Annotated in this window: 60 protein-coding genes (2 of these 60 only partly in view); 21 read left to right on the top strand and 39 right to left on the bottom strand. The window is 52.3% G+C overall.

Annotation, left to right across the window (positions count from 1 at the left end):
- The 3 genes from mfd to EPYR_RS10675 form a co-directional block, all read right to left on the bottom strand.
- Positions 1 to 2,969 carry the 5' portion of a transcription-repair coupling factor gene (mfd, locus tag EPYR_RS10685; RefSeq protein ID WP_012668421.1) on the bottom strand. 478 nt of this gene lie to the left of the window's left edge, so the window shows 2,969 of its 3,447 coding nt (coding positions 1-2,969); the start codon lies at positions 2,967 to 2,969; the stop codon falls past the left edge of the window.
- A gap of 207 nt (positions 2,970 to 3,176) precedes the next feature.
- On the bottom strand, positions 3,177 to 4,397 hold the full coding sequence (locus tag EPYR_RS10680; protein ID WP_012668420.1) for a glycosyltransferase family protein: 1,221 nt from the start codon (positions 4,395 to 4,397) through the stop codon (positions 3,177 to 3,179).
- A 28-nt stretch (positions 4,398 to 4,425) separates the two neighbouring features.
- Positions 4,426 to 5,226 (bottom strand): mannosyl-3-phosphoglycerate phosphatase-related protein, encoded by an 801-nt coding sequence (locus tag EPYR_RS10675; RefSeq protein WP_012668419.1) that lies wholly within the window; start codon positions 5,224 to 5,226, stop codon positions 4,426 to 4,428.
- A 443-nt stretch (positions 5,227 to 5,669) separates the two neighbouring features.
- Here EPYR_RS10675 and EPYR_RS10670 point away from each other — a divergent pair, with 443 nt between their 5' ends.
- Together EPYR_RS10670 and EPYR_RS19250 are read left to right on the top strand one after the other, a co-directional pair.
- Positions 5,670 to 6,059, top strand: coding sequence for a M15 family metallopeptidase (locus tag EPYR_RS10670; protein ID WP_012668417.1), 390 nt, complete (start codon positions 5,670 to 5,672; stop codon positions 6,057 to 6,059).
- Between the two features lie 231 nt (positions 6,060 to 6,290).
- Positions 6,291 to 6,449 (top strand): YqaE/Pmp3 family membrane protein, encoded by a 159-nt coding sequence (locus tag EPYR_RS19250; protein WP_004157155.1) that lies wholly within the window; start codon positions 6,291 to 6,293, stop codon positions 6,447 to 6,449.
- Positions 6,450 to 6,801: 352 nt separating this feature from the next.
- On the opposite strand, the gene rcsA is transcribed toward EPYR_RS19250, so the two are convergent.
- The 14 genes from rcsA to fliF all read right to left on the bottom strand — a co-directional run bounded on the left by rcsA (position 6,802) and on the right by fliF (position 18,798).
- The gene (gene rcsA, locus EPYR_RS10660; RefSeq protein WP_012668416.1) at positions 6,802 to 7,437 is read right to left on the bottom strand and encodes a transcriptional regulator RcsA; all 636 of its coding nucleotides are present in this window, start codon (positions 7,435 to 7,437) and stop codon (positions 6,802 to 6,804) included.
- 648 nt (positions 7,438 to 8,085) lie between these two features.
- Positions 8,086 to 8,871: a flagellar biosynthetic protein FliR gene (fliR, locus tag EPYR_RS10655; protein WP_012668415.1), complete on the bottom strand. Its 786-nt coding sequence runs from the start codon at positions 8,869 to 8,871 to the stop codon at positions 8,086 to 8,088.
- Entirely contained in the window at positions 8,871 to 9,140 is a 270-nt protein-coding gene (gene fliQ / locus EPYR_RS10650; protein WP_012668414.1) for a flagellar biosynthesis protein FliQ, read from the bottom strand. Before fliQ ends, fliR begins: the two co-directional genes overlap by 1 nt.
- Positions 9,141 to 9,155: 15 nt before the next feature.
- Positions 9,156 to 9,893 carry a flagellar type III secretion system pore protein FliP gene (gene fliP, locus EPYR_RS10645; protein WP_012668413.1) on the bottom strand — a complete coding sequence of 246 codons (738 nt, stop codon included), beginning with the start codon at positions 9,891 to 9,893 and terminating at the stop codon, positions 9,156 to 9,158.
- The gene (fliO, locus tag EPYR_RS10640) at positions 9,890 to 10,279 is read right to left on the bottom strand and encodes a flagellar biosynthetic protein FliO (RefSeq protein ID WP_012668412.1); all 390 of its coding nucleotides are present in this window, start codon (positions 10,277 to 10,279) and stop codon (positions 9,890 to 9,892) included. The genes fliP and fliO overlap by 4 nt, the downstream gene beginning before the upstream one ends.
- Complete coding sequence (gene fliN, locus EPYR_RS10635; protein WP_012668411.1) at positions 10,280 to 10,681, bottom strand: flagellar motor switch protein FliN; 402 nt, start codon at positions 10,679 to 10,681, stop codon at positions 10,280 to 10,282.
- On the bottom strand, positions 10,674 to 11,684 hold the full coding sequence (gene fliM / locus EPYR_RS10630) for a flagellar motor switch protein FliM (RefSeq protein ID WP_012668410.1): 1,011 nt from the start codon (positions 11,682 to 11,684) through the stop codon (positions 10,674 to 10,676). The genes fliN and fliM overlap by 8 nt, the downstream gene beginning before the upstream one ends.
- Positions 11,685 to 11,693: 9 nt before the next feature.
- Entirely contained in the window at positions 11,694 to 12,176 is a 483-nt protein-coding gene (gene fliL / locus EPYR_RS10625; RefSeq protein WP_012668409.1) for a flagellar basal body-associated protein FliL, read from the bottom strand.
- 151 nt (positions 12,177 to 12,327) lie between these two features.
- Entirely contained in the window at positions 12,328 to 13,587 is a 1,260-nt protein-coding gene (locus EPYR_RS10620; protein ID WP_012668408.1) for a flagellar hook-length control protein FliK, read from the bottom strand.
- A complete protein-coding gene (fliJ, locus tag EPYR_RS10615; protein ID WP_012668407.1) occupies positions 13,584 to 14,030 on the bottom strand; it encodes a flagellar export protein FliJ in 447 nt (148 codons plus the stop codon). Before fliJ ends, EPYR_RS10620 begins: the two co-directional genes overlap by 4 nt.
- Before the next feature lie 26 nt (positions 14,031 to 14,056).
- Positions 14,057 to 15,418 (bottom strand): flagellar protein export ATPase FliI, encoded by a 1,362-nt coding sequence (fliI, locus tag EPYR_RS10610; RefSeq protein WP_012668406.1) that lies wholly within the window; start codon positions 15,416 to 15,418, stop codon positions 14,057 to 14,059.
- Positions 15,418 to 16,107, bottom strand: coding sequence for a flagellar assembly protein FliH (fliH, locus tag EPYR_RS10605; protein ID WP_012668405.1), 690 nt, complete (start codon positions 16,105 to 16,107; stop codon positions 15,418 to 15,420). Before fliH ends, fliI begins: the two co-directional genes overlap by 1 nt.
- The gene (gene fliG / locus EPYR_RS10600) at positions 16,100 to 17,092 is read right to left on the bottom strand and encodes a flagellar motor switch protein FliG (protein ID WP_012668404.1); all 993 of its coding nucleotides are present in this window, start codon (positions 17,090 to 17,092) and stop codon (positions 16,100 to 16,102) included. Before fliG ends, fliH begins: the two co-directional genes overlap by 8 nt.
- Positions 17,089 to 18,798 (bottom strand): flagellar basal-body MS-ring/collar protein FliF, encoded by a 1,710-nt coding sequence (gene fliF, locus EPYR_RS10595; protein WP_012668403.1) that lies wholly within the window; start codon positions 18,796 to 18,798, stop codon positions 17,089 to 17,091. Before fliF ends, fliG begins: the two co-directional genes overlap by 4 nt.
- A 240-nt stretch (positions 18,799 to 19,038) precedes the next feature.
- On the opposite strand from fliF, the gene fliE reads away from it, so the two are divergent.
- The 5 genes from fliE (at position 19,039) to EPYR_RS10575 (ending at position 25,467) form a co-directional block, all read left to right on the top strand.
- Positions 19,039 to 19,350, top strand: a complete 312-nt coding sequence (gene fliE / locus EPYR_RS10590) for a flagellar hook-basal body complex protein FliE (protein WP_012668402.1) — start codon at positions 19,039 to 19,041, stop codon at positions 19,348 to 19,350.
- A 1,180-nt stretch (positions 19,351 to 20,530) separates the two neighbouring features.
- Positions 20,531 to 21,487, top strand: a complete 957-nt coding sequence (locus EPYR_RS10585) for a chemotaxis protein (protein ID WP_012668401.1) — start codon at positions 20,531 to 20,533, stop codon at positions 21,485 to 21,487.
- 271 nt (positions 21,488 to 21,758) lie between these two features.
- Positions 21,759 to 21,941 (top strand): hypothetical protein, encoded by a 183-nt coding sequence (locus EPYR_RS19245; protein WP_071819816.1) that lies wholly within the window; start codon positions 21,759 to 21,761, stop codon positions 21,939 to 21,941.
- A 949-nt stretch (positions 21,942 to 22,890) separates the two neighbouring features.
- Complete coding sequence (locus EPYR_RS10580; protein WP_012668399.1) at positions 22,891 to 23,259, top strand: antiterminator Q family protein; 369 nt, start codon at positions 22,891 to 22,893, stop codon at positions 23,257 to 23,259.
- A gap of 459 nt (positions 23,260 to 23,718) precedes the next feature.
- The gene (locus tag EPYR_RS10575) at positions 23,719 to 25,467 is read left to right on the top strand and encodes a glycosyl hydrolase family 28-related protein (RefSeq protein WP_012668398.1); all 1,749 of its coding nucleotides are present in this window, start codon (positions 23,719 to 23,721) and stop codon (positions 25,465 to 25,467) included.
- Positions 25,468 to 25,577: 110 nt separating this feature from the next.
- Here EPYR_RS10575 and EPYR_RS10570 read toward each other — a convergent pair whose 3' ends face one another.
- The gene (locus EPYR_RS10570) at positions 25,578 to 26,972 is read right to left on the bottom strand and encodes a GGDEF domain-containing protein (protein WP_012668397.1); all 1,395 of its coding nucleotides are present in this window, start codon (positions 26,970 to 26,972) and stop codon (positions 25,578 to 25,580) included.
- A gap of 585 nt (positions 26,973 to 27,557) precedes the next feature.
- Between EPYR_RS10570 and lolC the strand changes: the two genes are divergently transcribed.
- From lolC to cobB, 5 genes are read left to right on the top strand one after another with little or no spacing between them, the layout of a single operon-like run.
- The gene (lolC, locus tag EPYR_RS10565; RefSeq protein ID WP_012668396.1) at positions 27,558 to 28,757 is read left to right on the top strand and encodes a lipoprotein-releasing ABC transporter permease subunit LolC; all 1,200 of its coding nucleotides are present in this window, start codon (positions 27,558 to 27,560) and stop codon (positions 28,755 to 28,757) included.
- Positions 28,750 to 29,454: a lipoprotein-releasing ABC transporter ATP-binding protein LolD gene (lolD, locus tag EPYR_RS10560; protein WP_012668395.1), complete on the top strand. Its 705-nt coding sequence runs from the start codon at positions 28,750 to 28,752 to the stop codon at positions 29,452 to 29,454. Before lolC ends, lolD begins: the two co-directional genes overlap by 8 nt.
- Positions 29,454 to 30,698 (top strand): lipoprotein-releasing ABC transporter permease subunit LolE, encoded by a 1,245-nt coding sequence (gene lolE, locus EPYR_RS10555; RefSeq protein WP_012668394.1) that lies wholly within the window; start codon positions 29,454 to 29,456, stop codon positions 30,696 to 30,698. The genes lolD and lolE overlap by 1 nt, the downstream gene beginning before the upstream one ends.
- A 14-nt stretch (positions 30,699 to 30,712) precedes the next feature.
- A complete protein-coding gene (gene nagK / locus EPYR_RS10550; RefSeq protein WP_012668393.1) occupies positions 30,713 to 31,624 on the top strand; it encodes an N-acetylglucosamine kinase in 912 nt (303 codons plus the stop codon).
- An 8-nt stretch (positions 31,625 to 31,632) separates the two neighbouring features.
- Positions 31,633 to 32,547, top strand: a complete 915-nt coding sequence (gene cobB, locus EPYR_RS10545) for a Sir2 family NAD+-dependent deacetylase (RefSeq protein ID WP_014539045.1) — start codon at positions 31,633 to 31,635, stop codon at positions 32,545 to 32,547.
- Here cobB and EPYR_RS10540 read toward each other — a convergent pair.
- Complete coding sequence (locus EPYR_RS10540) at positions 32,497 to 33,669, bottom strand: benzoate/H(+) symporter BenE family transporter (protein ID WP_012668391.1); 1,173 nt, start codon at positions 33,667 to 33,669, stop codon at positions 32,497 to 32,499. The two genes, cobB and EPYR_RS10540, sit on opposite strands and share 51 nt — an antisense overlap.
- A 107-nt stretch (positions 33,670 to 33,776) precedes the next feature.
- Here EPYR_RS10540 and EPYR_RS10535 point away from each other — a divergent pair, with 107 nt between their 5' ends.
- Positions 33,777 to 34,346, top strand: a complete 570-nt coding sequence (locus EPYR_RS10535; RefSeq protein ID WP_012668390.1) for a helix-turn-helix domain-containing protein — start codon at positions 33,777 to 33,779, stop codon at positions 34,344 to 34,346.
- A 157-nt stretch (positions 34,347 to 34,503) separates the two neighbouring features.
- Here EPYR_RS10535 and EPYR_RS10530 read toward each other — a convergent pair whose 3' ends face one another.
- The 8 genes from EPYR_RS10530 to rluE all read right to left on the bottom strand — a co-directional run bounded on the left by EPYR_RS10530 (position 34,504) and on the right by rluE (position 42,542).
- Positions 34,504 to 35,631 (bottom strand): ribosomal protein uL16 3-hydroxylase, encoded by a 1,128-nt coding sequence (locus EPYR_RS10530; protein ID WP_012668389.1) that lies wholly within the window; start codon positions 35,629 to 35,631, stop codon positions 34,504 to 34,506.
- Between the two features lie 199 nt (positions 35,632 to 35,830).
- Positions 35,831 to 37,276, bottom strand: a complete 1,446-nt coding sequence (phoQ, locus tag EPYR_RS10525; protein WP_012668388.1) for a two-component system sensor histidine kinase PhoQ — start codon at positions 37,274 to 37,276, stop codon at positions 35,831 to 35,833.
- Between the two features lie 4 nt (positions 37,277 to 37,280).
- The gene (gene phoP / locus EPYR_RS10520; protein WP_012668387.1) at positions 37,281 to 37,949 is read right to left on the bottom strand and encodes a two-component system response regulator PhoP; all 669 of its coding nucleotides are present in this window, start codon (positions 37,947 to 37,949) and stop codon (positions 37,281 to 37,283) included.
- A 123-nt stretch (positions 37,950 to 38,072) separates the two neighbouring features.
- Complete coding sequence (gene purB, locus EPYR_RS10515) at positions 38,073 to 39,443, bottom strand: adenylosuccinate lyase (protein WP_012668386.1); 1,371 nt, start codon at positions 39,441 to 39,443, stop codon at positions 38,073 to 38,075.
- 29 nt (positions 39,444 to 39,472) lie between these two features.
- Positions 39,473 to 40,117 carry a high frequency lysogenization protein HflD gene (gene hflD / locus EPYR_RS10510; RefSeq protein ID WP_012668385.1) on the bottom strand — a complete coding sequence of 215 codons (645 nt, stop codon included), beginning with the start codon at positions 40,115 to 40,117 and terminating at the stop codon, positions 39,473 to 39,475.
- Positions 40,118 to 40,142: 25 nt separating this feature from the next.
- A complete protein-coding gene (gene mnmA, locus EPYR_RS10505) occupies positions 40,143 to 41,252 on the bottom strand; it encodes a tRNA 2-thiouridine(34) synthase MnmA (RefSeq protein ID WP_012668384.1) in 1,110 nt (369 codons plus the stop codon).
- A gap of 109 nt (positions 41,253 to 41,361) precedes the next feature.
- Positions 41,362 to 41,838 (bottom strand): NUDIX domain-containing protein, encoded by a 477-nt coding sequence (locus EPYR_RS10500; protein ID WP_012668383.1) that lies wholly within the window; start codon positions 41,836 to 41,838, stop codon positions 41,362 to 41,364.
- 47 nt (positions 41,839 to 41,885) lie between these two features.
- Positions 41,886 to 42,542: a 23S rRNA pseudouridine(2457) synthase RluE gene (rluE, locus tag EPYR_RS10495; protein WP_012668382.1), complete on the bottom strand. Its 657-nt coding sequence runs from the start codon at positions 42,540 to 42,542 to the stop codon at positions 41,886 to 41,888.
- A 103-nt stretch (positions 42,543 to 42,645) separates the two neighbouring features.
- On the opposite strand from rluE, the gene icd reads away from it, so the two are divergent.
- The gene (gene icd, locus EPYR_RS10490; RefSeq protein WP_012668381.1) at positions 42,646 to 43,896 is read left to right on the top strand and encodes an NADP-dependent isocitrate dehydrogenase; all 1,251 of its coding nucleotides are present in this window, start codon (positions 42,646 to 42,648) and stop codon (positions 43,894 to 43,896) included.
- Positions 43,897 to 44,001: 105 nt separating this feature from the next.
- On the opposite strand, the gene EPYR_RS10485 is transcribed toward icd, so the two are convergent.
- From EPYR_RS10485 to EPYR_RS10440, 10 genes are all read right to left on the bottom strand, one after another.
- Positions 44,002 to 45,369 carry an AAA family ATPase gene (locus EPYR_RS10485; protein WP_012668380.1) on the bottom strand — a complete coding sequence of 456 codons (1,368 nt, stop codon included), beginning with the start codon at positions 45,367 to 45,369 and terminating at the stop codon, positions 44,002 to 44,004.
- Between the two features lie 33 nt (positions 45,370 to 45,402).
- Positions 45,403 to 46,530 (bottom strand): site-specific integrase, encoded by a 1,128-nt coding sequence (locus EPYR_RS10480; RefSeq protein ID WP_012668379.1) that lies wholly within the window; start codon positions 46,528 to 46,530, stop codon positions 45,403 to 45,405.
- Positions 46,511 to 46,756: an excisionase gene (locus EPYR_RS10475; RefSeq protein ID WP_041474008.1), complete on the bottom strand. Its 246-nt coding sequence runs from the start codon at positions 46,754 to 46,756 to the stop codon at positions 46,511 to 46,513. Before EPYR_RS10475 ends, EPYR_RS10480 begins: the two co-directional genes overlap by 20 nt.
- A 42-nt stretch (positions 46,757 to 46,798) precedes the next feature.
- Complete coding sequence (locus EPYR_RS10470) at positions 46,799 to 47,368, bottom strand: 3'-5' exonuclease (RefSeq protein ID WP_012668378.1); 570 nt, start codon at positions 47,366 to 47,368, stop codon at positions 46,799 to 46,801.
- On the bottom strand, positions 47,365 to 47,640 hold the full coding sequence (locus EPYR_RS10465) for a DUF551 domain-containing protein (RefSeq protein ID WP_081441640.1): 276 nt from the start codon (positions 47,638 to 47,640) through the stop codon (positions 47,365 to 47,367). The genes EPYR_RS10470 and EPYR_RS10465 overlap by 4 nt, the downstream gene beginning before the upstream one ends.
- A gap of 110 nt (positions 47,641 to 47,750) precedes the next feature.
- The gene (locus tag EPYR_RS10460) at positions 47,751 to 48,428 is read right to left on the bottom strand and encodes an ASCH domain-containing protein (protein WP_014539038.1); all 678 of its coding nucleotides are present in this window, start codon (positions 48,426 to 48,428) and stop codon (positions 47,751 to 47,753) included.
- Positions 48,403 to 48,846 (bottom strand): hypothetical protein, encoded by a 444-nt coding sequence (locus EPYR_RS10455; protein WP_012668375.1) that lies wholly within the window; start codon positions 48,844 to 48,846, stop codon positions 48,403 to 48,405. Before EPYR_RS10455 ends, EPYR_RS10460 begins: the two co-directional genes overlap by 26 nt.
- On the bottom strand, positions 48,839 to 49,369 hold the full coding sequence (locus EPYR_RS10450) for a hypothetical protein (protein ID WP_012668374.1): 531 nt from the start codon (positions 49,367 to 49,369) through the stop codon (positions 48,839 to 48,841). The genes EPYR_RS10455 and EPYR_RS10450 overlap by 8 nt, the downstream gene beginning before the upstream one ends.
- A gap of 132 nt (positions 49,370 to 49,501) precedes the next feature.
- Positions 49,502 to 50,329 carry a YfdQ family protein gene (locus EPYR_RS10445; RefSeq protein ID WP_012668373.1) on the bottom strand — a complete coding sequence of 276 codons (828 nt, stop codon included), beginning with the start codon at positions 50,327 to 50,329 and terminating at the stop codon, positions 49,502 to 49,504.
- A gap of 59 nt (positions 50,330 to 50,388) precedes the next feature.
- Complete coding sequence (locus EPYR_RS10440) at positions 50,389 to 50,760, bottom strand: hypothetical protein (RefSeq protein ID WP_012668372.1); 372 nt, start codon at positions 50,758 to 50,760, stop codon at positions 50,389 to 50,391.
- Positions 50,761 to 50,941: 181 nt separating this feature from the next.
- Here EPYR_RS10440 and EPYR_RS10435 point away from each other — a divergent pair, with 181 nt between their 5' ends.
- Positions 50,942 to 51,298 carry a hypothetical protein gene (locus tag EPYR_RS10435; protein ID WP_231839697.1) on the top strand — a complete coding sequence of 119 codons (357 nt, stop codon included), beginning with the start codon at positions 50,942 to 50,944 and terminating at the stop codon, positions 51,296 to 51,298.
- Here the strand turns inward: EPYR_RS10435 and EPYR_RS10430 are convergent.
- Both EPYR_RS10430 and EPYR_RS10420 read right to left on the bottom strand, forming a co-directional pair.
- Positions 51,276 to 51,515 (bottom strand): hypothetical protein, encoded by a 240-nt coding sequence (locus tag EPYR_RS10430; protein ID WP_049779063.1) that lies wholly within the window; start codon positions 51,513 to 51,515, stop codon positions 51,276 to 51,278. The genes EPYR_RS10435 and EPYR_RS10430 overlap by 23 nt on opposite strands.
- 895 nt (positions 51,516 to 52,410) lie before the next feature.
- Positions 52,411 to 53,001, bottom strand: a complete 591-nt coding sequence (locus EPYR_RS10420; protein WP_012668369.1) for a helix-turn-helix domain-containing protein — start codon at positions 52,999 to 53,001, stop codon at positions 52,411 to 52,413.
- Between the two features lie 106 nt (positions 53,002 to 53,107).
- Here EPYR_RS10420 and EPYR_RS10415 point away from each other — a divergent pair, with 106 nt between their 5' ends.
- The 6 genes from EPYR_RS10415 to EPYR_RS10390 form a co-directional block, all read left to right on the top strand.
- Positions 53,108 to 53,332: a transcriptional regulator gene (locus EPYR_RS10415; protein ID WP_012668368.1), complete on the top strand. Its 225-nt coding sequence runs from the start codon at positions 53,108 to 53,110 to the stop codon at positions 53,330 to 53,332.
- A gap of 19 nt (positions 53,333 to 53,351) precedes the next feature.
- Positions 53,352 to 53,816: a YmfL family putative regulatory protein gene (locus EPYR_RS10410; protein ID WP_012668367.1), complete on the top strand. Its 465-nt coding sequence runs from the start codon at positions 53,352 to 53,354 to the stop codon at positions 53,814 to 53,816.
- Between the two features lie 64 nt (positions 53,817 to 53,880).
- The gene (locus EPYR_RS10405; protein WP_012668366.1) at positions 53,881 to 54,072 is read left to right on the top strand and encodes a hypothetical protein; all 192 of its coding nucleotides are present in this window, start codon (positions 53,881 to 53,883) and stop codon (positions 54,070 to 54,072) included.
- A complete protein-coding gene (locus EPYR_RS10400; protein ID WP_012668365.1) occupies positions 54,069 to 54,881 on the top strand; it encodes a hypothetical protein in 813 nt (270 codons plus the stop codon). The genes EPYR_RS10405 and EPYR_RS10400 overlap by 4 nt, the downstream gene beginning before the upstream one ends.
- Entirely contained in the window at positions 54,878 to 55,060 is a 183-nt protein-coding gene (locus EPYR_RS10395) for a DUF4222 domain-containing protein (protein ID WP_012668364.1), read from the top strand. Before EPYR_RS10400 ends, EPYR_RS10395 begins: the two co-directional genes overlap by 4 nt.
- On the top strand, positions 55,057 to 55,752 hold the 5' portion of the coding sequence (locus EPYR_RS10390) for a helix-turn-helix domain-containing protein (protein ID WP_012668363.1). It continues 357 nt past the right edge of the window; only the first 696 of its 1,053 coding nucleotides appear in the window; its start codon is at positions 55,057 to 55,059; its stop codon lies off the right edge, out of view. Before EPYR_RS10395 ends, EPYR_RS10390 begins: the two co-directional genes overlap by 4 nt.

Here is a 55,752-nt window from a genome sequence, read left to right as displayed (position 1 = left end):
CGCCCTTCTTTCAGCGCATCGACGGCGTTTTCCAACAGTTCCATATACAGTGAGAAGCCGATGGTTTCCATCTGGCCGCTCTGACCTTCACCCAGTAATTCGCCGGCACCACGGATCTCCAGATCGTGCGTGGCGAGGGCAAATCCAGCCCCCAGATCCTCCAGCGATGCGATGGCCTCAAGACGTTTATGCGCATCGGTGGTCATCGCTTTGGGATGCGGCGTCAGCAGCCAGGCATAAGCCTGATGGTGAGAACGCCCAACGCGGCCACGCAGCTGGTGCAGCTGCGCCAGGCCGAAGCGGTCGGCGCGCTCAATAATGATGGTGTTAGCGGTCGGAATATCAATACCGGTTTCAATAATGGTGGTACACACCAGCACGTTAAAGCGCTGGTGGTGGAAATCATTCATCACCCGTTCCAGCTCGCGTTCGCGCATTTGACCGTGTCCGAGAGCAACCCGGGCTTCCGGCACCAGCTCGGTCAGCCTTTTGGTCGCCTTCTCAATATTTTCGACATCGTTATACAGGTAGTAAACCTGGCCGCCGCGCAGTACCTCACGCAGAATGGCTTCGCGCACCGCCATCTCATCATATTCGCGCACGAAGGTTTTCACCGCCAGCCGACGCGCCGGGGGCGTGGCGATGATCGACAAATCGCGCATTCCGCTCATCGCCATGTTCAGCGTACGTGGGATCGGCGTGGCGGTCAGGGTGAGAATATCGACGTCAGCGCGCATCGCCTTGATGCGCTCTTTATGGCGCACGCCAAAGCGGTGCTCTTCATCGACAATCAGCAGGCCGAGATCGCGCCATTTAATGTCATTTTGCAACAGCTTATGGGTGCCGATGAGAATATCGACCTTACCTTCCTGCGCGTCAGCCAGCACCTGTGCCTGTTCTTTAGCGGTACGGAAGCGTGACATCATCTCAATACGCACCGGCCAGTTGGCAAAGCGATCGCGGAAGTTGTCGTAGTGCTGCTGCGCCAGCAGGGTAGTTGGCACCAGCACCGCCACCTGCTTGTGGTTTTCCACCGCCAGAAATGCGGCGCGCATGGCGACTTCGGTTTTACCAAAGCCTACGTCACCGCATACCAGGCGATCCATTGCCAGCGGCTGGCACATATCGCTCAGCACGGCATTGATCGCCTGTGCCTGGTCGACGGTGGTTTCAAACGGGAAACTGTCACAGAACAGCTGGTACTGCTGTTTATCATGTTTAAAAGCAAAGCCGGTTTTCGCTGCACGCTGGGCGTAGATATCCAGCAATTCAGCTGCCACATCGCGCACTTTTTCCGCCGCCTTCTGGCGAGCGCGCGACCAGGCGTCACTGCCCAGCTTATGCAGCGGAGCGTTCTCTTCCGCGCCCCCGGCATAGCGGCTTATCAGATGCAGTGACGATACGGGAACGTAGAGTTTGGCGTCCCCGGCATAGGACAGCATCAGATATTCTGCCTTGATGCCGCCGGTTTCCAGCGTGGTCATGCCGATATAACGCCCGACGCCATGTTCCAGATGTACCACCGGCTGACCGGGATGCAGCTCGGCAAGGTTACGGATTAATACGTCCGGATTGATGGTGCGGCGACTGTCCTGACGACGACGGCTGACGCGCTCGCCCAGCAGGTCGCTTTCACAGATCAGCGCGCGGTTGCGCAATCCGTCAATAAAACCATGCTCACTGGCACCCATTAACAGGTAATGACCCGGTTCCCGAGCCTGTGGCAGCGAGTGGATGACGGCTGGCTTCAGCTTGATGCGTGCCAGCAGCTCCTGTAAAGCTTCACGGCGGCCTTCGCTTTCCACCGAAAACACCACCGGGCCGCTGAAGGATTCGAGAAAGTGGCGCAGTGCGTCCAGCGGGGTTTTGGCCTGAGGCTGTACCGCCAAATCCGGCAACGCTCGATAATCGAGGTTAGTATTGCCGCTTTTCGCGGTCAGCAGATCGGCTTTCAGCTGGATGCGCGGCCACTGCTTCAGCTCACTGAATAGTTCATCGCTGCGTAACCACAGCGAAGCGGGGGGCAATAGCGGGCGCATCGGGTCGATACGACGGTTTTCATAACGCGCGTTGACGTCCTGCCAGAAACGCCCGGCGCTGGATTCCACATCGCCGGACATCACCAGCAGGGTATTGACGGGCAGGTAGCTGAACAGTGGCTGCAGCGGCTGTTCAAAAAACAGCGGCTGCCAGTATTCAATCCCGGCAGGCAGCGTGCCTTTACTTACCTGCTGATAGATATGCTCGGCCTCGCGGCGGACGTCAAAATGTTCACGCCACTGGCTGCGGAACAGCTCAATGGCGTTTTCATCCGTTGGGAACTCGTGGGCCGGCAGCAGGTTGATTGCCGCCACCTCTTCCTGTGTGCGCTGGCTGTCGACATCGAACAGGCGCAGGCTATCAATTTCGTCATCAAAAAAGTCGATGCGGTAGGGGCGTTCGCTGCCCATCGGATAGAGATCCAGTAATGCGCCACGGGTGGCGAACTCGCCGTGCTCCATCACCTGATCGACGCTGCGGTAGCCAGCCTGTTCCAGCTGGGATCGCAGTTTGTCACGCGACAGTTTTTGCCCCTTCTGCATCACCAGCGCGTGACCATGCAGGAAATTGTGCGGGCAGACGCGCTGCATCAGCGTATTCACCGGCAGGATCAAAATGCCGGATGCCAGCGTCGGGAGCTGATAGAGGGTGGAAAGCCGCGAGGAAATGATCTCCTGATGCGGCGAGAAGCCGTCGAAGGGCAGGGTTTCCCAGTCGGCCAGCGCCATCACCGGCTGGTCGGTGAACTGTTTAATTTCATCCTGCAGGCGCAGTGCATTTTGCATATCATGGGCAATCAGCAAAACCGGGCCGTGATGTCTGTCTGCTATTTCGGCACATTCAACGGCGCAGGCCGCGCCGATCAATTGCCCCAGCTGGCGCTGGTCACCTGCTCTGGACGGCAGGTCATATCGGTAGAGTTCTGGCATAGTCAGTTAAACAATCTCTTAACAAAATGGGATCGTTGACCCCGGCTCGCCGGGGGGCCCGATTCGGCTAACGAAAGTATACCCGTATTTTGCCGCTCATTGTCGGTTGCGTCCTGTTTCAATGTGTCAATGTTGAAATCAGGCTGATCCGTTCAGGCGACATCGCGAGTGTTTTACCCGCGAGGTATAACCTGAAGCAGTGGTACGTCAGACGTCCCCGTTGTTATCCTCTTCCACCGCCTGATAGATACGTTGCAGGATATCAGGGAAAGCCGACTGCACCCGGCTCCAGCTTGGAATGAAAGGTTTTTCATTCGGCCGCTCGATAAACGACTGCCCGGCATCCAGAATCGCCTGAGTGAACATGTCGACCGCCGCTTCTTCGGTATGTTGATCGAATTCTAACCCGTTCATTGTGGCGTCATGGTTGTAAATTTCGATCATATCCAGGGCATTACGATAATAGGTGGCCTTGAGGACGCGGAACGAGTCGCTGGTGATATTGACTCCCATGGTCGCCATCTTGCGCAGCAGTGACTGGACAATATCATTGCTCATGCGCAGTAACCCGCCGTTACCGTCTTCTTCCGCCAGCGGTTGGTGTTTATGGTCATAATTGTCGGCAATTTCCACCTGGCAACTTTGCCGCGTGGTGTAGTTACGGTAAATCTCCGACAGCACGCCGATCTCCAGACCCCAGTCGCCAGGGATCTTAATCCCGTTAAGGACATGGGGACGCATGGCAAACTCCCCGGACAGCGGGTAGCGGAAGCTCGATAAGTATTCGAGATAGTCGGAGCGGCCGTAAACCTGCTGCAACGAACGCAGCAATGGCCCGACCAGCAGCCGTCCTACGCGTCCGTTTAGCTTATTGTCCGCCACGCGTGCATAGAAGCCTTTGCAGAATTCATACTGAAATCCCGGATTCGCCAGCGGGTAAAGCAGGCGAGCCAGCATACCACGTTCATAGGTAACGATATCGCAGTCATGCAGTGCCACGCAGTTCGATTTGTCGGATGCGAGGGTATAACCGGTACAAAACCAGACGTTACGCCCCTTGCCCGGCTGGGCGGGAGATAACCCCTCCTTGTCAAGCTCGGCATCCAGCGCTTTCAGGCGCGGGCCATCATTCCACAAAATACGATGGCGCTGCGGCAGGCGCGAAAAAAACTCGCGGGCATGCAAAAACTGCTCGCGGTCGGCACGATCGAGTCCGATGACAATTTCAGCCAGGTAGGGCACTTTTGCCAATTCGTCAACGATATGGCTAAGTGCAGGGCCTTCCAGTTCTGAAAACAGCGACGGCAGGATTAATCCCATCTTGCGCTTGCGTGAGAAGCGGACAAGGTCTTTCTCTAACGCTTCTACGGAGCGTCCGGTGAGATTATGAAAATTAGTAATAACGCCATTTTGATAGAAATCGCTCATCGTCTTCCCCTAATAAGGACATCACAACTTAGTGAGTGATAAAATGATCCAGCCCGTCACTCCAGCCTTGGGGACCGAAGTGCGCCGTATGGTAAATATGTTTTTTATCATAGCGTTGCAGGACGACGGGATGCTTACTATAGCCTTTAATCACCACTGCATAGTCGACAGCGTCGAGCATCGCAGCATCATTAGGACCGTCGCCGAGTCCGATAGTGATGGGGCGAGTGCCTTTTACCGTATTCTGCAGCAGAAAATGTAGCGCTTCGGCCTTACCACAACCGCTTCGCATGACGTGCCAGAAGCGACCGCCTTCTACCAGCGTTAGCCCCTGCTTTTCCAGCTGCTGATGAAAAAGCGCGAACTTTTCAGTGCTGTCGCGCCAGATAATACTCTCGGAGGCTTCACGGTTTTTGGCAAGGGCTGCATTGTGTGGCGTCAGCCCCGTCCAGTCGGCAACCTGTTGCTGGCTAACGTCGGAAAATCCGGTAAATTTGAAGCCAAACTCCTGTTTTAACAACAGAAGCCTCCGGCACAGCACGGCATAGCCAATATCGCCGTATTCCTTGATTGCGGTGGGGGAACCGGTACTTTTCCACTGAATGACCGCCCCGTTTTCGGCGATAAAAGGTTCATCGCCGATCCCCATTTTTTGCTGAAGAGGTACGATTTCTGCGGCGGTTTTGCTGGAGCAGATAACCAGCGGTATCTGATGTGCCTGCAAGCGTTTCAGCCACGCTTCGGCCGGCTGCCAGCTGTAGGTGTGGTGATCGAGCAAGGAGCCGTCAAGGTCGGTGACGATAATTAAAGGGTCCTGCAATGTGGGCATTGGCGATACCTCATAATGGGGCGCTACAGGAAAAAATTGCAGCATAATCATTAATCATAGCCCATTTTGTACGCGATGCCGTTTCAACCCTCGTCTGATAAACGATTGTGGTCCAGGGGGTTATATGTCATGCGACAGCCAATAATAAACCCAACGTCCTGGCGGGTACTGACTCTCTGTCAGGCTGAAAAAAACCGCTAAGAAAGCTTATTTCTGCTGGCGAAACCATCAGTATGGCCCTATCCAACCATCTGAAAAAAAACGGTTTTCTGTTTAATACGCAAGAGAATTTATTGCACCCGCGCGTAAAAATAAAGTTACCTTTCAACCTATTGCCTGTGCATACGTCGGTATTTGCCGCTGACTTATTCAGCCTTAGTGCGGATATTGGCTTATCGGGCGGCAGATCGGCAAACCCTGTCTCTATTTATCAAGGATAAATCATGGATCGTTATCATTTCAGCCGTATCAGTGAGCAAAATTTACGAGGCGTGCATGGCGACCTGGTTAACGTTGTGCGCCTGGCGCTTCGCCTGTCACAGATTGATTTCCGGGTGATCGAAGGCATGCGCAATACGGCAAGGCAGCGTCAGCTGGTGAGCAGCGGCAAAAGCCAGACTCTGAACAGCCGCCATCTTACGGGGCATGCGGTTGACCTTGCCCCCTGGGTTAATCACAGCATCCCCTGGCAGGACTGGGAAGCGTTCTCTTTGGTAGCAAAAGCAATGAAAAAAGCGGCAGCACAGTTGGATATCCCGCTGGTCTGGGGAGGTGACTGGAAGACACTGAAAGACGGCCCGCATTTCGAACTGACCAGAGAGAAGCATCCCTGATTTTCCAGGGAATCTGGCTGCCCGGCAGGGTTGTGGGTATTTAGACTGATGGACATGCCATCGTGGTTCGGACAGCTTGAGATTTATGCACCTGAAGATAATAAGTCTTTCTGTGACAGATGAATCTTAGTAAAACCCTGTTATTTCAGCGACTCAGATGGTAAGTGGTGTTTCAGTTGCTATAATACCCGTTCGGATAATCCCGAAAGAAATTTAAATGACGGAGCTTTTATGGACTTATTACGTATTATTATTGCGATTCTGTTACCGCCGCTTGGCGTGTTTATGCAGGTCGGATTTGCAGGGGCCTTCTGGCTGAATATCTTGCTAACGTTGTGTGGTTATATTCCCGGGATCGTACACGCCGTCTGGGTTATTGCTCGCCGTTAAGCTTCAGCATTCTGTGCCAGCAATCACTATCCCCTTCGGGCGGTGCAAACACTGCCCGAAGGGGTGATGAAGTGAATGAACATGTGTTGCACCGCTAAATCTGATACGGAGCCGGACAGAACGCCGGTGGTGGGTTTAAAGGTGGGCAATTTCACCGATGTCTGACGGCTTGTCAACAGGTAACAGTGAGTCAAACAGCGCTAAGTATTTAGCGCTGTTTTTTTTGACGGTTATGCTAACCATCACTTCTCAGATCGACCACTTCAGGCAACAGGCACTCTGTCACCATCAATACCGGCACGGCCAATAAACATGTTGCTAAAAACGGCGGTCGCCAGCCCCGGCGGGGAACCTATCTTACGTTAACATAAATGCCGCTTGTTACATTATCGGTCAGGCGAACGACGTGATAAATAACCTGTTTATTATGGGTTTTAATCTTGCGTTTAATATTGCCTTTATGCGAAGAAACCGTCTTGGCTTTGATTTGCATTTTGTCTGATATCTGGATGGTATCATGGCCAGACATCCACATTTTCAGCATGTTTGATTCGGTCTGGCTAAGCGTCAACGGATGGACTTCGGAGTGTGAGCCATGACGCACAGACAGGTTTGATTTTTTCTGAAAATAGTCGTTGAGCAGGGAGTCCAGCGTGGAAATTTTAATCGCTTTTGATGTGATAATCAGGTTGTTACGTACATAAAGATATTCTTCAAAGTGGATGTTGGAGATGGCCATAAAGATGAAAAATAGCGTATCAGGGTGCTGAAGAATAATGTTCCTGATGCGTTCGCTGGCATCCGATTCATGGATAAAGCAGTCTTCGTTAATAAGCACGACACCGGGCTTCAGCTGCTGGCATTTATTCTGTAACTGTGCAATATCATCGATCAGGGATATATTTTTCTTTTTAACTCCCTTGACAGTCATATATTCAGTTAAACCCAGCCGTGTATAGTTGCATGAATCCATAATAATCGTCGGCATAACAGCGACCCTCACCAATTTGTTATAGGTAAAATTCAACGATGAATTACGCATTTGCGCTACGAGTAAAAATTCCGTTTTTATGCTAGTAATAATTACTCAAGGTTAGCAAAACGCTGTCATCTTCTGCGAGGTAAACAATGCGCTTTTTGCCAACGGACAGTTTGAGATTTGATATGGCAATAAATGCCGTAGCACCTGTATCTGTAATTTAGCAACCAAAATGCGTAACTATCTGACTTAACACGGTGTTTAATGCAGTTTTCCAACTTCATCAACACTATCGCGTAAAATCCAAAAAACCATGATAGGAATATTCTTAAAATTGAACACGTTTTTTTAAGGATAATCCTGCTATAAACATTAACAATGCTGGCAAGTAAGCTTAATGAATCTGAAACACATTAGGCAAACATTCCAGTAAAAATATGAGGTTGTGTATCTTTTAAACATAAGCTCATTCGCAACAAATCAACGATTTGAGATAATAAAATACGCTAACAGACATTTAATAAGAATGATTTTCAGCGCTGTAGCTTAATTATCAGATTTTCCTTAGGTCTGGTTGGCGAAAAGTGGTGCAGATCTTGTAATAATGCATTCGATTATCTTAACAGTTGCGAAAGCTGAAAGCGCTTATAGTAAAGATTATCTACTGGATAGGTTGCCGAGTAGCGTGGCCAGCAGATCGAAGATTTCGCTGAATAAGTGTTCACAGAAAGGGGCGAGCAGCGGCATCATCAGGATGATAAAGATCATCCCTACTGATAATGTCACGGGAAAACCGATGGCGAATACGGATAGCTGCGGTGAAACACGGTTTAACAAACCCAGGCCCAGGTTCAGGGTGAGTAACAAAGTGATTAGCGGTAACGCCAACCTCATACCATTAAGAAAAATAATATTGGCAGCTTTAGTTAGCGCCATAAAAGCATTGCCGTTTAGTGGTTCTCCACCAATAGGAAGGGTCTGAAAGCTGTCAGCCACCATCGAGATAAGCCATAAATGACCGTTGAAGGACAAAAATAGCAGCATGGCCAGCATATCAAGAAACCGTGCCAGCACCGGCATATTCAGACGGCTGCCCGGATCGAAGAAGGTGGCAAATGACAGTCCCATCTGCAAACCAATCACTTCGCCTGCGGTGCGCACGGCGGCGAAGGCGAACTGCATGGTAAAGCCGATGGCAACGCCTATCAGGATCTGTTGAATCAGCAACCAAAAGCCCCCAACGGAGAAAAGAGTTACGTTGGTGGGTGGGAGAGAAGGGATCAGCACCCAGGTAATCATGACGCCCAGCCCGATTTTCACCTTGCGGCTAATGGATTTCTCGCTGAGCAGCGGCGCGGTCATGATCAGTGCCAGCACGCGCGCCAGCGGCCAGAACAACTGGCTTATCCAGAACATGAGCTGACTGCTGTCAAATAAAATCATTATCCAATCATATAAGGCAGGTTATTAAACAGGTTGCGCATATAGTCGAGCAACAGGTTTAACATCCACGGCCCGGCGACGATCATGGTCGTTACCACCGCGAGGATCTTGGGAATAAAGGAAAGCGTCTGTTCGTTGATCTGGGTTGCGGCCTGTAACAGGCTGATCAGCAGCCCGCTGACCAGCGCCGCGAGCAGCAGTGGTGCAGCGAGAGCCAGCGCAACCTGCATGGCATCGTGCCCGATAACCATTACCGATTCAGGGGTCATAATTGTGGCTCCGCGTCAGGAATAAAAGCTTTGTGCCAGCGAACTGACCAGCAGCTGCCAGCCGTCGACCAGGACAAATAGCATCAGTTTGAAGGGCAGCGCGATGGTGGCCGGAGGAACCATCATCATCCCAAGCGCCATTAATACGCTGGCTACCACCAGGTCGATAATCAGAAACGGAATGAACACCGTGAAGCCTATCTGAAAAGCGGTTTTCAGTTCGCTGGTCACATAAGCGGGCAGCAAAATACGCATGGGTACGGCTTCAGGACCTGCAATCGGCGGCGTATTGGCCAGCCGGGCAAACAGGGCGAGGTCAGCTTCACGCGTCTGGCGCAGCATAAACTCGCGCAGCGGTTGCGCACCCTTATCTATGGCCTCCTGCATGCTGATTTTGTCTTCACTGAACGGCTGATAGGCATCGGTATACATTTTGTCGAACACCGGCCCCATAATAAAGAAGGTCAGAAACAGTGACAGACCGAGTAACACCTGATTCGGCGGAGCGGAAGGTGTGCCGAGGGCGTTACGCAGCAGGCCAAATACGATGATGATGCGCGTAAAGCTGGTCATCATTAGCAGGATCGCGGGAAGGAAGGTGAGCGAGGTGATAAAAACCAGCGTCTGCACCGGCAGCGACCAGCTTTGCCCGCCGTTCGCCGTCGGCTGGCTGACCAGCCCCGGCAGCTGGGCATAAACGTTGGGTGCCAGCATTAACAGGGCAGGTAACAGCAGGGGAATAAGGCGTTTCATGGTTTCTTGCCGTAGTTTTTGCGTAGCGATTGCAGAATCTGACGGAAATCTGCCGGTGCAATGGTGTGTTCCGGGACGTCTTCCAGCGGCTTTGGCGGCAGCGTATGCAGATGGGTCACCTGTTGGGCAGTGACGCCCAGCACCAGTCGTGCATCGTCAACGTCCACGATCACTACGCGTTCACGCTGGCCAAGCTGGCAGCTGGCGCTGATATTAAGCTGCTGGCTACCGTTGCGCTTTGTGGCAAAACCGAAGCGTTTTGCCAGCCAGGCAATCGCTAAGATCAGAAGAATAATGGCCGTCAGTACCCCGCTAACCTGGGTCAGCATAGATCCGGTAGAAATCGCCGGCTGTGGGGTAACAGGCTGCTGCTGGCTGCTATTCATTTAGCGGCTCAGGCGACGCATGCGTTCAGTCGGCGTGATGATATCGGTAATGCGCACGCCATACTTGTCGGCGACTACTACCACCTCGCCCTGGGCAATCAGATAACCGTTGATCAGAATATCCAGCGGCTCACCGGCTAGCCCGTCAAGCGCCACTACCGAGCCTTGCGAAAGGCGCAGCAGCTCTTTAATGGTCATTTTGGTGCGGCCCAGCTCCACGGTCAGTTTAACCGGGATATCCATAATCATGTCGATATCCTGTAGCCCGGCGGAATGCTCGCCACCGTCCAGCGATTTAAAAACGCCGTCGCCTGACGGGGATTGAGTCTGTTCGCTCATAGCGTCAGCCCACATGTCGTCCGCAGAGATGTCACCATCGGACGGATTATTGCTATCACTCATCGGGCTGTTCCTCATTCATCGAATTTAAAATCGGGTTGATCAGATGTTCCACGCGCAGCGCGTACTGTTTATTCAACGTACCGTACTGGCTGGTCAACACCGGAACGCCATCGACATGAGCGATAATGCGGTCCAGTTTTTCAATCGGTAGGACGTCGCCGGGTTTCAGCGCCAGCAAACGTGAAATTCTCATCGACACGTCGGCAAAGTTGGCCACCAGCTCAAGCTCAGAGTGCTGAACCTGTTTGACCAGCGTGTCACGCCAGTTCTCATCTTCAGTCAGTGAGTTCTCTATCGGCGGGTTCACCAGCGTTTCGCGCAGAGGCTCGATCATGCTGAAGGGGATGCAGATATTAAACTCGCCGGTCAGGTTACCAATCTCGACGTGGAAGGGCGTGGTGACCACGATGTCATTAGGCGAGGTGGTGATGTTAGTGAACTTGACCTGCATTTCGGAACGCACATACTCAACGTCCAGCGGGTAAATGGGTTTCCAGGCTTCGCTATAACCTTCCAGCGCCAGCTTCAGCATACGGCGAATAACCCGCTGCTCGGTATGCGTGAATTCGCGTCCTTCAACTTTTGTCGGGAAACGACCGTCGCCACCGAACAGATTATCTACGGCAATGAACACCAGGCTTGGCGAAAATACCACCAGTGCCGTGCCGCGCAGCGGCTTCAGATGGATCAGATTAAGGTTAGTTGGCACCGGCAAATTACGGGCAAACTCATGGTACGGCTGGATCTTAATCGCCCCAACGGTGATATCCGGGCTGCGGCGCAGCAGGTTAAATAGCGCCATACGATAAGAGCGTGCAAAGCGTTCGTTGATGATCTCCAGCGCCTGCAAACGCTCACGCACCACGCGGCGCTGCGTGTTGGGATCATAGGGTCGGATATGGCTATCGCCGTCGGTTTTGCTGGCCTTATCGTCGGTTGCACTGTCGCTGTCGCCATTGAGTAGTGCGTCGATTTCTGCCTGAGAAAGAATGCTATCACCCATATTTTTTTATCACCGCAGGATAAAGGCCGTGAAGAGGACATCAGTCACGACTTGCTGTGGTTGTCCCTGCACCAGCGGAGGTGCCAGTACCCGCTTGATCTGTGTAACCAGTTGCTGCTTGCCCTGCTCGTTCGCCAGAGATGCCGCCGTCTGACGAGAAAGCAGCAGCAGCAGGCGGCTGCGGATCTCCGGAAGGTAGTCACTCATACGACTGCGCGTCTCTTCGTCCGGCAGGCGCAGGGTGAAGCCGATATACAGCACGCGATCGGGATCGTTGTCTGGATTGATCAGGTTAACGGTGAAGGTGTCCAGAACATAAAACACCGGGGCTGGCGGGGGAACCCGTTTTGCGGCTGCTGTGGTGTCGGTCGGCTCCTTCATTTTTTGGAAAACGATGTAACCCGCTGCCCCGCAAGCGATCAAAGCCAAAATGACTAAAATCAGGATCAGGAGCTTAGGTTTGCCGCTCTTGGCTTTAGCGCTATTGGTCATGTTTGCTGAGACTTCCTGTAATTATTTTTGCTGAGGCGATGCGATTCAATTCCCCGCCTCACGCCGTAATGAGCAAATTATCCCGCGTCTTGCTGCAAACAATTGGCAGAAAAGACGCGAGTTTTGCTATTAGCTTGTGCGTTTGTGGCCGTCAGGCAAATGTATCTACCGCATTTGTCCCGATTATGCGTGCCTGCAAGCTGGCAGGAACGGCAATTGGCGTGGCATCATCGTCATTGTCGTTTCCGAGGCTAAATGGCGTTTCATGATGATCGCGCTGCTGTTCCTGCTGGCCATGAAAGGATTTCCCCTGCTGGAAAGCGTCGCTGCTGACGTTGCTTTGCCCCAGGTTAATGCCGCTTTCAGCCAAAGAGGTGCGTAATTGAGGAATGGCAGCCTCCAGCGCATCTCTGACCTGGCTATGATTAGAGACCAGACTGATCTGGGCCTGATCGTTGTCCAGCTTCAGGCTGATCTGGATGCTGCCCAGGTCCTGTGGATGCAGGCGTAATTCGGCGGTCTGTAGCCCGTCGCGGCTGAACATCAGGATCTGTTGTCCCAGCGCCTGCTGCCATTCAGGGCTGCCCAGCTGGGCATTCAGTAGCGGTGTTGACGGCGCGCTGACCACTGACGTAGTGGTTGGGGTGAACGCTGTGGCGGCGGAGGTCAGTCCAACAGGCGTTAACATCGCGTTCTGGACAGGTACTGAGTCTTGTTTATCTGCATCCCTGTTGGCGTTATGCATCATCTGCTGAAATGCCGGGTTGCCACTCGGCAGTGCCGGATTCAGGGCGGTTCTGGTCTCGCCGTCAGGTTTTCCCGCCGATTTAGCCAACGGCAAGCCGTCACTGTCTTTTGCCAATGCGCTATCGCTGGCTTTGCCAAAGGCGGTGATTAGCGCCCCCAGAGCCGACTGCTTATCGCCGGCGTCGGGTGCTGCGTCCGTTTTATCAAGACCGGTTGCTGCGCTGGCGGGCGGCGTCACGTTGTTTGGCAACATGGCATACAATGCCTGCAATGCCTGAACATCGCTTTCGCTCAGGGCAGCCAGCGGTACAGGTTGCTTATCACCGGGCGCATCGTCTTTTTTAGCGCTGTCGCCGGTCGCCGGTTGCAGCAGCGCGCTCAAGGTTTCAGGGTTATCCAGATTGGCCAGCAGCGGGTTCACCGCGCTTTTGCCCGTCGGCGCAGCGCCGTTAGCGGTTTCACCGGCGCGGCCGCTGGCAGCACGCGAATGGCCAAGAGATAACAGTCGTGCACCCAATAGCGTCACAAAGCCCTTAGGCATATTTTCAGCACCAGACAGCGCGTCATCCCCGGCGCGACCGTCCAGCGTGTTTTCACTGCTCATGCTGCTGGCGCCCTGGGGAGCGGGGCTGGTACTGGTGACAGCGGTTGGTAAGGTGATCATTCGCCTTTCCTCAATGATGCCCGTTGGGCAAATTCATCCATCCGTTTCTGATCGAGACGGCTTTCTTGTAACAGTGCGCTGGCGAGTGCACGCGCCTGCAACGTTTCATATGCGTGCAGGCGGTGCTGTTTGTCGCGCCACAGACCCAGCGCGTTTTCCACCCGGGTATTCCAGTTCTTCAGCTGTGACCGGTGCTGTTCAATGGCCTTTTCCAGCGTCTGGATAAACTGGTTGTAGTTGTACCAGCGGGTGCTGGCAATGCCCTGACTCATAGTGTCATTCAGGCTTTTGCGATACTCGTCCTGATAATTGAGCAGCATGTTCAGCTGCTCATCAGCCTGTTTTTGCGCACGACGCGCGTCGCCTAACTGGATGGCCGCTTTTTCAAGGTCTTTGTGTGCCAGCGAGCGTAGCGTGTCGATGGCTGAAGCAGTTTTAGTCACAGGTCCTCCGTTTACAGGTCAGGAACTTAACCAAAAATAGCCTGCAGGTGCAGACTGGCATCATCAAAGGTACTGCGCTCAAACATGCCCTGCTGCAAAAACGCTTCCAGCTCAGGGTAGAGTTTGATTGCTTTATCCAGCGTGGGATCGGTACCCGCCGCGTAAGCGCCAACGCTGACCAAATCGCGGTTGCGTTGGTAGCTCGACAGCAGCTGTTTGAACTGGCGTACCCGCGCATAGTGCGTATCGTCGATCAGGTGCGCCATCACGCGGCTGATCGACGCTTCAATATCAATCGCCGGATAGTGACCGGATTCGGCCAGCCGACGCGAGAGCACAATATGGCCATCAAGGATGGCGCGTGCCGAATCGGCAATCGGATCCTGCTGGTCGTCACCTTCGGTCAATACGGTATAAAAGGCGGTGATCGATCCGCCGCCGTCGATACCGTTGCCGGCACGTTCCACCAGCGCTGGCAGTTTGGCGAATACAGAAGGGGGATAGCCTTTGGTGGCTGGCGGCTCGCCGATGGCCAGTGCGATTTCACGCTGCGCCATGGCATAACGCGTCAGAGAATCCATAATCAACAGCACATGTTGACCACGGTCGCGAAAATCTTCCGCGATGCGCGTGGCGTAGGAGGCTCCCTGCATACGCAGCAGGGGAGAAACGTCCGCTGGAGCAGCAATAACGACCGCGCGCGCACGACCTTCGCTACCGAGAATATTTTCAATAAAGTCCTTCACTTCGCGCCCGCGCTCACCAATCAGCCCGACGACGATGACATCGGCTTGCGTGTAGCGTGCCATCATGCCCAGCAGCACGCTTTTACCCACCCCTGAACCGGCAAACAGGCCCATGCGCTGGCCGCGCCCGACGGTGAGCAGCGCATTAATGGCGCGAACGCCGGTGTCGAGCACCTCGGTGATCGGCGTGCGCTGCAAAGGGTTAAACGGCGGGGTAATCAGCGGAGCACGATAGCCGGTTTCCGGTGCCGGCAAACCGTCGAGCGGGCGACCGCTGCCATCCAGCACGCGGCCAAGCAGTTCAGGACCGAGCATCAGCTGTTTAGCGCTATGCTGACTGTCGCCGGATAAGCGGGCGTAGACGCGCGCGCCGGGAACAATGCCCTCCACTTCTTCTAGCGGCATTAGCAGCAGCTTTTGGCCGTTAAAACCAACGACTTCGCTTTCCACCTCGCCGATGCCCATATTATCCTGGCGTTCGATCACGCAGGTTGCACCGAGAGGAAGTTGCAGCCCTGTTGCTTCAAGTACCAGCCCGGTCGCCCGGATAAGGCGACCGTAGCGCCGCACGTCAGGCAGCTGACCAATGCGTTGCTCAAGGCTGTCGAGTGCGCCAAGCCAGCGTGAAAGGCGAGTCATCATTACAGTTCTCCCGGTGCTGCCAGCCGGCACAATTCATGCCAGCGGGTAGCGATACTGGCATCGAGGTCGCCATCTTCCGCGCTGACTTTACAGCCGCCGGGGTGGAGGGTGCTGTCACCCAGCAGACGCCAGCCGTGCAGGCTGAGCGTAGCGCCGAGCGTGGATTCAACGCGCGGTAAATCATCCGGATGAACGCGCAGCGTGGGTTTGCCGCTTAACATCGGTTCCTTCTGCAACATTTCCTGAATCTGACGAAGCAGGGCGGTACCGTCAACGTGCGGTGCCTGACCGATAACCTGTCGTGCCGCTTCCAGCGCCAGCTGCATCAAACGCGAAGCGATCACGCTGTCCAGCCCTTCCAGCGTGTGATGAAACTCTGATACCAGCTGCTGCATGCGCGCCTGTAACGGTGCCTGTTGCTGTTGAGCCTCTGCCAGTCCCTGCTGAAAGCCGGCTTCATAACCGGTCTTCTGGCCTTCGGAGAAACCGCGCTGCTGGCCTTCCGCATAGCCCTGTCCCTGGGCTTCGATACGCATCTGACTCTGCCATTCTTCCATTTGCAGCTGCGGCTGTTCGGCCGGCTCTTCGCTGACCTCAGGCAGTACAGGCTCTTTGACCGGCGGTGGTGCAGGTTGCGCCAGGTCATTTGGCTGCCAGGGCTGCCACGGCAGGGAAGCATGATCAGACATAGGTTTCCTCGCCACCGCCAATCACCATCTCGCCGGATTCAGCCAGACGGCGAACGATTAACAGAATCGCTTTCTGTTCGTTTTCCACCGCAGACATGCGCATCGGGCCTCGGTTGGCCAGATCGTCGCGCAGGATATCGGCAGCGCGCTGCGACATATTGCTGAGGAACTTCTCGCGCAGCGGCTGATCGGAACCCTTCAGCGCGACCAGTAGCGACTCGGATTCCACTTCCTGCAACAGGCGCTGAATACTGCGGTCGTCCACGCTGACGAGGTTTTCGAACAGGAACATTTCGTCGATGATTTTCTGTGCCAGCTCACCGTCAAATTCACGTACGGCTTCGATAACCGCTTCTTCCTGCTGGGATTTCATCAGGTTAATGATCTCTGCTGCGGTGCGAACACCACCCATCTTCGCCCGCTTCAGGTTCTGACCATCCAGCAGGCCGTTAAGCACTTCGGTCAGTTCAGCCAGAGCGGCTGGCTGTACGCCACCAAAGGTGGCAATACGCAGCATGACATCGTGACGCATGCGCTCGTCGAACTGCGCCAGAATATCGGCGGCCTGGCCACGCCTCAGGTGAACCAGGATGGTGGCGATGATCTGCGGATGTTCGTCGCGGATCAGATCGGCCGCTGACTGCGGCTCCATAAAGTTGAGCGTATCCATGCCGGTGGTGGTTTCGCGCGTTTCGAGAATATCTTCCAGCAGCGTCGATGCGCGCTCTTCCCCCAGCGCCTTAACCAGCACTGAACGCAGATAATCATTGGAGTTCAGGCTAAGAGCGGCAAACTGTTCGGCATCGGACTCGAACTCGCGCAGCACCTCCGTCAGCTGTTTATGGGAAACCTGACGCATATTAGAGATCGCGGAGCTGAGGTGTTGAACCTCACGGGCATCGAGGTGTTTGAACACTTCAGCCGCGCGGTCTTCACCAATCGTCATCATCATGATGGCGCTTTTTTCTGTACCGGTGAGACTCATAGTTCGTCCTTCATCCACTGGCGAATAACTAAAGCCACCACGCGTGGGTCATTTTCTGACATTTCGCGAATTCGCTGGCTCAACACTTCAGCACTCATGCGGTGCTGTGACTTACGTTCCTGATTGAGTTCATCTTTAGACAGCGAGACGGCAACCCCTTCGTCTCGGGTGCTGCTACGCGCCGCGTTAATCGCCGCCTCTTCCGTCGCTTTCTGCTGTTCTGCCTTGCGCCGTAGCTGTGGGCTAACCAGCTTGCGGTAAAGGATAAAGGCGACAATCAGCACCAGTAACCAGCGGCCGGCATTAAACAGTTGGTCGATAAACGCCGGCTGTTTCCAGAATGGCAGTTCAGCCGCGAGATCGCTGTTATCCGTAAACTGGGAATTGACCACATTCAGGCTGTCGCCGCGTTGCTCTGAGAATCCCATCGCTTCGCGCGTCAGGTTTTCAATTTGTTTAATCTGTGCATCTTTCAGCGCAATAGGTTTACCTGCGGCATCAGCGCGATAGTTCACCACCACCGCCACGGACAGACGCTGAACTTCGCCAACGTTCATTTTTGTGTGCAGAATGGTGCGGTTGACTTCGTAATTGGTGGTGTTATCACTGCGGGTATTGGACGGAACCGTTTTTTGCGCCGCGTTGGCTGCGTTGTTTGCCGGCTGGCCATTGTTGGCATTGGCGTTAGCGTTGTTCGCATTATTGTTAGCAGGGGTTACCGGAGCGGCATTGGCCGGTGCAGGCTGATTAGACAAGGCGCCCGGTACGCCGCCAGCAGACGAGCCACCGAGCTGTTCACTGTTGCTGGTCTGGCGCGAGCGAATTGCCTGCTGGTCAGGCTGACTATTCGGTGAATACTGTTCGTCGGTTTTCTCACGCTTGTTGAAGTCAATTTGTGCCGTGACCTGTGCGTGCACATTACCGTTGCCCAAAATCGGGCCGAGTATGGCTTCAATTCGCTGCTGATAGCGTGTTTCAACGTCGTTTGCGTACTTCAGTTGCGTATCATTGAGGTCGCGGCCGCCAGGGTCGTTCTGTGTTAACAGGCGTCCCGCCTGGTCAACCACGGTCACGTTCCCCGGAGGCATCCCGGCAACGCTGCTGGAAACCATATGCACAACGGCATTGATTTGACCTTCATCCAGCGCACGTCCTGGTTGCAGGGCGAGGGTCACAGAAGCAGAAGGTGATTTTTGCTCACGGACGAAAAGCGTCGGTTTGGGCATGGCAAGATGCACGCGGGCATCCTTTACCGGACCGAGCGTACTAATAGTCCGTGCCAGTTCACCTTCCAGCGCCCGCTGGTAGTTAACCTGCTCGCTGAACTGGCTGATGCCAAACTTTTCTTTGTCCAACAGTTCAAAGCCGACAGCACCGCCTTTAGGCAGCCCCTGTGAGGCCAGCCGCAAACGCAGTTCATGTACCTGCGCCGCCGGAACCAAAAGCGCGCCGCCCTGGTCGTCAAACTTATAGGGTACGTTCATTTGCGTAAGCTGGGTAACGATAGTGCCGCCATCCTCATTGCTGAGGTTACTAAAAAGTACGCGATAATCTGGCTGTTTCGCCCACAGAACCATGGCAATGACGACCGCGACAACGGCGGCGGCAGCGACCATAAGAGGAACCCGGGGATTGGCGCCCAGGCGGGCGATCAGGTTATTAAGCCCTTTTTTTGCCGGATTATCCTGCGTGACAGTTGCATTCATGACTCGTTCCTGTCTGACAGTTGACCGGACTGCTGCGTGTAGTGTCGTAACAAAACTGACTCCCTGATGCGCTGACTTAAACAATTTCCACCTAAATGGACTGCCATTATTTTCTTAAACCTGAAATTCGATGGCTGGATAAGCTGCGTTTTTTGCCTCTATTTAGCGGCTTTGTCTTATTGACACTGTGCTAAGTTTGCCACCACAAATCACAAAATCAGCATTTATGCGGGAGTAATTATGGCTATTCAGGGTATTGATAGTGTGATGCAGGCCATGCAGACAGCGGCTATGCAGGCGAGTGGCGGTAAAACTGATAACGCATCTTCGGCAGATTTTGGCGCGGAGCTAAAAGCGGCGCTGAATAAGATAAGCGAAACGCAGAGCGCTGCCCGCAATCAGGCGCAGCAGTTTGAACTGGGTAAAGAGGGGATCTCACTCAATGATGTGATGGTCGACCTGCAAAAATCCAGCGTTTCTATGCAGATGGGCATCCAGGTGCGGAACAAACTGGTCAGCGCCTATAGTGACATCATGAATATGCAGGTCTAGCGATAAAAGACAGGTAACTCTCTCTTACCGTTAAGCCTCTTTGGGTGAACGCAGAGGCAATAACCGGTCTCTTATTCGATCGGCCATGGCTTCCGCGCTGAGCATGAGAACTGTCACAGGCAGTGCTCAGGCCAGTGCACAGGGTATCTGCTGCCAACAAATCCTACCTTGACTGCTACGCATTTTATTGCCGGCCGGAGCTGACCAGTCGCCCTGCTAAAATCAGGTCTCTTTCTGCCATTTCCTGCCGCTGGCAGACAAAGAATCTCACGGTTTTACCCGATGTCCTGGCGTTAAGAGCGATTTTGAGTCACGGGTTGGTATAAACTCACCGGCATGTTATTCATCTCCGCCTTGATGCAAACCTCGACAGGCGATCTGCGTTTGCTACATTGACGTTATATTCCGTTATATCAGAAAGGGATAGCACAACGTCTGTCGCTCCGGGCGAGTACCGGGTACGCTTTTCGTAATTAAAATTAATAATTTTAATGGGATTACCCTCGATTTTAAGTTGCATGCTTACCGGTAACACTCTAAATTTTTCAGTAGGTTATTAACCGTGCAAAAAATGAGGGATTGCCTGTGCATAAGCTAAAAGTCATTAACTATATTGAATTATTTGTCGTTTTACTGTTACTTGCCGTTGGCGTTTATTGGGTCAGCTGCGGTGTGTTGTCAGTTATAGGTTGGGATCACGGTTGGCCACATCCGCTGCGGTAAACAACGTGTCAATACCAGGGAAACTATAAAGATATAATATCACTCATTCATATCGCGGTATGCAGCGCCAGAAGCAAAGATGAGATAAGCACGATTTTCACCCATATGGGTTTTTCCTCCGGCGATACGTAATTTCTAAGCCAGCAGACACCTCCTGAAGCCACATAATACTTTTCAGACAGCCCTTGCAAGACAGGATCAAGGCTTACCATGCGAGCAACCTTCTTCGGTGCTTCAGCTTGTGCTTACCGCCTACCTGCCAGCTAGCGGCATCTGTTCGTGCGTCGGATAACATGAGAAAAGGGACAACTTGCTATTGGCCGCGCCCTTGCTGATCCACAAAGACTGCAAAATTTGTCCTGTATGTTTTTTTATTATTGCCGATAACACTATGTAGGTGCCGGAAGGCGTTTTGCCACGTCAGTTAACGATAATCAATTATGACCCAGAGGTAGACATGGATAACTTCCAGAAAGAGATTGATGAGAGAGCGAATCTCGCATTATCAAATAAATTTGAACTCTTGTTATTTCGTCTGGGGTCTGCCTGTCAGGGCGAAGAGCCTGAATTATTCGGTATTAACGTATTCAAACTGCGTGAAATTGTACCGATGACCAATATCACGCGCGCGGCAGGGATGAAGTCGCCGTTACTCGGAATGGCCAATATTCGTGGCCAACTGATCCCGGTCATCGATCTGCCCGCCGTGGCCGGCTGTACTCCCACCACCGGGCTAAATTTGTTGCTGGTGACTGAGTACGCGCGCAGCACCCAGGCGTTTGCCGTGGAGTCGGTAGATGACATCGTCAGGCTTGACTGGAGCCAGGTACATGCCGCTGACTCCGGAGTCAATACGAAAAACATCACCAGCATCGCCAACCTCAATGATCAAAATAACATGGCGTTGGTGCTGGATGTCGAGCAGATCCTGCACGATATCATTCCTTCGGTACGCGAAGTGACAGAAGGTGATATCGATATCAAGAAGGTAACATTGCCGCCAGGTGCGGTAGCGATTGTGGCAGAAGACTCCAGGCTGGCGCGTCAAATGATTGAGCAAGGCCTGAAAGTGATGGGGATCCCGGCCATGATGCACAATACCGGTCTGGAAGCCTGGAATAAAATTAAACAGTTGCGCCAGGAAGCCCAGGCAGAGGGGCGACCAATCCAGGACAAAATCGGGCTGGTACTAACCGATCTTGAAATGCCGGAAATGGATGGATTTACCCTGACGCGGCATATCAAAAGCGACCCGTATCTGAGAGATATTCCGGTAGTCATTCACTCTTCACTCTCTGGCAGTGCCAACGAAGATCATGTCCGTAAGGTTGGAGCCAATGGCTATGTGGCTAAATTCGAGATCAAGCAACTTTCTGCAGTAATTTGTCAGGTACTGGAAGAGACGGGGGGTTAAGCCATGAAGTGGCCGCTGCAAACCAGGCCAGTAACCTCGCCGAGCTGATTTGTACTGCATAAGGCTTTTCGCCTCCCGCAGTTTATCCTTGCCTTATTAAACATTAGAACAATTAACTTATAACCGTGCGGAAAAATCCTAAAATGGAACTTGTCAAATTATACAGGGAGACCGGAACGTATTCAGTGAGAGAAACGTCCAGTCAGGTCAACGGCTAAGGTGCCGTTGCGGGTTGCGCTCTCTTTCTGAACAATGTTCGGTAACAGAGTTTATGGATAACAAAATCAAATCTGCTGACGATTTGGATGACGGTCATTCACCCATGCAGGATGTTGCCAGGCAAGATAAAACATCGGCAGCACCCGATTTGGAAGGTTGGCGACTCACTTTAGAACAACGAAAGTTTATCGAGTCCTTACAGAGTGATGACAGTGACAGCGAAAGCGTGTGTTAACCCGACAGGCCGCTTGATGCGGCTGTTGTTTTCTTTTTTGCCTCATCGCCACCACTAAAATGATGCAATAAGTCAAAACAACATCGGTATTGTCAGATTCCTGACTCCCGTCATCCCCTGGTGATATTTCATTCGATCATGTAACACCTGTCCGCAAGTATTCACTTCTCACTCGCCGAATTCACTCCAGGCTAAGTGCAATCAAACGGCGCATCAAACCATGACGACTATTTACTTATCACCGTTAGGTTATTCCCGTCGGTGAACTTCTGAAGTAACAGCACGTTTAAATTTTCTGTTATTAACAGTATTAACCCTGCTCAGGTTTAAGACTTATCCCGTTATTGAGTAATATAACCAATAACGGGATAAGAGCCTGATAAAAACCGTGCTGACAGATCCCGCCCGCGAGACCAACATTTTTTGAAATATCCGTGGCCGAAAGTAACAGCCCTTTTCATCAATAAGTAGCCGCCACAACCCTATTAACAAATTTCAAAAATTGAATTTACCCTGATTCACTTAAATAAATCACTCGCGGCTATGAAAAAATTGATACTTTTTGCTATAAACGTGACCTGCTATAGATTTAGCTATTGCACGGTGTTATACAGGAAAAATTAACAAGCGTGCTGAGATAGGGAAGTATCAGGTGTCCGGGATGCTGGCTGGATGTCATTGCGTTCAGTAAAGCGGCGGTCGTGACCGGGATAATAGAAGCACAAACATTGTGCCTCAGATGATGTTATTAACCCTGGCGCGAGTTTCAGGTTGCACTGTTTGTCGGCAGGCAGCGTTGATGCTTAAAAAGCGAATCAGTTGCTTTGGTCTGTTAACCGCAAGGCCGCCCGTTTGGTCAGCGCTGCTGCGGGTGTCTGAATCAATATTTTAGCTGGTGGGGCAGTCAGCTGTGTGTTGGCTGCGTCAGTCATCAAGCCAGGAGCACTCTATGCGAAACATCAAACTACTACTTCAGCGTTGGGGAGCCTGGGCATCGTCCGGCGAGCGTCGGCTGGGGTATGCCTCGGTCGCATCTGGATTCAGAGGGTTGATTACTCATCATGGTGGCAACAGGCTGCAATGCAGTGATGGTGATGGCATCATCCTTGATAGCTGTATTAGTCGGTTGGCGATGGAGTCTAAAGAGCAACATGATATTCTGGTCGCCCACTATCTTTATCTGATTTCACTGCGTTCAATTGCCCGCAGACGCCGCTGCGCGGACGGAACAATTCGTAAGAAACTACAGACTGCGGAGGGCTTTGTCTGTGGCGTGTTAACTGCGCTTGAATGTGAGCTGGAATGCGAAAATACCTGATTGATAACCCATCGGATTCAGGCGGTCATATAGCGATTTATCAATTATTTTTCTTCTATTTGAATGCGTACGCAATTTCCGTTATAGGCTATTAACATCGAATTTTTCTGGCAGTCAGGGTCAGATTCTTATTATTTTGGCGATCTAAGGCTTTGTCATCGGGCGGTTAGAAAAGGAATTGACTGGAATGTTGATGTAAGCGGGCAGAATACCCTGCATGAGATCCTGTATTTGTATTCATACAGGTTTCATGGGGTGGTATATACATGTTGGTGTTTTTTGTGCTGATATCCACAGCCGTGCTGTCAACATGGCTGGAAGTGTTTATATGTGTGCGTCCCCTGTCCGGCAGCGCATGACATAAAGATATCGCACCACTATTAAAAGCTGAATTAACCTAACCATTTAATTTATCCTGAATAAGGCGCTGCGCGGGTGCGCATTGTCCTGGAGGTTATTATGATCGAAGTTAACTCTTTCGCTGAATTACGGACCACCGAGCCGACTGAATCTGCTGAAATTGCGCTATTAACCCGTTATCACGATGAGGGCGACAGCTTCCACGGTGGAGGTCATTTTATCGGCACCCACTCTTCAGTGCTACCAGCAGATGATGGCGGTACGTTGGCCGTGGGTCATGGTTTTTATTGGAGTCGCGTCAGTAATAGCATAGAAGAGCTGAATATCTACCACTTTGGCGCTAAAGGTGACGGCGTCACGGATGACAGCACGGCCTGTAAACGCATGTTGAGCTGGTCGAAAAGCGTCCATGGCGAGGGCGATAAGATGGGAGTGCGATTTCCTGCCGGCAATTTCTTAATCCATCCCATCGACCTGTCCGCCAGTGAAATACGCTTGTTTAGTCTTTACGGCGACGATAGTTCACAGGGGCTAACACCGCGTACCACGATTATCTCTGACATGTCAGCCACGCCCGTGTTCAAGGTTCAGGCGCGGCGTACCGTGATCGCAGGAATGAGCTGGGACGGCCGGGCAGATGCAGACATCAACGTTAATCAGAGAGCCATATCGGCTGAAATGTGCAGTAATCAACAACCGTTTTTTGAAAACACCATCGTCGCGGGAGAAGACGTTCAGGTTACCTGTTTTCGTGCTCAAAACAACGGCGGAACGGTATTCAAATTACTGGATACTTTGGACACCAGGATCGATCATATCTACACCAATAACACCTACGGCCGGGTCATCGAGGTCGGCTGGTCAAACAGCGCGAACGGTGCCTGGGATCACTCAACGGCGATAGAACTGTCAAACGCTAACTTTCAGCATGGCTTTAGTGATGCAACTTTGATGATGCCGCGCGTGACCCAGGGCATCCTGCGTAATGTCTGGATTAAACATACCCGTTTCCCCGGTGACCTGAACAATGGCCAGTGGTTGATTGACGCACTCAGTCTGGAAGACTGCGCCAACCCGTTGATTCTGGACAATGCACGCGTGCAAATAAGGCAGCTCAACCTGCAATCAGGTGGATCCGTAAGTCTGAACAACACCACCGACCGCTGGTTGTCCGGTTTTGAAACTGGCTGGCGCCGGGATGAAAGTTTTGGTACCCAGATGACCGGGACTCTGCGTGTGGGATGGCACAGTGGCTACCGGATAACCAATAATTCTGGCTGCGATAAGTGGTATAAGTTGGGCAAGGTTTTTATGCCGAAAGAGAACCAGCAGTGGATTGTTGAGATGACTGGCAAACTCACTAATGAAGAAATCAACGGGGTCGCCGGTAATCCTGTCACGGCGATGTCTTCAGGCACCAGCTATCTTGCTATCTATCGCTGTGCTAAGGCGATCTACGCCGACATCCGCCATTATGGTTTACCGGCGGTGCTCGACATCAAATACAACCGCGTTGGTACTACCACATCGGAGATTTGGGTGAAACTCAAAGCTAACAGTGGCGATAGCCTGTTTAATCTGACATCGACCGGGCCAACGCGCTTTGAGTCCGGGGTATGTTCGTTATTTACTTCGGATCTGGACGAAGTTGCCGATCTTACCACCATAGGCACGGTATCTCCGGCAGCGCGTATGAGCTTGCATAACGGGCTGGCGGGAGTCGGGGCGAATGAGAAAGGCATACTGACAATCGCCACCGCCACGGCAAGCACACCCACCGATCTGACGCCCAGCGGCTACATGATGGTTAACCTGAACGGAATCGATCGCAAAATTGCCTATTATTAAGAGGTGAGCGAATATCGACCGCGTTAACTCTCCCCTTTTACCGGGCTTACCTAAAATGATCGGCAGTTGTTACTCTACAAAGCCAACCCGTGGCGTGCGGGTTGGCATCATTACAGCACAAATTCGGGTCGTACCTGATTACGCCCGCTACTCTTGGCAATATAGAGCTGTTCGTCGGCGCGCATAATCGACTCGTCAAGGCTGTTCACGTTGCTGATGTTAAGCGAGCTGATGCCAATACTGACCGTCACACTCAAATCGTGACCGTTAAAAATAATCTTGTTGTTTTCAACGTTTTGCCGCAGGCGATTGGCCAACAGTGACGAGCGAGGCTGCGTCATCCCCTGGATCAAAATCAAAAACTCTTCCCCGCCCATACGACAAACCAGCGTCGATGGTGATAGCCCTTCACGAAGACACTCAGCGGTTTTTGCCAGTACGTAGTCCCCCGCAGCATGGCCCCAAGTGTCATTGATATCCTTGAAACGGTCGATATCAATCACTAGCGCTGCGCCGATAAATCCCTGTTGCCGGTTGCGCCCGGTAACCAGTGAATCCAGTTTTGTTGAGAGACCGCTGCGTGTCAGCGCACCGGTTAAAAAGTCATAATCAGCACGCCGGGTAATGCGTGCCACCAGCTTTTTATTAGAAAGCGTGCTCAGGCTGACAATCAGCGGACCGATCAGCATGGCCGCCACGCCGAGGCGTGCAGAGGACAAGCTGTCGATGCGAAACAGATCACCCTTACCCTGAATATTCAATACATTGCCTGCCACCAATATAATTTCGCTAATACCGGTCAGCATGGTCAGAAAACAGGTGACAAAGAGCGGATAGCTGATGGCGCACCATAGCAACGCGGGCAGGGGGAACAGCAGACTGCCACCCCCACCCAACCAAATTGCACTGACGATTGTCACGATCAGCGTCAGCAGAGGCAAAACGCTGCTGTCGCGCAGCGCTGCGGCAAGCTGCGGCAGCTGCTGACGGCGCGGCAGGCTAATCATCAGCGGCAACAGCAAAATTGAGGTCGACATCTGTTCGGAAAACCACGAGGACCAGGCTTTGACCAGATCATCGTCAAAGTAGTGCTGGCTGACGACGGCTCCAACCACCGCACATGCTGCCGCTCCGAGCAGTGATGCCGGAAACAGGTGCAACAGAGCCTGCAAACGACGGGTAAACGTGCGCCTGAAGTACAGGGTAAGCAGCACCCAACGCGCGGTGGTAATAAACACAATGTTGGCGGCATTCAGCCCAATGGCCACCATTATGTCGTTGCCAAAACAGAGTTCGGCGCACAACATGCCCATATAAAGCACCAGCAGGTTGCCCGATTTGTCCAGCGAAGGAAAGCGAACCAGCAGTCCGAGAAATACGGCATTACAGGGCCAGAATAGTGACAGCGAGGCAAAATGACGTGACTCGAGGCCGATACTCGACAGCAGCATGGCAAGGGTAAATAGCATGATGGCCCGACTAAGGTGATAAGTATTATTTGGCATCTTTCAGGCTCAGGACGGTAAAAATAAATCGCTCACCGGCCGGCCGGCTTACGGCTGGCTGTGGGGTTTGCCACATAACGATATGAGTTAAATAGCGTGAAATTACGGGTTTAAAGGAGGCGTGACGCCCGGTTGCGGAAAATTTATCGATATTTTACCTAATGGCCAGGATGTCATTTTTGCTCACGCAACAAGAGTCATTAAGTCACTATTAACGTTAACGATTCTCATATGCTCTACTGCAGAGCCTTGATGTATTGCATTGCAACATATAACCCATAAAAGAGGATCGAGCGAATAAAAGAGCGGACTATGCGCCAGATTATCTTAATTCCAGATTAACCTTATCAGGGAGGTGGTGATTTTACGCGGGCGTTATCTCCGCCACACTGTTCAGGTTTTAAGCAGATGATGCTCAACCGGGCGGCAGGGCGGCTCTATGCAGTTGGTTTTGACATATTTAGGGGAATTTTTCAGCTGCTGACGAAACAATGCGCAAAGTCAGAGGCTTAGTGGTTCCATAAAGCGGTGCTAACCTTTATCATCCCCTGCAATTGTTTACTGCCATAACAAAAGACGGATGCCATGTATCAACCTGTCGCCTTATTTATTGGCCTGCGCTACATGCGCGGGCGTGGCTCAGACCGTTTCGGGCGGTTTGTCTCCTGGCTTTCGGCCATCGGTATTACGCTGGGCGTGATGGCACTGGTCACCGTGTTGTCGGTGATGAATGGTCTGGAACATCAGCTGGAAAAAAATACGTTAGGTTTAATGCCTCAGGCGTTGGTTACCAGCGATTCGGGTTTCATCAACCCCCAGCAGATGCCTGCCAGCAGCCTGCATCTGTCCGGAGTTAGCCGCATCACGCCGTTGACCACCGGTGAAGTGGTCATGCAGAGCGCTGGCAGCGTTGGCGTCGGCGTCATGTTGGGGATTAACCCTGATGAAGCCGACCCGCTAAAGCCGTTTTTGATTAACGTGAAGCAGCAGCAGCTGCGATCCGGCCAGTATAATGTGATCGTCGGCGAGCAGCTGGCAGGTCAGCTCGGGCTAAAGACGGGTGAACAAGTGCGCCTGATGGTGCCCTCCGCCAGCCAGTTTACACCGATGGGGCGCATTCCCAGCCAGCGGCTGTTCACCGTGATCGGAACTTTCTCCGCTAACAGCGATGTCGATGGTTATCAGATTCTTGTCAATCAGCAGGATGCCTCACGCCTGATGCGCTACCCGGCAGGCAATATTACCGGCTGGCGTCTGTGGCTGGACAAACCGTTGCAGGTCGACAGCACCAGCCAGCAGGCCTTACCTGAATCGCTGGTGTGGAAAGACTGGCGTGAGCGTAAAGGCGAACTGTTCCAGGCGGTTAAAATGGAAAAAAATATGATGGGGCTGCTGCTCAGCCTGATCGTCGCCGTGGCTGCTTTCAATATTGTGACTTCACTGGGTCTGCTGATCATGGAGAAACAAGGTGAAGTGGCTATCCTGCAAACTCAGGGGCTGACGCGTCGGCAAATTGTCGCGCTGTTTATGGTGCAGGGGGCGACGGCCGGCATTGTCGGTTCGCTGCTCGGTGCACTGCTGGGCGTGTTGCTGGCCAGCCAGCTTGATAACCTGATGCCGGTGATTGGCACTTTCCTTGAGGGGGGGGCATTACCGGTTGAGATTTCTCTGGCAAAGGTTGCCACGATTACCGTCACCGCGATCGTCGTGGCACTGCTGTCGACACTCTATCCATCCTGGCGCGCCGCCGCCGTTCAACCCGCAGAGGCTTTACGCTATGAGTAACAAGATCCTGTTGCAGTGCGACAACCTGTGCAAGCGCTATCAGGAAGGCAGCGTGCAGACCGAGGTCTTGCGCAATGTCACCTTCGAGGTTCAGCCAGGTGAAATGATGGCCATTGTCGGCAGTTCCGGCTCGGGAAAGAGCACCCTGATGCATCTGCTGGGCGGCCTGGATACGCCAAGCTCTGGCGATGTGCGGTTCGACGGCAGCTCACTCAACGCCATGTCCTCTGCGGCAAAAGCCGGATTGCGTAACCGGGAGCTGGGCTTTATCTACCAGTTTCACCATCTGCTACCCGATTTCAGCGCGTTGGAAAATGTGGCTATGCCGCTGCTGATCGCGAAAACCGCCAGGACTCAGGCACAAGAACGGGCGGCGCAAATGCTGAAAGCAGTCGGTCTTGAGCATCGTGCGGCGCATCGCCCGTCTGAACTCTCCGGAGGCGAGCGCCAGCGCGTGGCGATTGCTCGTGCGCTGGTCAATAACCCGCGCCTGGTGCTGGCCGATGAGCCGACCGGCAATCTTGATGCTCGTAACGCTGATGCCATTTTCGATCTGTTAAATGAATTGAATCAGCGGCAGGGTACGGCTTTTTTGGTGGTCACCCACGATCTGCATCTGGCCAAACGTCTGCCGCGTCAGATGGAGATGCGTGACGGTCAGCTCAGCGAACAGGTGAAACTGGCAGGACGTTTCTGATGGCGGGATCTCTTTCATTATTGCTGGGTTTGCGCTTCAGCCGGGGCCGGCGGCGCGGCGGCATGGTATCGCTGATCTCGGCGATCTCAACCGTGGGCATTGCGCTGGGCGTTGCCGTATTGATCATCGGCCTGAGCGCAATGAACGGATTTGAACGTGAACTCAACCAGCGCATTCTGGCGGTGGTTCCGCATGGCGAAATCGAACCCGTTAACCAGCCGTTCACCGGATGGCAGGCGCTGTTACCGAAGATCGCACAGGTTCCCGGCGTGGCGGCAGCGGCACCCTATATTAATTTTACCGGGCTGATTGAAAGCGGCAGCAAGCTACAGGCGGTTCAGGTAAAAGGGATTGATCCACAGCTGGAAAGCCGTCTTAGCGCGTTGCCATCTTACGTACAGGGGCATGCGTGGCAAAGTTTCGCGCCGGGTAAGCAGCAGATCCTGCTGGGACAAGGGGTGGCAGACAGCCTTAAGCTAAAACAGGGCGAATGGCTGACAGTGATGATCCCCAACAGCGATGCTGGCCACAAATTGCTGCAGCCTAAGCGCGTGCGTTTGCAGGTGGCCGGCGTGCTTAAACTCAGCGGCATGCTCGATCACAGCCTGGCCTTGGTACCGTTGGACGATGCCCAACAGCTGCTGGGCATGGGGGAAAATGTGACGGGTATTGCCATCAAAGCCAACGATCCGTTCAACGCGGCTGCCGTGGTGCGCCAGGCCGGGGAAGTGACGCATTCTTACGTTTATATTCGTAGCTGGATCGGCACCTACGGATATATGTATCGCGACATTCAGATGATCCGCGCGATTATGTATCTGGCAATGGTGCTGGTGATCGGCGTTGCCTGCTTTAATATCGTGTCCACGCTGGTGATGGCAGTGAAAGATAAGAGCAGCGATATTGCGGTACTGCGCACTTTGGGGGCTAAAGATGGCCTTATTCGCGCCATTTTTGTCTGGTACGGACTGCTGGCCGGGCTGTTGGGCAGCGTCAGTGGCGTCGTGGTTGGGGTACTGGCTGCCGTTAATCTGACGCCCATCATGCACGCGATTGAAGCGGTAACGGGCTACCAATTCCTCTCCGGTGATATCTATTTTATTGATTTTCTGCCCTCTGAACTGCAATGGCGCGATGTTGTTGCCGTACTGTTGACATCGCTGGTGCTCAGTCTGATCGCCAGCTGGTACCCCGCTCGCCGCGCCAGCCGTATCGACCCGGCCAGGGTGCTCAGCGGCCAGTAAGCACAGGAGGTGAGATGTATTACGGTTTTGATGTCGGCGGCAGTAAAATTGCCCTTGGCGTGTATGACGCTCAGCGACGGCTTATCTGGCAGCAGCGGGTTGCCACGCCAGGAGATGACTATGCACAGCTGCTGGCCGTACTGCAAAGTCTGACGCAGCAGGCAGATGCCTTTTGTGGCGCACGGGGCAGCGTGGGTATTGGCGTACCGGGGCTGCCGATAGCGGATGACGGTACGCTGTTTAGCGCTAATATCCCGGCGGCGCGCGGGCGTACGCTACGGGCCGATCTCAGCGAGCGTGTTGGTCGGGAAGTGCGTATTGATAATGATGCCAACTGTTTTGCCCTGTCCGAAGCCTGGGATAACGAATTCATCGACTATCCGGTAGTATTGGGGGTTATTCTCGGCACTGGCGTTGGCGCTGGGCTTATAGTCGACGGAAAGCCGGTTACCGGGCGTAACCATATGGTCGGCGAACTCGGCCATATGCGTCTGCCGGTAGATGCGCTGCGGGTGCTTGGCCATGATATTCCTCTGCTGCCCTGTGGCTGCGGTAAGCAGGGTTGTATTGAGGGCTATCTCTCAGGAACCGGATTTTCCTGGCTGTGGCAGCATTTTTATCAGCAGGCACAGAGTGCGCCGGAGATTATCGCTCGTTATTATCAAGGCGAGGCTGACGCCTTGGCGCACACCGAACGTTATTGCGAGCTGCTGGCCGTTTGTTTAGGCAATATTTTGACGCTGCTGGATCCGCACCTGGTGGTTCTGGGCGGCGGTTTGTCCAACTTCGATGCGCTGTATGACGGTCTGGCAGAACGGGTGAGGTCTCATCTGTTACCGATAGCCCGGCCACCGCGCTTTGCTAAGGCGCGTCATGGAGACGCAGGAGGAATGCGCGGTGCCGCATTCCTGCACCTGAATGTTTAGAGGATTTAATGATGCGTACACCCCGTCGCCGCCTGAGGCTGGCACGCTACAAGAAGACCCGACGCCAGGTACACCAGCGTTTCCGTCAGCGCATTTTTGAACGCGACCGCAATATTGAGATTGCCCGCGATCGACTGCCTCGGGTTGTCGTGCTCACCGGCGCGGGCATCTCTGCGGAGTCAGGCATAAAGACCTTTCGCGCCGCAGACGGATTATGGGAAGACCACAAGGTCGAAGATGTGGCCACGCCTGAAGGCTTCGCCCGTAACCCGCAGCGGGTTCAGGATTTCTATAATCAGCGCCGTCGTCAGCTCCAACAGCCAGACGTTCAGCCGAATGCCGCACATCTGGCGCTGGCGGAACTGGAAGCGGCGCTGGGCGACCATTTTCTGCTGGTGACCCAGAATATTGACAACCTGCACGAGCGGGCGGGCAACCACAATGTCATCCATATGCACGGGGAACTGCTGAAGGTACGCTGTAGCAACAGTGGCCAGACCCTGCACTGGAACGAAGATGTCAAACCCAACGATCGCTGCCACTGTTGCCAGTTCCCGTCGGTACTGCGCCCGCATATCGTATGGTTTGGCGAAATGCCTTTGCAGATGGACGAAATAGGCCAGGCCATTGTTGAAGCGGATTATTTCGTCGCCATCGGCACCTCTGGCCACGTCTATCCGGCTGCCGGCTTCGTGCACGAGGCCCGCTTGCAGGGGGCGCACACCATCGAGCTTAATCTGGAACCGAGCCAGGTGGGCAGCGAATTTGAACAGAAGCACTACGGGCTGGCGAGTCAGGTCGTGCCCGAATGGGTTCACAATGTGCTGAAGATGATTGCCCGGCCGATCGCACAGCACAACTGTGAACCCTCTTCAGCGCCTGGACGGCGTCAGGATCGGGTGGGCGATAACGCCGCCGATTAATCCCCAAAATGCGGAACCCACTCCCAGCAGAGTGACGCCCGAGGCGGTGATCAGAAAAGCGATTGTCGCCGCATCACGCTGCTTTTCATCCCCCAGCGCGCGTTGCAGGCTGGCGGAAAGCGTACCCAGCAGCGCCAGCCCGGCGATGGTATGAATAAACGCCAGCGGCAGTGCATTAAAAAGTCCAATGATGGCACCACCATATATTCCCGCCAGCAGATAAAAGACTCCGGCCGCCGCTGCCGCCCAATATCGGCGTTGAGGATCTCTGTGCACATCTTCCCCCATACAAATGGCTGCGGTGATTGCGGCGATACAGACGCTAAACCCGCCGAACGGTGCCAGCAGCAGGGCGGTCAGCGCGGTCCAGGCAATCAGTGGTGACACCGGCAGGGCATAGCCGTGGGCCTTCAGCGCGGCAATCCCTGGCGCGTTCTGGGATGCCATGGTGACCACGAAAAACGGGATGCCAATACCCATCAACGAGGACAGGCTAAAGTGCGGTGCAATAAACTGCGGCATGGCGAAACGTGGCGTGTGGTTCAGATGAATATCGCCCTGTATGGCAGCCACAAGTAAGCCTGCCAGCAACGTCAACACGATGGCATAGCGCGGTGACCAGCGGCGTGACAGCAGCCAAACCAGACACATGGTGCCGCTCAGGGCAACGTTAACCTGCAGCGCAGCGAACCCATGAATACCGAAGTGCAGCAGGATACCGGCCAGCATCGCGCTGGTAATGGCCTGTGGGATGGCGTTCATCAAGCGAGAGAAAATCCCGGTTATTCCGCAAATCAGCATCAGGGCGGAGGCGAAGACAAATACGCCAATCGCTTCATCAAGCGGTGTGCCCGGCAAACTGGTGACCAGCAGCGCAGCACCGGGCGTTGACCAGGCGGTGAGCACCGGCGTGCGATACCACAGCGACAGTGCCAATGTCGTCACGCCCATTGCCAGACCGAGTACCGTTATCCATCCTCCGATCTGCGCGGCGCTGGCACCTGCCGCTTCTGCCGCCTGGAAGATAATGGCGGCAGAACTGGTGTAACTGACCAGCACGGCAACAAATCCGGCGGCGACCGCCGGAAAAGTGGGGTGGTTCAGAGCCTGGGGTGAACGCATAGTCGGTTCCTCGGATGATGTCCTGTACGTTATAACGCACAACGTAGCATTGTGCGTTATAACGTACAAGGGGTTATACTCATTGCAAACAATATGGAGAAATTAACGTGGACAGGTTACAACATCATCTGGCGCAAACTCTGAAGGCGCAGCGTGCAACGCGCGGCTGGAGCCTCACTCAGGCGGCACAGATGACCGGGGTGAGTAAGGCCATGCTCGGGCAAATCGAGCGCGCGGAGTCAAGTCCTACCATCGCGACGCTATGGAAGATCGCCAGCGGTTTTAACCTGCCATTTTCTTCTTTTATCGCTGCGGACATCGCCGATCGTGGCGCTGCGCGCAGTCAAGGTCAGTTGCAGGGATATCGTCAGCCTAATCATGGAATGCAGATAGTGCCGTTATTTCCCTTCGATGCAGAGACAGGCTTTGAAATGCTGGTCGTTGAGTTGGTGGCGGGAGCGCTGAGCGAATCCAGCGCGCATGAGCAGGGCGTGATTGAGCACGCAATCGTCATTAGCGGGCAGCTGGAGATCGCGGTTGATGGCTGCAGGCAGCGGCTTAAAGAAGGGGAGGCGCTGCGTTTTCACGCGGACCGGCCGCACAGCTATTGCAATCCGGGTAAAACGTTACTCTGTTTTCATAATATCATTCATTACCCGCGTTACCCGCGTCGGTAATGATGTCTGGCCGCTGCATACTGTCCTGAGACGCGTATTGCCCGCATCGCGGCAGTTTTCATAACGGGCAAGCCGGATTGACAGGGGTTATGGCGCGGGCGGCGAAGACGATCGCGGCCGGACGACCAACGGCAGCGGTCGTCCGTGATGATTGTATTTATTCCTGGTCGGCAAAATACCAGTAGCCGCTGTTAACCAACGCTGCCAGCTGTGCCAGAAACGAGGGGTCTTCAAGCGCATCACCCAGCTGTTCCTGGCCCAGCGTCAGCTGGTTAGCCAGTGCCATCAGAGCAGAGCGGTGGGGCGATTCCACACTTTCACCATTGATAAATACCGCCTCGCCAATGGAAACCACGCGCAGCCCTCCCAGACGTGTCAGTTGACTGCTTTGTTGCAACGCATCGTAAATTTCATCCGGTTGATACGGGGGTTCAGGCGGAGCGACATCCAGTTCGTGGCGCGATTGCGAAATAAATTCGCCAAACCACTGGTTGAAGTGCTGCGGTTGGTTGATGACATCCAGCATCATAGCGCGGATACCGTCCAGTTCTGCGGGGAGGATCTCTGCATTGTTATCACGCATTTGTACATCCGGATCGCTGAAACGATGGCTTCCCATTTCGCGTGCCAGCACGTAGTCGGCAAAACCGCTGATCAACTCGCGCCCGCTTGGCGCACGGAAGCCCACCGAGTAATTTATGGCGTTTTCCAGCGAATAGCCTTCATGAGGGAAGCCTGGCGGAATATAAAGAATGTCCCCTGGCTCCATCTCTTCATCGATAATGGCATCAAAAGGCTCCACCTGTAACAGATCCGGATGTGGACAGTGCTGTTTCATCTCTCTTTTTTCACCTACTCGCCAGCGACGGCGGCCGGTGCCCTGGATGATAAACACATCATACTGATCAAAGTGAGGCCCTACGCCGCCACCGGCTACCGAGAAGGAGATCATCAGGTCGTCAACACGCCAGTCAGGAATGGCGCGGAAGGGATGCATCAGCGCGGCAGAAGGCTCATGCCAGTGATTAACCGCCTGTACCAGCAGCGACCAGTTATTTTCCCCAAGGTGATCATAGCTCTCAAACGGCCCGTGTCCGACCTGCCATTTTCCATCCTGATGGCTGACCAGGCGACTATCCACTTCGTTTTCCATCGCCAGGCCAGCCAGCTCGTCAGGAGAAATGGGGTCGACAAAGTTTTTAAAGCCGCGTTTTAGCACCACCGGGCGTTTCTGCCAGTAGCGGTTAATAAAGTCGGGCCAGTTGAGATCGAGCTGATATTCCATGATGGTTTCCTGAAACGCCAAAGTGGATAGATTATAACAGTGAGGAGCGGATGCTGGGTACTGCGCCCGTCATTCTTCACGCTGCAGATACGTTGGCTTCCCTTCTGAAACGGCCCGTTGATGGGCCTAGCCACCTTGAACAACGTGCTTGCTGCTTTCCTGCTTATCAAATTATATCGGGTATGGCGCGCCCGGAAAGTTACTGGCGCTGAAAAATCACTTCCATCCGTGCACCGCCAAGCGCGCTGGTGCTGGTGCTGATCTCCCCGGCGTACTGTTCCAGGATATCTCGTGCCAGCGACAGCCCAAGGCCCTGTCCCGGGCGCAGGGTATCAGCGCGCTGGCCACGGATAAATATCAGGTCCCGCTTGTTTTCCGGGATGCCGGGACCGTCATCTTCAACGATGATACGCAAGGTATTTTCAGATTGCTGGACGCTAACCTCAACAAACTCCAGGCAGTATTTACAGGCGTTATCCAGCACGTTGCCCATGACTTCCATAAAATCATTTTGTTCACCGACGAAGATCACTTCCGGAGAAATATCCAGGGTCAAAACCACGCCTTTGCGCTGGTAAACCTTATTCAGCGCCGAACCCAGGCTGTCGAGCAGGGCGGGTACCGAGTGCAGGTCGCGCTTCAGGGCATGGTGATCGGCCTGCATGCTGGCGCGATGCAAATAATATCCTATCTGCTGCGAAATACGGCTAATCTGCTCCAGCATTATCGGCTCAGCTTGTTGTATGGAAAGGTTACGACCACCGCGTAATGAACGAAGCGTGCTCTGCAATACCGCCAGCGGTGTTTTCAGGCTGTGCGCCAAATCACTCAACGTGGTTCGGTAGCGGGTGTAGCGCTGGCGCTCGTTATCCAGCAGCAGGTTTAAATTACGTACCAGTCCCTTGAGTTCTTGCGGAGTGGACGGGTCGAGCGTTTCACGGCTACCGCCTTCCAGCTCGCGTACCTGTGCCGCCAGTGAGCCGATAGGGCGCAGGCTCCAGTGCGCAGCAAGCCACAACAGTGGAATGATCAGCAGCAGATTGGCCAGCAGCACGTAGCTGAACCATGACCACACGATGTCGGAATGTTGCAGCTCCTGAGGAATGGAGTCGACGACCACGATGGTGAGCTTTGGCAAAGTTAGCGTTGCATTATAACGATTGACCGCCACCGAGTGGGTGAAAGTATCATTGCCGTCATCGTCATAGTCGCTTAACTTTTTCTGTGCGTCACGATCATTGCCCAGCACTTCGCGGCTGGTGTGATTGTTGGTGTCAATTTCATAAAAATCAGACTTTTTCAGCCATTCACGCTGAATTTTCGAGCGGATATCCGGCACATCCCGCTGCTGCCAGATAAGCTTACCGCCATCGTCATAAATAAACACCAGCGCTGGAAAATTAAGCGTCATGCGCTCGGGTTGCATGATAGTCAGCTTATCGTCCTGCCATTTAGCCAGGGTGAAAAACAGATTACTTTCACTGCGCAGTACGCGGTAAGTGTTTTTATCGAAGCTCACCACGTAACCGACCACTGCAACCATGCCGTAGGAGAGAGACATTGTCAAAACAACGGCGGCGGTGGCAAGGAGGAAACGGATGCGTAACGAGAAGGGTTTTTTACGGCGAGAACTAAAATTAATCATACCTTCAGAGATCGAAGCGGTAACCCTGACCGCGCACTGTAGTGATAACTTCCTGCGCATGTTCTGCCTGAATCTTTTTGCGCAGACGCCCCATCAACACATCGATGGTATGGCTTTCGCGCAGTTCAGCGTCGGGATAGAGTTGCAGCATCAGCGAATCCTTACTGACCACTTTTCCAGCATTACGAATCAACGTTTCAATAATGGTGTATTCGAAGGCGGTGAGCTTAATCTGGCGGTCGTTGATGGTTAATTCCCGGCGCGAGAGGTCAACCTGGAAAGGCTGCAGCGTAATGATCTGTGAGGCCAGACCGCAGTTGCGGCGCATCAGCGCCTGCAAACGTGCGACCACCTCTTCAATATGAAACGGCTTGGTGACGTAGTCATCGGCACCGGCTTCCAGCGCTTCAACTTTGGCTTGCCAACCGTCACGAGCGGTCAATACCAGAATAGGCTGACGCACTTCCTGAGTACGCCAGCGGCGGATCAGCGTCATGCCGTCTTCATCTGGCAGACCAAGATCGACCAGCGTAATATCCGGGGTGTGTTCGTTGAGGAAGTAGTCAGCCTCTTTCGCATCTTCAGCGGCATCGACCTGATGACCCATCTCACGCAGCTGCACCGCCAGATGATGACGCAGCAGTGGATTATCTTCCACAATTAACACACGCATAGCCTAATCCTTAAGAAAAAAAGAGCCACCAGATATCAGCAGCACAGATTAAGAAAAGTATAGCGGACAGCAAATAAACCGCAGCTTAACATGGGCCGACTTGCGCCAGCCCACCTGAACGGCTTATCGCAAATCGTCAACCATCTGAACGGCACGGCCGAGATAGTTTGCCGGCGTCATTTGCTTCAAACGCGCTTTTTCTTCATCTGGCAGCGCCAGACTGTCGATAAAGGTCTTCATGCCTTGCGCATCAACGCGTTTGCCACGAGTCAGCTCTTTCAGCTTCTCATAGGGTTTCTCAATACCATAACGACGCATTACCGTCTGAATTGGTTCGGCCAGAACTTCCCAGTTGTTATCCAGCTCATCCAGAAGTCGGTCGCGATTCACCTCCAGTTTGGACACGCCTTTTAGCGTTGCCTGGTAGGCAATCAACGCGTAACCCACACCCACGCCAAGGTTGCGCAGCACGGTTGAGTCGGTCAGGTCACGCTGCCAGCGTGAAACGGGCAATTTTCTTGCCAGATGCTGCATCACGGCGTTTGCCAGGCCGAGATTGCCTTCGGAGTTTTCGAAGTCAATCGGATTGACCTTGTGTGGCATGGTGGAAGAACCAATTTCACCGGCAATCGTCTTCTGTCTGAAATGATTCAGCGCGATATAGCCCCAAATATCACGATCGAAGTCGATCAGGATAGTGTTAAAACGCGCCATGCAGTCAAACAGTTCGGCAATATAGTCATGTGGTTCAATCTGCGTGGTGTACGGATTCCAGGTCACGCCCAACGAGGTGACGAACTCCTCACTTAGCTGGTGCCAGTCTACTTCCGGGTAAGCGGCGATATGCGCATTATAATTTCCTACCGCGCCGTTGATTTTACCCAGGATCTCGATGCGCTCCAGCTGGCATAACTGACGTTCGAAACGATAAGCGACGTTAGCCATTTCTTTACCCAGGGTCGACGGAGTCGCCGGCTGGCCGTGCGTGCGAGACAGCAGCGGGATGTCACGATACTGCACCGCCAGGTCTTTCACTGCGGCAATGATCTTCTTCCAGTAAGGCACAATGACTTCGCGGCGTGCGGTTTCAAGCATCAGCGCATGCGACAGGTTATTGATATCTTCTGAAGTACAGGCGAAGTGAATAAACTCAGATACGGCATGCAGGGCAGGGACGGATGCGACCTTCTCTTTCAGAAAGTATTCCACTGCTTTCACATCGTGATTGGTTGTACGCTCGATGGTTTTAATGCGGGCTGCATCTTCTTCGCTAAAAGTAGCAATAACAGTATCGAGGAAAGCGTTTGCGTCGGCATCAAATGCCGGAACTTCCTCGATCTCTGGGCAAGCGGCCAGTTTTTGTAGCCAGCGGATTTCAACCTCGACGCGGTATTTCAGCAGGCCATATTCGCTAAAAATAGTACGCAGGGGGCTGATCTTGTCGCCATAACGGCCATCTACGGGTGAAACGGCGGTCAGAGAGGATAATTCCATTGAAGCTGCTCCTGGATCGATTAAAAAAATCAGGTTGGGTTCCCGCTCAGGCGTGCGAGGATCGCTTTCGCCTCATTAACTAAACGGTTACGGGAAAGCATGAGTTGCAGACGGCCACCGCCGACCTGCTGCCATAACACCGCCGCACGGATGCCCGCCAGCAGTGTTGCACGAACTTTATTCTGCATTTGGGTATTTTGCAGGATTGCCGGGGAGCCGGTCACCTGAATACGCGGGCCGAGTGGACTTATCACATCGACATAAATCCCGGCGATTGCACCAAGCAGGGTATCTGATTCCAGATCATAATGCGCCAGCTGGCGATCGAGCTGTTCAATACGGCTTGAGAGATCGCTCAGCGCCGTTTTACTGGCGTTAAGTTTGCGCTCCAATACCATCATGCTCAGGGTATAACGAGTCAGCTCAGCGCCCAGCCCCTGGCGGCTGCTGCTATTGAGTACCGCGACCAGGCTTTCCAGCCCAAACTGCAGGTTTGCTTCCTGATTGCCGAAAACGGCCAGCGCAGAAGGCGGATTCAGATCAAGCAGGCTGCTTAGTGACGTCTTCAGCGCGTCTGGTGGGCACTGCCCGTGGTGCGCCAGCTGCTGTACCAGATGGGCTGATTGGCAGATTCCAGCCAGCGCCAGAGTAATATCATAATAGTTTTTCGCCACGGTGACTGACTCCTGGCTGGTTATGTCAGGCGTTGATTAACGGCAGACGTTGTTCAATGACGCCGCCACCAAGGCAGACTTCATCGAGATAAAAGACCGCAGACTGCCCCGGCGTAACGGCCGCCACCGGATAATCAAAACGCACCTCAATGCGTTCAGCATCAAGGGGGATCACCGTGCAGGGGATATCCTCCTGGCGATAGCGGGTTTTAACCGTACAGCGTAACGAGGCGGATAACACACTCCTGTCGACCCAGTGCAGCTGCTGGGCAGTCAGACCTTGTGACATCAGGCGGGGATGATCGTGGCCTTGTGCCACCACCAGCAGGTTATTGGTCACATCCTTATCAACCACATACCAGGGATCTTCGTTGGCCTCTTTTCGGCCACCGATACCCAGACCTTTGCGCTGACCAAGGGTGTGATACATCAGGCCCTGATGTTGCCCAACATTAACCCCATCAACGGAGATAATGGCTCCTGGCTGTGCCGGTAAATAGCGTGCAAGGAACTCGGTGAATTTGCGCTCGCCGATAAAACAGATACCGGTTGAATCTTTTTTCTTCGCAGTCACCAGCTTCAGCTGCTCCGCAATGCGGCGCACTTCAGGTTTAGCAAGTTCTCCGACCGGAAACAGGCTTTGCGCGATGTGTTCGTGACCGAGAGTATAGAGAAAGTAACTTTGGTCTTTATTGCCGTCCAGACCGCGCAGCAGACGGCTTTTGCCGCCCATATCCTGTCGGCGCACGTAGTGACCTGTGGCGATGTAGTCTGCCCCTAAATCTTCCGCAGCGAACTCCAGAAAGGCTTTAAACTTGATCTCTTTATTGCAAAGAATGTCGGGATTGGGTGTACGCCCGGCTTTGTACTCGGCCAGGAAGTGCTCGAAGACGTTATCCCAATACTCGGCGGCAAAGTTGACCGTATGCAGATATATGCCGAGTTTGTCGCAGACGGCTTGCGCATCGGCAAGGTCTTCTGCTGCGGTGCAGTACGCTTCATCATCGTCCTCCTCCCAGTTCTTCATAAACAGGCCTTCAACCTGAAAGCCCTGTTGCTGCAGCAACCAGGCCGAAACGGAGGAGTCCACGCCGCCGGACATGCCGACGATCACTTTTTTCTGGCTGTTAGACATCTTGTACCTGACTTTAAAGTTTCTACCCGTCCTCTTTTTAGCCATTAGCTAAAACATTCGGGGTACCAGGAGTCGTTAAAGGCGACTCTGATAAAATTGCGGGCGTATTCTACCATGCGGCGGCGGCGTCCGCACTCTCGCTAAATGGCCACTGGAAGGCGCTGAGAATGTCCAGCGGGTAGCGCACTCCATTCTGATAAATATGCAGGCTTTCTGCTACCAGCGGTGAGCGCAGTTTTTTTGACGATATAATATCTTGTGCTGGTAGCCACCAGCAGCGATCAATATCCCGATCCTGTGGCCATGTTTCAACCACCTCTGGCAGGTCGAGGGCGAACAGAAAACGCAGAAAGGGCGTATTATCGGGAGCTATCCACTGGTGCAGACGTAAAAATGCCTGTGGCACCGCATCAAGACCGGTCTCTTCCGATAACTCACGCACTGCCGCCTGCAGCAGGGTTTCATCTGCCTCCAGATGGCCAGCTGGCTGATTCCACGTTATTCGCCCGCGTACCCGTTCTTCTACAACCAGAAACCGTCCTTCAGCCTGTACTACGGTCGCAACGGTGACATGCGGTTTAAACATAATGCTCTCCATAAGGTGAATATGCGTGGCATAGCGCCGGTTAATCGTCAGATTTCATCACTGATATCACGCCACTCTCCAGGTGCCAGCGCCCGTAGCCCTAAACTACCCATAGAAAAACGGATCAGGCGCAAAGTTGGAAAACCGATATGAGCGGTCATACGCCTGACCTGGCGGTTACGTCCTTCATAAAGGGTTATTTTCAGCCAGCAGGTTGGAATGGCTTTGCGTTCGCGGATGGGTGGCTGACGATCCCACAACCAGTCGGGGGCAGCCACCTTTTCTACCACTGCTGGCAGGGTAGGGCCATCTTTCAGATTTACCCCATCGCGCAGCGGCTGCAGATCGCCTTCCTGCGGGCAGCCTTCAACCTGCACATAATAGACTTTCCCGGTACGCTTACCCGGCTGGGTAAGCTGCGCTTGTAGCTCGCCGTCATTGGTTAACACCATCAGCCCTTCACTATCGCGGTCAAGCCTGCCTGCGGCGTAAATACCCAACTGCGGAACGTAATCTTTTAGGGTGCGACGACCGGATCCATCGCTAAATTGTGGTAACACATCGAACGGTTTGTTAAACAGCACCACGCAGCGGGGGCTTTTGCCTGCTGGCTTTGCGGCAGAGCGGGGACGGTTGCGCTTAGTGTGATGATGAGTAAAGGAAGTTTTTCGCATAGTCTTTGCACTCAGGAACAATAAGCGCATTATACCGCAAACCTGAGATGATTGGCGTTAGGGTAATATTCAAGTAGTATTGACGCGCATCTTACAAGTCATTAACAAAAAAAAGCGCTCGAAGGAGAGGTTAATGGAAAGCAAAGTAGTTGTTCCGGTGGAAGGTCAGAAAATCACCCTGGACCAGGGAAAACTCAACGTACCTGATAATCCTATCATCCCGTTTATCGAAGGTGATGGCATTGGCGTTGATGTGTCTCCGGTGATGATCAAAGTCGTTGACGCCGCGGTGCAGAAAGCTTACAGCGGTGAACGTAAAATTTCCTGGATGGAAATTTACACCGGTGAGAAGTCGGTAGAGCTTTATGGCCAGGATGTCTGGCTGCCAGAAGAAACCCTCGACCTGATTAAAGAATATCGCGTTGCCATTAAAGGCCCTCTGACCACCCCGGTCGGCGGCGGCATTCGGTCCCTGAATGTTGCCCTGCGCCAGCAGCTGGATCTCTACATTTGTCTGCGTCCTGTTCGCTACTACACTGGCACGCCAAGCCCGGTGAAACGCCCTGAAGATACCGATATGGTGATTTTCCGTGAGAACTCCGAAGATATCTATGCCGGTATCGAGTGGAAAGCGGGTACGCCAGAAGCGGATAAAGTGATCAAATTCCTGCGCGAAGAAATGGGCGTGAAGAAGATCCGTTTTCCAGAGCAGTGCGGTATTGGCGTTAAGCCTTGTTCGCAAGCCGGTACCCAACGTCTGGTGCGTGCAGCCATCGAATACGCCATTGCCAACGACCGCGATTCCGTCACTCTGGTCCATAAAGGCAATATCATGAAGTTCACCGAAGGCGCTTTCAAAGACTGGGGTTACCAGTTGGCGAAAGATGAGTTCGGCGGCGAGCCAATTGATGGTGGCCCATGGCTGACCATCAACAACCCCAACACCGGCAAAGAGATTGTGATTAAAGACGTGATCGCAGATGCTTTTCTTCAGCAGATCCTGCTACGTCCGGCCGAGTATGATGTGATTGCCTGTATGAATCTGAACGGTGACTACATCTCGGATGCGCTGGCAGCGCAGGTTGGCGGCATTGGTATTGCCCCGGGAGCTAACATCGGAGACGAATGCGCGCTGTTCGAAGCGACCCACGGTACTGCGCCTAAGTATGCAGGACAGGACAAGGTGAACCCGGGTTCAGTTATCCTGTCAGCAGAGATGATGCTGCGTCATATGGGCTGGACCGAAGCAGCCGACCTGATTGTTAAAGGTATGGAAGGGGCAATCGCCGCTAAAACCGTGACCTATGACTTTGAGCGCCAGATGGACGGTGCTAAGTTACTGAAATCGTCAGAGTTTGGCGATGCGATGATTAAGCATATGTAAGTGCGGTAGCTTGAAAAATTTGTTAACGGGAGCATAGCGCTCCCTTTTTTTTGATAGCCTGCTAACGGTTATCAAAATTTTATCAAAATAAGTTATCAAAACCCCTTACTCAGACCTAATATCATTCTTCTGTTTTCTAAAAATTTTGTTCTCTATAGGAGTTAAAGGTTGATAAGAAGTTGAGCGGTAAGAAGCAACTTGGGCTGATGGTTCATTTGCTGTAAACCTTCTTTCAAAGTCAAGTTTGACACCGTTTATCTCAGCCATCATACGAACATAGCCACGAAGCATATTTTCTTTAAATCGAAACCACCCCTTTCTACCTTCAAGAGCGGGGATGATAACGCTCCCGAAATCCTCTTGTTTAAGTTTTGTAAACTGGCGGTCAAATTGTTTATTATCAAGTTTTTGATATTCTTTTTGATTACATATGTGGTTATAAGAAAGCAAAATAGTTTTCTTTTCTCTTTGTAGATCCCCAGAGTCTGCCATTGCCCAAAGTATATGGTGAAAATATTCTGGTCTACAATTGGTTGCTTGAACGTAATCGTATTTTAAAGTTTCTGAGACAGAACTAACTGCGTCAGTGAGTCCTTCCAAAAAAATTGGATGGGTGATGTGATCAATTTCCTCATCTTTAGAATATACACAGCATAATATTTTTTCACATAGTAGGTGGACATAATGAGGATAACCATCACTAAGACCAGATATTTTAAACTTTACGTCTTTATCCAGGAAGATATCAAATTCATTGAAAGCACGGTCGATAATCTCATCTCGACCGCTCCATGGTAATGCATCTAGATGAGTTTGATGAATCTGTCTTTCACTTGAGAGATGCCCTCCAATCAGGGAGTGTAATGAGTCACCAATTCCTGTAAATATAATTTTTATATTAACATCTTGATCTCCGAGATTCTTAATGAGTCGCCCGAAGTTTTTTCTTTCTTCTATGTCTTCTATCTGATCGAATTCATCAATCACTATGAATGGGGTAGACGAATGTTTTCCTATCAATGATGCTAAAGCGCTTGCTGCTGAAGAAACTGATTGAGTCACTTGGGGTGTTGCTTTCTCTGATTTCTTATATTGGGCAGATAAACCAATGCCGCTATAAGAAACACCTGCACCGAGTGTTGTTTCTTTTGCCAAATCTATTGATTTTATTCCTTTTGATAAAATATCTTGGACTATGGTACTTAGAGAAGATTTTGGCTCACATCCAACAAAAATAGGGTCATTTTCCTGCTGTAATTTTACAGCGATAGTTTGCGCTAAAGATGTCTTACCAACCCCCCTGTCTCCATAAATGAAAGCATGCCTGCCATCAGCATATAATGCACCTTCAATTTCGTTTATTTGCTTCTCACGTCCAAACAGCATTTCAAATGATGAGATGGGGGCAGATGGTCTAATCACTAACTTCAATCTTTCGTAAAACTCTTGAGTTGATAGGTTATTTATGCTCATAAATTCTCTTCTAAGGAATGTGTATGGAATAGACTAAAGGTTTATTTTAAGCCAGTCTTTGCCTCTGTCATCATGATAGCAATCAGTTTGTCCTTGATTTTTATGGCCTAGCAGCCTCATTGTATCAACACCCTGAGCTTTGTATAACCGTTCAGATAAAGAACGTTGCTCATGGAACGTTGCCGGCGTACCAGTTCCCCAATCCAGTCCCGCCTTATCCCGCGCCTTGCTAAAATTCATGGTGATGGTATTCGATTTCACCTGCGCGCCTCGTTCTGCCTGAGATGTGGCGCGGAAAAAATGGACCATCCAGGGACTGACTGCGTAATCCCTGCACCGGGTTACAACATCCCGTAAACTCCAGTTAATCGCATTCAGACGAAGTGAAAGGGGGATGGCAATCTTGCTCCCGGTCTTTTCCTGAATAACATGCAGATGATCGTCCCAGATATCACTGAACTTCATATTAGAGATATCCCCCAGACGCTGGCCGGTGACGAGGGCCAGCAGCATAGCGTTGCCCATATACTGATGGCTGGTATTAGCGACATCGAATATTTTCTGCCACTCTTCCAGATTGAGGCGCTGCCGCGTAATCTTCTGTTTAGGCTGTTTTGTGGCCAGAGCAGGATTATGACCTGGTGGCACCTCACCGAAATGCTGCGCTTCCCTGAATACGTCGATCAGCACTGAACGGACTACCTGTGCCATTCTTGGTTGGCCGGCTGCAATATAATGCTCCAGGATTTGAGCAATATCGCGGACATCGACAGAGGAGATCAGTTTCATACCCGCGCGTTCTTTGAACAGAGCAACAGGTTTAGCTTTCTGCTTATAGGTATTTACCCGAATATCGCCACTATCCAGCCGCTCCTTCTGAATTTTCCAGTACTTGTCCAGCCAGGTTGCAGTGGTGATAGCTTGCCCCTTGCTGGCAGCAATCTTGTCACCGATTGCTAAAATCTGTCTTGTTCGCTGCTCTGCCAGTCGGGCATTAGCTTCGGTTGCTATTGCGACAGCTTCTGTTTCGTCCGTGCCAAGACTGTGGAATTTACCCGTAAGAGGATGCTTATAGCGCCAGTAAATTTTGTTCACTTTCCGGCTATAAAGCGGATAAAGGTTTGGCACTTTGACGTTATTTTTACGAGGTCTTGCAGCCATCGTATAATATCCTCTGCAGCAATGGCGAATCTGATTTTTTGATTACGGGCTGCGCAATACTACCCGTTATCTCGGCATCCTCTCTTACTCGCCAGAATTTGCCTTCTTTACTGGCTGGTGGGGAAAACATGCTTTGCTTGGCGTACCTACGCAATGTACTTAGGCTCGGAGGATTGCTCCGGTACTTTGCGGCGGCCCATTCTTCTAATGTCAGCATTTGAATCATGGTTTTTCTCCATAAAGCCCGGCTTCATCCGGGCAGTTAGGCTTATTCTTCGTGACTGGTAGGTATCAAATGTTGCCAGATAGCGGACACGTATTTTGCCTGGTTAATAGCATCAGCCAGCGCATTGTGTCGTTCGCCGTCAAAAGGCATATCCCGTTTTGGATCGAAACCGATTTCGCGGCCTAAAGTAACGATGGTGCGAACGTCATGGTCATTCCAAAATTGCCACGGGCAGGACTGGCCAGCACGCTCAAAAGCCCCGCGCACAATAACGTTGTCGAAGTTGGCACCGTTGCCCCACACATTTAGATATTTGGTGTTGTTCGCATGACGGTTAATGAAATGGCTTAATTCAGACAGTGCATCGGTTATTTTCAAAGCGGCATCGGAGCAAATGGCCGCACGCGCTTCCGGGCTTTGCTTCAGCCACCAGATAATAGTATCTCCGTCTGGAATGGCTCCCTGCTCCATTGCGCTGGTGAGGTTGACGGCCACATAGAACTCTTCGCCCAACTCGCTGCTTTGCGGATCGAAAAATACCGCACCAATGGAGACGATCGGGGTGTCCGGTTTGGTACCCATCGTTTCAAGGTCGAGCATTAAATGATTCATAACGTCTCCATTTCAGGCTTATCTGGGATTGGTGCCCAGTGAGTAATATGGGTATTTTCACTATTCAGTTCTGTAATCTGAAAAGACCATTCCCAGTTACCGGTTTCTTTCTGCCCGGATGTGCGCCAGACAGAACGCCATCCAATCACCCAACCTTCGCCGCTGGCGTCATACAGCAGGACTGTATTGTTAGGTTCAGGAAGTTGCTGGGTAACTGGTATCGTCGGAGTTGCAGCATCACGCTGGGCCAGCTCTTTCACTCGCAAAGACATGTCGTGGCAATGAGATGAAAGCACCAAAAAATCTTTAGCAATAAGAGCAGGAAAACTTTCATCTGTCGCCGCGTGAATACGGCTTAATAGCCTATCTAGCTGTTTTGTGCTCACTTTGCATCCTCCACGCGCTTAAACTCGACTACCCACACCCACGGGTTAGCCTGCCAGCTGCCCTCGCCGTAAATCGATTCCCACAGCCATGAATAGTCCTCTTTCGCGTTATGGGCGAGTCCTTCCTTTATTACATCTCGGGCGCTAATCTCATGCAGGCGCTCCACGCGAACGCCGGTAATCTCAAGCGTTATGCGGGAAGCCCAGCGCGGCATGTGGATGGATGGCGTCCATGCGCCCTCATATTGCATATCGTCAGTATGAGGTTTCCAGACCGCGTCGTCAGGAATTGACCACAGCCCATAATTACCGGGGCGCTGTTCGCAGCTGGCACGGTAAATTCTCGCGGCTTCTGGCCCACCGCCTTTAACCAGATTTTCATTCCAGTCGATAGCACAGCGATCTTCATTTCCGAGGATGGCCCACGTCTCACGCACCCACAGGCGATCGCCTACCGCACCGAACGGGTTCGCTGGAATTGCGGAGTACGGCTGCGTGCCGTGCGGTAGCCACCAATCATGGGTATGCCTCGGGCTACGCGGGTTTTGGGCTGGTTTGACGCTCCATTCATCACCAATGCGCTGGTTTTTGATAATCCGGCGCGTCTGCGTTTTGCTGCCATCCAGAACTGCACGTACCATTTCTGCGTTAAATATGATCGGACGTTCGCGCATTGTCGCCTCCCTGCCGTTTCTGCACCTTCTCACAGAGATCATCAACTGGACGCAGCCAGTAGCAAACCGGGCCATCCTCGGTATCGTAGATTGAGGCAATAAACCAGCCGCCGCCTTCTGGTGATGTCGGTTTCCACTGGCTTACATCGCCATCACCTGACTCATAGGCTGCTTTCTGTTCTTCAGTTGCGTCACTCTCCATCCACTGCAGATGGCCTGTTACGCGGTTTACGCTTTTCCACGACTCAAACTCACCAGGTGCACCAAACTCCATGCCGTTGGCCGGAACAAAAAGATCCGGATGAGTCCAGTAGCCGTCCTCGTCACGTTCGACGGGTAATGCGGTAATTGGAGAAAGTTTTGCTGTATTGCTCATGCGGCTGCCGCAGCACATGTCCAGTATTGATTTATCACGCATGATGTTTACCCATCAGTTGGTTATAACGGTTCAGGAATAAAACTCGCGCCTGACGTGGGTTGAGCGGTGACATTGTAAAACCGGCGCAGGGAATTCCCTCAAGGCATGGCCACGGCGTCCCGTCGTCTAAATCAAAATCGCGGCGTTCGGTTGCCAGCATAATCAGGTCGGCATATTTGACCGGTGTTGTTATTGCTGGTGGCAGGCCATATTTACGCCGGATGACTGTGTCAATGCGTTCCTCCACTTCCCGGTAGTCGGGTAACAGAGATTTCAGCGGTGAGTTAATATCACTGCAGTAGGCTTCTTGCGCATCGTGTAGCAGCCCCTCCAGTGCAAATTCAGCTGGAACAAGATAACTGACGTGAACCGAGTGCTGGGCAACGCTATAAAAATCAGGTAAGTGTCCGGTGAAGCGGCAAATATTTGAAAGTGCGGCTGCAATGTCTTCAATGCAAATGCTGGCCGGGTCGGTATTAATGAAATTGAAGTGCTTTCCTGTGACTGTCTGAATCCACGACATATATTTCTCCACGTTATTTAATGCGACTGCAATCGCGTAAATTTCCTGTGCGCAACCCTTGCCGTGTGGGCAATATTATTTTCATTACGCTTCACTAAATGCCCCATTTGCGGGGCATTTAAGGCTGCATAATTACGCTTTGAAGTTACCGATGAAAGTTTCTACCGGCTCACCGTCGAACTTCCCGATCAGCAGGTCTCGGAACTCCTTGGCGATATCCTCTTCCTGTGCTTCCAGCTGGACAATGCGCAGAACAAAATGCGGTTCATCACCTGTCAGCAAACTATTACGAAGGCTGAAAGCGCGTTCACCAAGTCCTTCATACGGCAAGCATTTGAACTCAAACGCAACTGGCATAACATCTTTGCTGCTTGCTTCGACGCTTTGCATCAGGGATTTCTTGCCGCTGAAATCACCGTCTTCATGATCCTGCTGAGTTGCCTGCTGGATAGTGATGCGACGAACGGCCTGGGCTGCCTGAGAAATCTGCATAGTGTGACCATCGGCATCAAATGCCAGAAGATAATCACTCCAGTCTTCCAGCCATTCTGCGATCTGCTTTTGCTTCAGCTTTTCGCCATTGATCTGGAGCAGCGCACGGAATGGGGCTGTTTTCTTCAGAGTTATTGCGGCAACGTTATCAGCGTGCCCCGGATTATCCAGGGAGCCGATATTAAACACCGAGCGGGCAGTCATGTTGTCTGCATCGATAAAGCAGCGAGCCGGTTCATTGGCGCTGGCGTACCCTATAGAATAACGGGCAAAATCATCAATGCTGGTGGTGGTCATGGCGCCACGGAAACGGAAGCGCTCCAGTGAGAACCGCTCAAGGCTCTCAACACTCACTTCTTTAGGCAGTAATGCGGTGGGGCATGCCAGTCCAGCGATATCGCCGAGATGATAACCGGATAGCACCAGGTCTTTGACTTGTTGAATTGCGCCGCCGTCTAATTGAGACATAGAGATTGTTCCTTATTAATAAACTGGTCTGATTTTTTGCAGTGAATTGTTCTGGCGGTTCACTGGGCCGCTTTAAGCTTTCCGTCATGTGACCCGTTGATACCAAACAGCTGCCCCTGATCCTCCTGCAAGATGGTCAGTTTGCCGCCACGGTTGACCCACATAGGTGTTTCGGTGGTGTCCTCTTCCGTTGCTTTGCCTCGCGGGGTTGGGGTGGTGTACTGCAATTTATGCTTAATCTTGACGCGTTTCTCTTCAACGGAGTTACCCATGCGTTCCAGATCAAACGTCAGGACTACCTTGCCTTTAGTTCCATTGTTGAGAACGCCCAGCGCGGTATTATTCAGTGCAGCGGCGATTTTATTAACAAATACGCCGGCATCCAGTTCGCCCAGGAAATCAGGCACTACGGTCATACGGTCATTGCTCATGGCAACATCCTCTTCATGGCAGCTTACGCCGCGTTATTGACTCCACACACAACGGGGAGGGCACTGTCTGGACAGTCACTGCGGCGCTATACCCGCAACAGTGGCTCAGTGCCCTTGCCGTTGTGCTGAAAAAGATTGGCGGTTATCCGGTAACAAATTCTTCGCGCTTCCCTGGTGTTGGTTGGTTGAAGATTGGGTAACCGCCAAAGGCTACACAGCGTTGAATTCATTGCCCGGCGTAACTTCACCACTTCAGGCGGCAGTGGTATCTTGGGAGTTATCACGCAATCAAGAACGGACTCAAATGCTTAAATCTACGTTAATTGCTCAATGCCTTTACCAGTGCAAGCTGATTTCAAACATAAAACACGGTGAATTTAGAGTTGAAGAAATATTCACCGAGTACTTCCCCGGATACCGTTTTGAAAAGTGGAATACGCATATTCCTGAAAACGTCATCACGTATTATCTGAAAGAATCAAAAGCGGCTGATACCATACGCGTTGATTCGTTCATCAAAGAGCTTTGGGATCTATAATTGGCTTTGAGCCAAAAGTTACGAATCCAGCGTGTCTTATGGTTTTACCTGAGCGGTTAGCTTCTGCCTCAAGAGATGCAGTGTGGCTGACCGCATTGTTTGCAGCACCCAAAAAATTCAGGTAATCAGCCGCCACTGCATTTTCGGTATTTATGAATGCCAAAAGAGCACCATTTACCAGAATTTCAACCTTCCTTCCTTTAGATTCATCTGCCATCACATCCCGCCTTAAACGCCTGTCTGCTGTCGATATTCTTACTTTTGCGCGCCTGTCTTTTATCCACATCAGGCAAGGTGGTATTCTTGGAGTTCTCACATAACCGAGAAATTAAAAATATGGAAAATCCTTTATCTCGACTTGCTCTTGATGCGTGGTACAAGGTCATCATCGTTATCGGTGCTTTCGTTGTCCTTCTTAATGGAGCTGGCTTGCTTCCCAGCTATCCGACAAGAGAGACTTTTATGATCGGTCTCGGTTGCGTCATATGAGGTGTTGCGGAGTGGATGAATCACCCACTTAACGAAACGGCCTACCCACGAACAGCTAATATGCCTGCGCATAAATTTGTCGATTATTCCTGGAGTCCAGGACCTATCGGCATTCTTCTTGACGTTATCGGACTTGGACTGATCGCTTGGGGATTGATAAAACTCCTGTAAATCGCAACCGCACGAGGGGCACTTGTCGTACAGAGGTTTAACCTTAGTGCCAGCCGTGAAAGAAACCATTTTCCTGTTAGCGTGAGTGCTCATCTCGACACCTTTAACCCCTTACATCTCGAATCATCTGCCATCACATCCCGCCATCCCGCCTTAAGCGCCTGTTCGCTGTTGATGCATGAACTATGACTTAGGTAATAACTGGTGTCAAGAGTTGTGAGGTTATTTTTATTACTTGAGTAATAGTTGATGTTCAACGGGAGTTAAAAAATTCTGTTTTATTATTGAGCGGGATTAAACTACTATACATCTATACAGCGTTATTTAAGTAAATAGGCGGGCTGGTTTTGCAGGAAGGAACACATGGAGTGGGAGATTATGGTGGTTTTGCATACTAAAACCGACAGTGGCTGCTATGAGACCACCGTCATTGATGATTCAGCAGTAGTTTACTATCGTAATTTTCTTATAAGGATTTGTTCTGCAACTCCCTCGATACAGGATGGGTCGGTTATTTCGAATGGAGGAATTCTCGGGTCATCAACATCTAAGAAACCATACTTGGCTCCTCCTTCGAGAAAACGGTAAGCGGCTATTATTCCTCGTAAATTGGTTACAACCAGTTGATTGTTGCCTGCGCTTATTTTGGGATCAACAAGGATAAGGGCACCTTCTGGAGCCTTATCTATCCCGGTGTTTTTCTTCATTAAATAAACTCGGAAATAATCTGGCACACTATCATGCCAAGACACTACATCCGCCGTTTTACCCGTTTCATCCCAAACCGAAACTAGGCGTGAGGTGTCAATCCGTTGCAGGGGGCCTTCGCCTCCTTCCATCGCCCCCGCCCCGTTGATAAGCCAGTCGGCACTGATCCCTAATGCTGCTGCCAGCCGTCCGGAATACTTTGAAGTTTCATTTTTTCCGGAAAGAATTTTAGAAATTATCGATTGGTTAACGCCGGCCAACTTAGCGAGTTCACTCTGTGAGCTAAGTCCCGTTTTTTGCATAGCGTCATGAAGTCTTTCAGATAGTTTTTTCATACCCGGAAAATATTCTCTAAGTAATCATCAGTCAAATGACCCATGTAATTGACTTTGTCTATTACATAGGTAATATTTGTATTCAGTTAGGTCATAGGAGTGATAGATGAACATCGTTATTCAAAAGGCAATTGACATTGTTGGTTCCCAAAGAGAACTCGCACAAAAAGTAGGTGTTAACCAATCGGCAGTCAGCAAATGGCTCTGCGGCGGTGGAATTCGCTCGAAATATATTACCGCACTCGTAATTGCCACCAACGGCACGGTAACTTTTGAAGAAATACTGAGTTCGCTTGAACCAAATGCTAACGATTCAGAAGCCCGATTATAACTACCGCAGGAAATCATAAATGGTAGACATCAAAGAAACAGTCAAAGCGATGTGCAAAGCCTATCCCGGTGGGCGTTCGGCGATGGCCGGGGCGCTGGGTATGACGCTGGAGACCTTCAACAACAATATTTATGAGAAAAACGGCTGTCGTTTCTTTGAGTTGCATGAACTGGAAGCGATGGAAGATTTATCCGGTACCAGCCTGTTAGCCGATTACTTTGCCCGGCGTTGTGGCGCGTTGCTGGTGGACATTCCGAAGTTTGAAGAACTGGACCAGGTGGAGTTATTCAGTAAGGCCGTGAGTACCGCCGCGCACCGTGGGCATGTTGACCAGATTGTTCAAAAGTCGCTGGAGGACGGGGTTATTGACGCGGCTGAAGCGGCCGAAATTGAGCGTTATCACAGAAAGCATCTTGCGGCGCGTGATGAAGAGATCCGGGCCATCCTCGCCGTATTTGGCCGGAAAAAGCGGCAAAAAAAGTGACGCCCCGGGTTGCAGCCCAGGGCGTCGGTGACGACTACATCAGTGTGTGTGGAGAAATAATCGCATGAGCATTTTAACCAGAAATCCGGGTGTACCGCAATTACGCTGCCGATCGCTGTCTGGCGGCAAATCTGCTGCAACGTTCTGCTATGAGGTCAATGTACAGGGCTGCTGGATCCCCAGCAACTACCCGTTTGCTGCCTGGGTGGTAGCAATGGGGTGGCTGACGCGTGAAAAACAGGGAGAGGTGACATGAATACGTTACCCGCAACGCAGATAACCATGACCAGCACTGAGCTGGTGGAATATATCAACGCCGAACGCGAGTCTGCAGCCACAGCCGCTGGCGTAAATTTTCCGGGTAAGGGGCACAAACGTTTGCGTCACGCCGATTTTATGGCCAAAGCCCCACGCGTGTTGGGCGACATTCACTCAGCGAAATTTTTCGCTCAGTACACCGACAGCACCGGGCGGGTACTTCCGTGCCTGCATTTACCGAAGCGCGAAGCCTGCCTGATGGCGATGAGCTACAGCTACACAATTCAGGCAAAGGTATTTGACCGCATGACGGCGCTGGAAGAACAGCAGCAGCCGGTTCCTTTGCCTCACAAAGAGGATCAGATTAAGTGCGCCTTGCTAATCCTTGAGTCAGCAACAAAGCTGCTCAACCTTTCCAATTCCTCCCGGCTGGGTGCGTTGCACAAGCTGCAAGAATTTGCGGGCGTTCCCGCGCTGGTGCCCGCTTACGCCATTGATGCGCCCTCGGATGCTGCCGATGGCTCCAGCAGAACCACGGCGGCAATCAGCACCCTTCTGAAGCGCTACGGGGCTGATATCAGCGCGCCGGTGGCAAACGTCATTTTGGGGCGTCTGGGGCTGCTGGAAAGAAAAGAGCGCCCGAGTTTACGCCACGGAACCCGGCAATTCTGGTCTGTGACGTCTGCTGGCCTGATTTACGGCAAAAATATCACCAGCCCGGGCAACCCGCGTGAAACTCAGCCGCATTTTTACGAATCGCGCTTTCCGCGCCTGCTGGACCGCATCATTGCGGCGAGGGGGACGTGATTGAACAGGAATTTATTCAACCGTGGCGCTGTCGTTACCGCGACCGCCGTGGCGTTATCGTTGAAACCATCGGCATTGATACCGTCAACCAGCGCATTATCTACCGGCGTCCTGACTATGAGCATGACTGCGTTTGCCCACGCCGGGAATGGAAAAAGAAGTTTGAGAGGGTTCTATGAGCAGTAAATTGCACGGTCTGGTGTGGGAAGGATGCGGCCCTTCCGGTATGACCCTGTCCCGCATAGCGGTTCTGGCGCGGCTGGCCGATTACAGCAATGACGAAGGTTACAGCTGGCCAGCCGTGGACACTATCAGAGAACAGGTGGGAGCCAAAAGTAAAACCACTGTCCGCGCTGCCATCAAAGAGCTTGAGAGTGCGGGCTGGTTGTCTGTGAAAGAACGCACTTCTGGTGGTCGAAACATATCGAATGCCTATCAGCTGGATGTGGAAAAGCTGGAGCAGGCGGCGGAAGCGGCGCGCAAGAAAAAGCGCCGGGTATCAAAAACTGACCCCTCAAATATTAACCCCTCAAATTCTGACCGCTCAAATTTTGAGGGGTCAAATAACGTCACTTCAGGGGGTCAAAATTTGGTAGGGGAGGGGTCAACCATTGACCCCGATCCGTTAAGAGATCCAAAAACAGATCCGTCAGATAAAAAGACTGTTGGTCGACCGGCTTTGCCAGCCGACGAGCAGCAGTCGGAAGGTTCTCTGAAAATCAATTACGACGATGTACTGACGGCGTATCACGAAATACTGCCTGAAATGCCAAAGGTTCTGGCACTGACTGACGATCGCCGAGGAAAGCTGCGCTTCCTCTGGAAGAAGTTCGAGTTTAATCAAAACCGCTGGGCTGCCTACCTCCGGTTT

The sequence above is a fragment of the Erwinia pyrifoliae DSM 12163 genome, assembly GCF_000026985.1.
Lineage (GTDB): Bacteria > Pseudomonadota > Gammaproteobacteria > Enterobacterales > Enterobacteriaceae > Erwinia > Erwinia pyrifoliae.
Note: the sequence above shows the minus strand (reverse complement) of the source record. Positions and strands in the feature narration are given on the sequence as shown.

What these genes read in the sequence shown, in the direction of transcription:
- EPYR_RS10680 (WP_012668420.1), bottom strand. Translation starts at nt 4,397, where the DNA reads ATGAGCGATTTCTATCAAAATGGCGTTATTACTAATTTTCATAATCTC.
- EPYR_RS10675 (WP_012668419.1), bottom strand. Translation starts at nt 5,226, where the DNA reads ATGCCCACATTGCAGGACCCTTTAATTATCGTCACCGACCTTGACGGC.
- EPYR_RS10670 (WP_012668417.1), top strand. Translation starts at nt 5,670, where the DNA reads ATGGATCGTTATCATTTCAGCCGTATCAGTGAGCAAAATTTACGAGGC.
- EPYR_RS19250 (WP_004157155.1), top strand. Translation starts at nt 6,291, where the DNA reads ATGGACTTATTACGTATTATTATTGCGATTCTGTTACCGCCGCTTGGC.
- rcsA (WP_012668416.1), bottom strand. Translation starts at nt 7,437, where the DNA reads ATGCCGACGATTATTATGGATTCATGCAACTATACACGGCTGGGTTTA.
- fliR (WP_012668415.1), bottom strand. Translation starts at nt 8,871, where the DNA reads ATGATTTTATTTGACAGCAGTCAGCTCATGTTCTGGATAAGCCAGTTG.
- fliQ (WP_012668414.1), bottom strand. Translation starts at nt 9,140, where the DNA reads ATGACCCCTGAATCGGTAATGGTTATCGGGCACGATGCCATGCAGGTT.
- fliP (WP_012668413.1), bottom strand. Translation starts at nt 9,893, where the DNA reads ATGAAACGCCTTATTCCCCTGCTGTTACCTGCCCTGTTAATGCTGGCA.
- fliO (WP_012668412.1), bottom strand. Translation starts at nt 10,279, where the DNA reads ATGAATAGCAGCCAGCAGCAGCCTGTTACCCCACAGCCGGCGATTTCT.
- fliN (WP_012668411.1), bottom strand. Translation starts at nt 10,681, where the DNA reads ATGAGTGATAGCAATAATCCGTCCGATGGTGACATCTCTGCGGACGAC.
- fliM (WP_012668410.1), bottom strand. Translation starts at nt 11,684, where the DNA reads ATGGGTGATAGCATTCTTTCTCAGGCAGAAATCGACGCACTACTCAAT.
- fliL (WP_012668409.1), bottom strand. Translation starts at nt 12,176, where the DNA reads ATGACCAATAGCGCTAAAGCCAAGAGCGGCAAACCTAAGCTCCTGATC.
- EPYR_RS10620 (WP_012668408.1), bottom strand. Translation starts at nt 13,587, where the DNA reads ATGATCACCTTACCAACCGCTGTCACCAGTACCAGCCCCGCTCCCCAG.
- fliI (WP_012668406.1), bottom strand. Translation starts at nt 15,418, where the DNA reads ATGATGACTCGCCTTTCACGCTGGCTTGGCGCACTCGACAGCCTTGAG.
- fliH (WP_012668405.1), bottom strand. Translation starts at nt 16,107, where the DNA reads ATGTCTGATCATGCTTCCCTGCCGTGGCAGCCCTGGCAGCCAAATGAC.
- fliG (WP_012668404.1), bottom strand. Translation starts at nt 17,092, where the DNA reads ATGAGTCTCACCGGTACAGAAAAAAGCGCCATCATGATGATGACGATT.
- fliF (WP_012668403.1), bottom strand. Translation starts at nt 18,798, where the DNA reads ATGAATGCAACTGTCACGCAGGATAATCCGGCAAAAAAAGGGCTTAAT.
- fliE (WP_012668402.1), top strand. Translation starts at nt 19,039, where the DNA reads ATGGCTATTCAGGGTATTGATAGTGTGATGCAGGCCATGCAGACAGCG.
- EPYR_RS10585 (WP_012668401.1), top strand. Translation starts at nt 20,531, where the DNA reads ATGGATAACTTCCAGAAAGAGATTGATGAGAGAGCGAATCTCGCATTA.
- EPYR_RS19245 (WP_071819816.1), top strand. Translation starts at nt 21,759, where the DNA reads ATGGATAACAAAATCAAATCTGCTGACGATTTGGATGACGGTCATTCA.
- EPYR_RS10580 (WP_012668399.1), top strand. Translation starts at nt 22,891, where the DNA reads ATGCGAAACATCAAACTACTACTTCAGCGTTGGGGAGCCTGGGCATCG.
- EPYR_RS10575 (WP_012668398.1), top strand. Translation starts at nt 23,719, where the DNA reads ATGATCGAAGTTAACTCTTTCGCTGAATTACGGACCACCGAGCCGACT.
- EPYR_RS10570 (WP_012668397.1), bottom strand. Translation starts at nt 26,972, where the DNA reads ATGCCAAATAATACTTATCACCTTAGTCGGGCCATCATGCTATTTACC.
- lolC (WP_012668396.1), top strand. Translation starts at nt 27,558, where the DNA reads ATGTATCAACCTGTCGCCTTATTTATTGGCCTGCGCTACATGCGCGGG.
- lolD (WP_012668395.1), top strand. Translation starts at nt 28,750, where the DNA reads ATGAGTAACAAGATCCTGTTGCAGTGCGACAACCTGTGCAAGCGCTAT.
- lolE (WP_012668394.1), top strand. Translation starts at nt 29,454, where the DNA reads ATGGCGGGATCTCTTTCATTATTGCTGGGTTTGCGCTTCAGCCGGGGC.
- nagK (WP_012668393.1), top strand. Translation starts at nt 30,713, where the DNA reads ATGTATTACGGTTTTGATGTCGGCGGCAGTAAAATTGCCCTTGGCGTG.
- cobB (WP_014539045.1), top strand. Translation starts at nt 31,633, where the DNA reads ATGATGCGTACACCCCGTCGCCGCCTGAGGCTGGCACGCTACAAGAAG.
- EPYR_RS10540 (WP_012668391.1), bottom strand. Translation starts at nt 33,669, where the DNA reads ATGCGTTCACCCCAGGCTCTGAACCACCCCACTTTTCCGGCGGTCGCC.
- EPYR_RS10530 (WP_012668389.1), bottom strand. Translation starts at nt 35,631, where the DNA reads ATGGAATATCAGCTCGATCTCAACTGGCCCGACTTTATTAACCGCTAC.
- phoQ (WP_012668388.1), bottom strand. Translation starts at nt 37,276, where the DNA reads ATGATTAATTTTAGTTCTCGCCGTAAAAAACCCTTCTCGTTACGCATC.
- phoP (WP_012668387.1), bottom strand. Translation starts at nt 37,949, where the DNA reads ATGCGTGTGTTAATTGTGGAAGATAATCCACTGCTGCGTCATCATCTG.
- purB (WP_012668386.1), bottom strand. Translation starts at nt 39,443, where the DNA reads ATGGAATTATCCTCTCTGACCGCCGTTTCACCCGTAGATGGCCGTTAT.
- mnmA (WP_012668384.1), bottom strand. Translation starts at nt 41,252, where the DNA reads ATGTCTAACAGCCAGAAAAAAGTGATCGTCGGCATGTCCGGCGGCGTG.
- EPYR_RS10500 (WP_012668383.1), bottom strand. Translation starts at nt 41,838, where the DNA reads ATGTTTAAACCGCATGTCACCGTTGCGACCGTAGTACAGGCTGAAGGA.
- rluE (WP_012668382.1), bottom strand. Translation starts at nt 42,542, where the DNA reads ATGCGCTTATTGTTCCTGAGTGCAAAGACTATGCGAAAAACTTCCTTT.
- icd (WP_012668381.1), top strand. Translation starts at nt 42,646, where the DNA reads ATGGAAAGCAAAGTAGTTGTTCCGGTGGAAGGTCAGAAAATCACCCTG.
- EPYR_RS10485 (WP_012668380.1), bottom strand. Translation starts at nt 45,369, where the DNA reads ATGAGCATAAATAACCTATCAACTCAAGAGTTTTACGAAAGATTGAAG.
- EPYR_RS10480 (WP_012668379.1), bottom strand. Translation starts at nt 46,530, where the DNA reads ATGGCTGCAAGACCTCGTAAAAATAACGTCAAAGTGCCAAACCTTTAT.
- EPYR_RS10475 (WP_041474008.1), bottom strand. Translation starts at nt 46,756, where the DNA reads ATGATTCAAATGCTGACATTAGAAGAATGGGCCGCCGCAAAGTACCGG.
- EPYR_RS10470 (WP_012668378.1), bottom strand. Translation starts at nt 47,368, where the DNA reads ATGAATCATTTAATGCTCGACCTTGAAACGATGGGTACCAAACCGGAC.
- EPYR_RS10465 (WP_081441640.1), bottom strand. Translation starts at nt 47,640, where the DNA reads ATGTCTTTGCGAGTGAAAGAGCTGGCCCAGCGTGATGCTGCAACTCCG.
- EPYR_RS10460 (WP_014539038.1), bottom strand. Translation starts at nt 48,428, where the DNA reads ATGCGCGAACGTCCGATCATATTTAACGCAGAAATGGTACGTGCAGTT.
- EPYR_RS10455 (WP_012668375.1), bottom strand. Translation starts at nt 48,846, where the DNA reads ATGCGTGATAAATCAATACTGGACATGTGCTGCGGCAGCCGCATGAGC.
- EPYR_RS10450 (WP_012668374.1), bottom strand. Translation starts at nt 49,369, where the DNA reads ATGTCGTGGATTCAGACAGTCACAGGAAAGCACTTCAATTTCATTAAT.
- EPYR_RS10445 (WP_012668373.1), bottom strand. Translation starts at nt 50,329, where the DNA reads ATGTCTCAATTAGACGGCGGCGCAATTCAACAAGTCAAAGACCTGGTG.
- EPYR_RS10440 (WP_012668372.1), bottom strand. Translation starts at nt 50,760, where the DNA reads ATGAGCAATGACCGTATGACCGTAGTGCCTGATTTCCTGGGCGAACTG.
- EPYR_RS10430 (WP_049779063.1), bottom strand. Translation starts at nt 51,515, where the DNA reads ATGGCAGATGAATCTAAAGGAAGGAAGGTTGAAATTCTGGTAAATGGT.
- EPYR_RS10420 (WP_012668369.1), bottom strand. Translation starts at nt 53,001, where the DNA reads ATGAAAAAACTATCTGAAAGACTTCATGACGCTATGCAAAAAACGGGA.
- EPYR_RS10415 (WP_012668368.1), top strand. Translation starts at nt 53,108, where the DNA reads ATGAACATCGTTATTCAAAAGGCAATTGACATTGTTGGTTCCCAAAGA.
- EPYR_RS10410 (WP_012668367.1), top strand. Translation starts at nt 53,352, where the DNA reads ATGGTAGACATCAAAGAAACAGTCAAAGCGATGTGCAAAGCCTATCCC.
- EPYR_RS10405 (WP_012668366.1), top strand. Translation starts at nt 53,881, where the DNA reads ATGAGCATTTTAACCAGAAATCCGGGTGTACCGCAATTACGCTGCCGA.
- EPYR_RS10400 (WP_012668365.1), top strand. Translation starts at nt 54,069, where the DNA reads ATGAATACGTTACCCGCAACGCAGATAACCATGACCAGCACTGAGCTG.